58 protein-coding genes and 1 tRNA gene (1 of these 59 only partly in view) are annotated in these 54,857 nt (G+C 65.2%); 35 read left to right on the top strand and 24 right to left on the bottom strand.

Annotation, left to right across the window (positions count from 1 at the left end):
• From AC1RRT_RS11015 to AC1RRT_RS11000, 4 genes are all read left to right on the top strand, one after another.
• Positions 1-61: the end of a CarD family transcriptional regulator gene (locus AC1RRT_RS11015; RefSeq protein ID WP_493015168.1), read on the top strand. The gene continues 458 nt to the left of window position 1, outside the view; only the last 61 of its 519 coding nucleotides appear in the window; its start codon lies beyond the left edge, outside the window; it ends in the stop codon at positions 59-61.
• Between the two features lie 137 nt (positions 62-198).
• Positions 199-1,083 carry a hypothetical protein gene (locus AC1RRT_RS11010; RefSeq protein WP_493013842.1) on the top strand — a complete coding sequence of 295 codons (885 nt, stop codon included), beginning with the start codon at positions 199-201 and terminating at the stop codon, positions 1,081-1,083.
• 67 nt (positions 1,084-1,150) lie between these two features.
• Entirely contained in the window at positions 1,151-1,753 is a 603-nt protein-coding gene (locus AC1RRT_RS11005) for a PAS domain-containing protein (RefSeq protein ID WP_493013841.1), read from the top strand.
• A gap of 75 nt (positions 1,754-1,828) precedes the next feature.
• The gene (locus AC1RRT_RS11000; protein WP_493013840.1) at positions 1,829-2,806 is read left to right on the top strand and encodes an RNA polymerase factor sigma-32; all 978 of its coding nucleotides are present in this window, start codon (positions 1,829-1,831) and stop codon (positions 2,804-2,806) included.
• Between the two features lie 2 nt (positions 2,807-2,808).
• Here AC1RRT_RS11000 and AC1RRT_RS10995 read toward each other — a convergent pair whose 3' ends face one another.
• Together AC1RRT_RS10995 and AC1RRT_RS10990 are read right to left on the bottom strand one after the other, a co-directional pair.
• Positions 2,809-4,263, bottom strand: coding sequence for a M48 family metalloprotease (locus tag AC1RRT_RS10995; RefSeq protein ID WP_493013839.1), 1,455 nt, complete (start codon positions 4,261-4,263; stop codon positions 2,809-2,811).
• A gap of 2 nt (positions 4,264-4,265) precedes the next feature.
• Positions 4,266-5,087, bottom strand: coding sequence for a crotonase/enoyl-CoA hydratase family protein (locus AC1RRT_RS10990; protein ID WP_493013838.1), 822 nt, complete (start codon positions 5,085-5,087; stop codon positions 4,266-4,268).
• Between the two features lie 150 nt (positions 5,088-5,237).
• Here AC1RRT_RS10990 and rnhB point away from each other — a divergent pair, with 150 nt between their 5' ends.
• From rnhB to AC1RRT_RS10975, 3 genes are all read left to right on the top strand, one after another.
• Positions 5,238-5,879 carry a ribonuclease HII gene (gene rnhB / locus AC1RRT_RS10985; RefSeq protein WP_493013837.1) on the top strand — a complete coding sequence of 214 codons (642 nt, stop codon included), beginning with the start codon at positions 5,238-5,240 and terminating at the stop codon, positions 5,877-5,879.
• Positions 5,880-6,171: 292 nt separating this feature from the next.
• On the top strand, positions 6,172-7,212 hold the full coding sequence (locus AC1RRT_RS10980) for a site-specific DNA-methyltransferase (protein ID WP_493015166.1): 1,041 nt from the start codon (positions 6,172-6,174) through the stop codon (positions 7,210-7,212).
• 168 nt (positions 7,213-7,380) lie between these two features.
• Positions 7,381-8,475, top strand: a complete 1,095-nt coding sequence (locus AC1RRT_RS10975) for a PAS domain-containing protein (RefSeq protein ID WP_493013836.1) — start codon at positions 7,381-7,383, stop codon at positions 8,473-8,475.
• Between the two features lie 12 nt (positions 8,476-8,487).
• On the opposite strand, the gene AC1RRT_RS10970 is transcribed toward AC1RRT_RS10975, so the two are convergent.
• Together AC1RRT_RS10970 and AC1RRT_RS10965 are read right to left on the bottom strand one after the other, a co-directional pair.
• Positions 8,488-8,931: a DUF3237 domain-containing protein gene (locus tag AC1RRT_RS10970; protein WP_493013835.1), complete on the bottom strand. Its 444-nt coding sequence runs from the start codon at positions 8,929-8,931 to the stop codon at positions 8,488-8,490.
• Positions 8,932-8,955: 24 nt separating this feature from the next.
• Positions 8,956-9,420, bottom strand: coding sequence for a MarR family winged helix-turn-helix transcriptional regulator (locus AC1RRT_RS10965; protein ID WP_493013834.1), 465 nt, complete (start codon positions 9,418-9,420; stop codon positions 8,956-8,958).
• 99 nt (positions 9,421-9,519) lie between these two features.
• On the opposite strand from AC1RRT_RS10965, the gene fabF reads away from it, so the two are divergent.
• Positions 9,520-10,785, top strand: coding sequence for a beta-ketoacyl-ACP synthase II (fabF, locus tag AC1RRT_RS10960; RefSeq protein WP_493013833.1), 1,266 nt, complete (start codon positions 9,520-9,522; stop codon positions 10,783-10,785).
• Positions 10,786-10,858: 73 nt separating this feature from the next.
• On the opposite strand, the gene AC1RRT_RS10955 is transcribed toward fabF, so the two are convergent.
• The 3 genes from AC1RRT_RS10955 to AC1RRT_RS10945 all read right to left on the bottom strand — a co-directional run bounded on the left by AC1RRT_RS10955 (position 10,859) and on the right by AC1RRT_RS10945 (position 13,017).
• Positions 10,859-11,536, bottom strand: a complete 678-nt coding sequence (locus tag AC1RRT_RS10955; protein WP_493013832.1) for a hypothetical protein — start codon at positions 11,534-11,536, stop codon at positions 10,859-10,861.
• 78 nt (positions 11,537-11,614) lie between these two features.
• On the bottom strand, positions 11,615-12,310 hold the full coding sequence (locus AC1RRT_RS10950) for a hypothetical protein (protein WP_493013831.1): 696 nt from the start codon (positions 12,308-12,310) through the stop codon (positions 11,615-11,617).
• A gap of 191 nt (positions 12,311-12,501) precedes the next feature.
• Positions 12,502-13,017 (bottom strand): RT0821/Lpp0805 family surface protein, encoded by a 516-nt coding sequence (locus tag AC1RRT_RS10945; protein ID WP_493013830.1) that lies wholly within the window; start codon positions 13,015-13,017, stop codon positions 12,502-12,504.
• Positions 13,018-13,171: 154 nt separating this feature from the next.
• On the opposite strand from AC1RRT_RS10945, the gene pdxH reads away from it, so the two are divergent.
• The 3 genes from pdxH to AC1RRT_RS10930 are packed head-to-tail and all read left to right on the top strand — an operon-like array spanning position 13,172 to position 16,095.
• The gene (gene pdxH, locus AC1RRT_RS10940; RefSeq protein ID WP_493013829.1) at positions 13,172-13,759 is read left to right on the top strand and encodes a pyridoxamine 5'-phosphate oxidase; all 588 of its coding nucleotides are present in this window, start codon (positions 13,172-13,174) and stop codon (positions 13,757-13,759) included.
• Positions 13,760-13,806: 47 nt separating this feature from the next.
• Positions 13,807-14,688 carry a cation diffusion facilitator family transporter gene (locus AC1RRT_RS10935; protein WP_493013828.1) on the top strand — a complete coding sequence of 294 codons (882 nt, stop codon included), beginning with the start codon at positions 13,807-13,809 and terminating at the stop codon, positions 14,686-14,688.
• A 9-nt stretch (positions 14,689-14,697) separates the two neighbouring features.
• The gene (locus AC1RRT_RS10930; RefSeq protein WP_493013827.1) at positions 14,698-16,095 is read left to right on the top strand and encodes a sodium:proton antiporter; all 1,398 of its coding nucleotides are present in this window, start codon (positions 14,698-14,700) and stop codon (positions 16,093-16,095) included.
• 105 nt (positions 16,096-16,200) lie between these two features.
• On the opposite strand, the gene AC1RRT_RS10925 is transcribed toward AC1RRT_RS10930, so the two are convergent.
• Complete coding sequence (locus tag AC1RRT_RS10925) at positions 16,201-16,395, bottom strand: hypothetical protein (protein ID WP_493013826.1); 195 nt, start codon at positions 16,393-16,395, stop codon at positions 16,201-16,203.
• Here AC1RRT_RS10925 and rsfS point away from each other — a divergent pair.
• The 8 genes from rsfS to AC1RRT_RS10885 all read left to right on the top strand — a co-directional run bounded on the left by rsfS (position 16,388) and on the right by AC1RRT_RS10885 (position 24,231).
• The gene (rsfS, locus tag AC1RRT_RS10920) at positions 16,388-16,879 is read left to right on the top strand and encodes a ribosome silencing factor (protein WP_493013825.1); all 492 of its coding nucleotides are present in this window, start codon (positions 16,388-16,390) and stop codon (positions 16,877-16,879) included. The genes AC1RRT_RS10925 and rsfS overlap by 8 nt on opposite strands.
• 34 nt (positions 16,880-16,913) lie before the next feature.
• On the top strand, positions 16,914-17,384 hold the full coding sequence (locus AC1RRT_RS10915) for a 23S rRNA (pseudouridine(1915)-N(3))-methyltransferase RlmH (protein ID WP_493013824.1): 471 nt from the start codon (positions 16,914-16,916) through the stop codon (positions 17,382-17,384).
• A gap of 111 nt (positions 17,385-17,495) precedes the next feature.
• The gene (gene gpmI, locus AC1RRT_RS10910; RefSeq protein WP_493013823.1) at positions 17,496-19,088 is read left to right on the top strand and encodes a 2,3-bisphosphoglycerate-independent phosphoglycerate mutase; all 1,593 of its coding nucleotides are present in this window, start codon (positions 17,496-17,498) and stop codon (positions 19,086-19,088) included.
• Positions 19,081-20,286: a murein hydrolase activator EnvC family protein gene (locus tag AC1RRT_RS10905; protein WP_493013822.1), complete on the top strand. Its 1,206-nt coding sequence runs from the start codon at positions 19,081-19,083 to the stop codon at positions 20,284-20,286. Before gpmI ends, AC1RRT_RS10905 begins: the two co-directional genes overlap by 8 nt.
• Positions 20,286-21,599, top strand: coding sequence for a S41 family peptidase (locus tag AC1RRT_RS10900; RefSeq protein WP_493013821.1), 1,314 nt, complete (start codon positions 20,286-20,288; stop codon positions 21,597-21,599). Before AC1RRT_RS10905 ends, AC1RRT_RS10900 begins: the two co-directional genes overlap by 1 nt.
• A gap of 38 nt (positions 21,600-21,637) precedes the next feature.
• Complete coding sequence (locus AC1RRT_RS10895) at positions 21,638-22,939, top strand: divergent polysaccharide deacetylase family protein (protein WP_493013820.1); 1,302 nt, start codon at positions 21,638-21,640, stop codon at positions 22,937-22,939.
• A 4-nt stretch (positions 22,940-22,943) separates the two neighbouring features.
• Positions 22,944-23,423, top strand: a complete 480-nt coding sequence (locus AC1RRT_RS10890) for an RNA pyrophosphohydrolase (protein WP_493013819.1) — start codon at positions 22,944-22,946, stop codon at positions 23,421-23,423.
• Between the two features lie 25 nt (positions 23,424-23,448).
• Positions 23,449-24,231, top strand: coding sequence for an alpha/beta hydrolase (locus tag AC1RRT_RS10885; protein WP_493013818.1), 783 nt, complete (start codon positions 23,449-23,451; stop codon positions 24,229-24,231).
• On the opposite strand, the gene AC1RRT_RS10880 is transcribed toward AC1RRT_RS10885, so the two are convergent.
• Entirely contained in the window at positions 24,225-24,725 is a 501-nt protein-coding gene (locus AC1RRT_RS10880) for a PAS domain-containing protein (RefSeq protein ID WP_493013817.1), read from the bottom strand. The two genes, AC1RRT_RS10885 and AC1RRT_RS10880, sit on opposite strands and share 7 nt — an antisense overlap.
• Positions 24,726-24,777: 52 nt before the next feature.
• Positions 24,778-25,596 (bottom strand): ferritin-like domain-containing protein, encoded by an 819-nt coding sequence (locus tag AC1RRT_RS10875; RefSeq protein WP_493013816.1) that lies wholly within the window; start codon positions 25,594-25,596, stop codon positions 24,778-24,780.
• A gap of 107 nt (positions 25,597-25,703) precedes the next feature.
• Here AC1RRT_RS10875 and arsC point away from each other — a divergent pair, with 107 nt between their 5' ends.
• Together arsC and AC1RRT_RS10865 are read left to right on the top strand one after the other, a co-directional pair.
• Entirely contained in the window at positions 25,704-26,045 is a 342-nt protein-coding gene (gene arsC / locus AC1RRT_RS10870; protein ID WP_493013815.1) for an arsenate reductase (glutaredoxin), read from the top strand.
• A 67-nt stretch (positions 26,046-26,112) separates the two neighbouring features.
• Entirely contained in the window at positions 26,113-27,054 is a 942-nt protein-coding gene (locus AC1RRT_RS10865; protein WP_493013814.1) for a DMT family transporter, read from the top strand.
• On the opposite strand, the gene AC1RRT_RS10860 is transcribed toward AC1RRT_RS10865, so the two are convergent.
• The 5 genes from AC1RRT_RS10860 to aroA all read right to left on the bottom strand — a co-directional run bounded on the left by AC1RRT_RS10860 (position 27,051) and on the right by aroA (position 35,702).
• Entirely contained in the window at positions 27,051-28,829 is a 1,779-nt protein-coding gene (locus AC1RRT_RS10860) for a hypothetical protein (RefSeq protein ID WP_493013813.1), read from the bottom strand. The genes AC1RRT_RS10865 and AC1RRT_RS10860 overlap by 4 nt on opposite strands.
• Before the next feature lie 36 nt (positions 28,830-28,865).
• Entirely contained in the window at positions 28,866-31,628 is a 2,763-nt protein-coding gene (fdhF, locus tag AC1RRT_RS10855) for a formate dehydrogenase subunit alpha (protein ID WP_493013812.1), read from the bottom strand.
• The gene (locus AC1RRT_RS10850) at positions 31,625-33,307 is read right to left on the bottom strand and encodes an NADH-ubiquinone oxidoreductase-F iron-sulfur binding region domain-containing protein (protein WP_493013811.1); all 1,683 of its coding nucleotides are present in this window, start codon (positions 33,305-33,307) and stop codon (positions 31,625-31,627) included. The genes fdhF and AC1RRT_RS10850 overlap by 4 nt, the downstream gene beginning before the upstream one ends.
• Positions 33,308-33,398: 91 nt before the next feature.
• Positions 33,399-34,298 carry a LysR family transcriptional regulator gene (locus AC1RRT_RS10845; protein WP_493013810.1) on the bottom strand — a complete coding sequence of 300 codons (900 nt, stop codon included), beginning with the start codon at positions 34,296-34,298 and terminating at the stop codon, positions 33,399-33,401.
• A 9-nt stretch (positions 34,299-34,307) separates the two neighbouring features.
• The gene (aroA, locus tag AC1RRT_RS10840; protein ID WP_493013809.1) at positions 34,308-35,702 is read right to left on the bottom strand and encodes a 3-phosphoshikimate 1-carboxyvinyltransferase; all 1,395 of its coding nucleotides are present in this window, start codon (positions 35,700-35,702) and stop codon (positions 34,308-34,310) included.
• Positions 35,703-35,865: 163 nt separating this feature from the next.
• Between aroA and AC1RRT_RS10835 the strand changes: the two genes are divergently transcribed.
• The 8 genes from AC1RRT_RS10835 (at position 35,866) to AC1RRT_RS10800 (ending at position 40,543) form a co-directional block, all read left to right on the top strand.
• On the top strand, positions 35,866-36,186 hold the full coding sequence (locus tag AC1RRT_RS10835; protein ID WP_493013808.1) for a TIGR02300 family protein: 321 nt from the start codon (positions 35,866-35,868) through the stop codon (positions 36,184-36,186).
• Between the two features lie 128 nt (positions 36,187-36,314).
• A tRNA-Ala gene (locus AC1RRT_RS10830) sits at positions 36,315-36,390 on the top strand.
• A 116-nt stretch (positions 36,391-36,506) separates the two neighbouring features.
• Complete coding sequence (locus tag AC1RRT_RS10825) at positions 36,507-37,079, top strand: PAS domain-containing protein (RefSeq protein WP_493013807.1); 573 nt, start codon at positions 36,507-36,509, stop codon at positions 37,077-37,079.
• 184 nt (positions 37,080-37,263) lie between these two features.
• Positions 37,264-37,689 carry a PAS domain-containing protein gene (locus AC1RRT_RS10820; RefSeq protein ID WP_493013806.1) on the top strand — a complete coding sequence of 142 codons (426 nt, stop codon included), beginning with the start codon at positions 37,264-37,266 and terminating at the stop codon, positions 37,687-37,689.
• A 339-nt stretch (positions 37,690-38,028) separates the two neighbouring features.
• Positions 38,029-38,463, top strand: a complete 435-nt coding sequence (gene speD / locus AC1RRT_RS10815) for an adenosylmethionine decarboxylase (RefSeq protein WP_493013805.1) — start codon at positions 38,029-38,031, stop codon at positions 38,461-38,463.
• On the top strand, positions 38,460-39,416 hold the full coding sequence (gene speE / locus AC1RRT_RS10810; protein ID WP_493013804.1) for a polyamine aminopropyltransferase: 957 nt from the start codon (positions 38,460-38,462) through the stop codon (positions 39,414-39,416). Before speD ends, speE begins: the two co-directional genes overlap by 4 nt.
• 120 nt (positions 39,417-39,536) lie before the next feature.
• Positions 39,537-40,172, top strand: coding sequence for a 7-carboxy-7-deazaguanine synthase (gene queE / locus AC1RRT_RS10805; protein ID WP_493013803.1), 636 nt, complete (start codon positions 39,537-39,539; stop codon positions 40,170-40,172).
• Complete coding sequence (locus AC1RRT_RS10800; protein WP_493013802.1) at positions 40,172-40,543, top strand: 6-pyruvoyl trahydropterin synthase family protein; 372 nt, start codon at positions 40,172-40,174, stop codon at positions 40,541-40,543. Before queE ends, AC1RRT_RS10800 begins: the two co-directional genes overlap by 1 nt.
• Here AC1RRT_RS10800 and AC1RRT_RS10795 read toward each other — a convergent pair whose 3' ends face one another.
• Both AC1RRT_RS10795 and AC1RRT_RS10790 read right to left on the bottom strand, forming a co-directional pair.
• Positions 40,544-42,517: an APC family permease gene (locus AC1RRT_RS10795; protein WP_493013801.1), complete on the bottom strand. Its 1,974-nt coding sequence runs from the start codon at positions 42,515-42,517 to the stop codon at positions 40,544-40,546.
• A 129-nt stretch (positions 42,518-42,646) separates the two neighbouring features.
• Positions 42,647-43,846: an MFS transporter gene (locus AC1RRT_RS10790; protein WP_493013800.1), complete on the bottom strand. Its 1,200-nt coding sequence runs from the start codon at positions 43,844-43,846 to the stop codon at positions 42,647-42,649.
• 137 nt (positions 43,847-43,983) lie between these two features.
• On the opposite strand from AC1RRT_RS10790, the gene AC1RRT_RS10785 reads away from it, so the two are divergent.
• Positions 43,984-44,472 carry a hypothetical protein gene (locus tag AC1RRT_RS10785; RefSeq protein ID WP_493013799.1) on the top strand — a complete coding sequence of 163 codons (489 nt, stop codon included), beginning with the start codon at positions 43,984-43,986 and terminating at the stop codon, positions 44,470-44,472.
• Between the two features lie 122 nt (positions 44,473-44,594).
• Positions 44,595-45,482, top strand: a complete 888-nt coding sequence (gene yddG / locus AC1RRT_RS10780; RefSeq protein WP_493013798.1) for an aromatic amino acid exporter YddG — start codon at positions 44,595-44,597, stop codon at positions 45,480-45,482.
• On the opposite strand, the gene AC1RRT_RS10775 is transcribed toward yddG, so the two are convergent.
• On the bottom strand, positions 45,453-46,682 hold the full coding sequence (locus tag AC1RRT_RS10775) for an MFS transporter (RefSeq protein WP_493013797.1): 1,230 nt from the start codon (positions 46,680-46,682) through the stop codon (positions 45,453-45,455). The genes yddG and AC1RRT_RS10775 overlap by 30 nt on opposite strands.
• Positions 46,683-46,773: 91 nt before the next feature.
• Here AC1RRT_RS10775 and AC1RRT_RS10770 point away from each other — a divergent pair, with 91 nt between their 5' ends.
• On the top strand, positions 46,774-47,574 hold the full coding sequence (locus AC1RRT_RS10770) for an AraC family transcriptional regulator (RefSeq protein WP_493013796.1): 801 nt from the start codon (positions 46,774-46,776) through the stop codon (positions 47,572-47,574).
• A gap of 11 nt (positions 47,575-47,585) precedes the next feature.
• Here AC1RRT_RS10770 and AC1RRT_RS10765 read toward each other — a convergent pair whose 3' ends face one another.
• From AC1RRT_RS10765 to rmuC, 3 genes are read right to left on the bottom strand one after another with little or no spacing between them, the layout of a single operon-like run.
• Positions 47,586-48,017 carry a cupin domain-containing protein gene (locus AC1RRT_RS10765; RefSeq protein ID WP_493013795.1) on the bottom strand — a complete coding sequence of 144 codons (432 nt, stop codon included), beginning with the start codon at positions 48,015-48,017 and terminating at the stop codon, positions 47,586-47,588.
• Positions 48,017-48,628 (bottom strand): exopolysaccharide biosynthesis protein, encoded by a 612-nt coding sequence (locus AC1RRT_RS10760; protein WP_493013794.1) that lies wholly within the window; start codon positions 48,626-48,628, stop codon positions 48,017-48,019. The genes AC1RRT_RS10765 and AC1RRT_RS10760 overlap by 1 nt, the downstream gene beginning before the upstream one ends.
• Positions 48,625-49,962, bottom strand: a complete 1,338-nt coding sequence (gene rmuC / locus AC1RRT_RS10755) for a DNA recombination protein RmuC (RefSeq protein WP_493013793.1) — start codon at positions 49,960-49,962, stop codon at positions 48,625-48,627. Before rmuC ends, AC1RRT_RS10760 begins: the two co-directional genes overlap by 4 nt.
• Positions 49,963-50,068: 106 nt before the next feature.
• Between rmuC and def the strand changes: the two genes are divergently transcribed.
• From def to truA, 3 genes are read left to right on the top strand one after another with little or no spacing between them, the layout of a single operon-like run.
• Positions 50,069-50,587, top strand: a complete 519-nt coding sequence (gene def / locus AC1RRT_RS10750) for a peptide deformylase (RefSeq protein ID WP_493013792.1) — start codon at positions 50,069-50,071, stop codon at positions 50,585-50,587.
• Positions 50,587-51,507 carry a methionyl-tRNA formyltransferase gene (gene fmt, locus AC1RRT_RS10745; RefSeq protein ID WP_493013791.1) on the top strand — a complete coding sequence of 307 codons (921 nt, stop codon included), beginning with the start codon at positions 50,587-50,589 and terminating at the stop codon, positions 51,505-51,507. Before def ends, fmt begins: the two co-directional genes overlap by 1 nt.
• Positions 51,507-52,244, top strand: a complete 738-nt coding sequence (truA, locus tag AC1RRT_RS10740; protein ID WP_493013790.1) for a tRNA pseudouridine(38-40) synthase TruA — start codon at positions 51,507-51,509, stop codon at positions 52,242-52,244. The genes fmt and truA overlap by 1 nt, the downstream gene beginning before the upstream one ends.
• 3 nt (positions 52,245-52,247) lie before the next feature.
• On the opposite strand, the gene AC1RRT_RS10735 is transcribed toward truA, so the two are convergent.
• The 3 genes from AC1RRT_RS10735 to dapE form a co-directional block, all read right to left on the bottom strand.
• Complete coding sequence (locus tag AC1RRT_RS10735; protein ID WP_493013789.1) at positions 52,248-52,844, bottom strand: DUF6624 domain-containing protein; 597 nt, start codon at positions 52,842-52,844, stop codon at positions 52,248-52,250.
• A 121-nt stretch (positions 52,845-52,965) separates the two neighbouring features.
• The gene (locus AC1RRT_RS10730) at positions 52,966-53,541 is read right to left on the bottom strand and encodes a hypothetical protein (protein ID WP_493013788.1); all 576 of its coding nucleotides are present in this window, start codon (positions 53,539-53,541) and stop codon (positions 52,966-52,968) included.
• A complete protein-coding gene (dapE, locus tag AC1RRT_RS10725; RefSeq protein WP_493013787.1) occupies positions 53,525-54,751 on the bottom strand; it encodes a succinyl-diaminopimelate desuccinylase in 1,227 nt (408 codons plus the stop codon). Before dapE ends, AC1RRT_RS10730 begins: the two co-directional genes overlap by 17 nt.
• Positions 54,752-54,857: the final 106 nt, after the last annotated feature.

Below are 54,857 nucleotides of genomic sequence, written 5' to 3'. Positions count from 1 at the left end.
CGAGCGCATCGACGAGGATTCAGCCGTGAAGAAGCTGGAAAAGATTCTGAAGGTCGCCTGATCGGCGGCTGTTCGGGCCGGCGCGAAAAGGTCACGGGGCTTTTCGTCTTTTCGTTGCTGTTTTGACTTCGCTTTACGAGTCGGGTCCGGTAGCCTCGGTTGCCGGACCCGTTTTTCATTGGCCGATTCGGAATCGATTTGTCCGCGCCGCATCTCAGCACGTTACCCCCACAAAAAGCCGCCGCTGCGGCGGTGCAGCCTGCTGCGTCCGGCACGCCTGCGTCGTCCGGCACCGAAGCCTTCGCCATCCTGGGCCAGGCACGCCGGGTATGGGCCATCGCCGCCATCCACGCCGAAGCCGCCAAGCTACGCGAAGCCCATAACGAGCTGGCCGCACGCCTGCTGCCCGGCGACCGCCTGGTCTATCTCGGCAACATGATCGGCCATGGCAGCGCCGTGGTGGAGACGCTGGACGAGCTGCTGAGTTTCCGGCGCGATTTCCTCTGCATGCCCGGCGCGATCCCGGAAGACATCGCCTACCTGCGCGGCGCGCAGGAGGAAATGTGGCGCAAGCTGTTGCAGATTCAATTTGCGCCCGGCCCCGGAGAAGTCTTCGACTGGATGCTGCGCCATGGGCTGGAGCCGGTACTGCGCGGCTATGGCGTCGATGCGGTGCAGGTCTCGCGCATCCTGCGCGAGGGCGCGCTTGGCATCAGCCGCTGGACCAACTCGCTGCGTGCCGCGATCCGCCGGCACCCCGGCCATGACGACCTGTTCGGCGCCTTCCGCCGCGCCGCCTATACCAGGGGCGGCGAACTGCTGTTCGTGCATGCCGGCATCGACCCGACTGTGCCGCTACCGGCGCAGGCCGACCATCTGTGGTGGGGCTCGCCCGGCTTCCGGGCCTTAAGCCAGCCCTATGCCGGCTTCCGCCGGGTGATCAGCGGCGGCAATCCGCGTGGCGAAGGCGCCCATCTCGATGCCTTCACCTGCTGCCTGGACGGTGGCGCCGGATTCGGCGGCCCGCTCAACGTCGCCTGCTTCTCCCTGGACGGCGCGGTTGTTGAAAGTTTCGCGATCTGAGGCGGATTTCCGCCCCTGGTAACCTTTTGACGGTTGCATGGACCCCGCGCACAGCTACCATGCGCCCATGTCTTCGCCCGCCATGGAGCAGCTGGTCGATCTGCTGCTGGCCGATCGGCAACCCGATCTGAAAGCCTATTTCGCCGCCCATGAGGCGCGGCTTGAAAGCCTGATCTGGTCCCCAACCACAGCGGTTACCGACAGCGCCCAGATGCGCTTTATAATCGAATACTGGGATCGCCTGCGCGAACAGAGCCAGACGGAAGTGCCGCTGGCCGAGATGGTGTCGCCTTTCGACCTGAAGCCGGCGCTCGGCCATGTGGTGCTGATCGACGTGCTGGAAGATGGGTGGGATGGCCGCTTCCGCGTCTATGGCACCAAGGTTGCCGAGACCTATGGCCGCGACATGACCGGCCGGCGCATTTCCGAAATCGACGGCGGCAACTATGTCTCGGTGTTTTTCCGCGCGCTCTATCGCGCCGCCTGGCTGAGGCAGAAGCCCTTCTACACCCATCACTTCCCACCGCCGCATGTGGCGGTGGAATCCTGGCAGCGCATCGCCCTGCCGCTGGCTGGCGCGGATGGCAGGATCGCCCGCTTCCTCGCCTGCAACATCGCCGGACCCTGGCGCCCCCCGTCGCAGCAGTCGCAGGGCATGCCCAGCCGCTAGGCCGGTTTTCCCGCGCGTTCCGGTGATCCGGCCACAGCCGGGCGACGTAGATAAGGCAGACCTCCCGAGGCTGCCATGACACCAGACAGCGTTCCCACCACCAGTACGCCCCCAGATCGCAACTCGGACCCCAGCCTGGGCTCCACCCTGGGCCGCAGCACCAGAAGCAATGCCGCCGGGCGCAGCAGCGAGTCTGGCGATCGCGCCTTCGTGCGGCACGCCATGCGACTGCCGCTGCTATCTGCTGAGGAAGAGATCAGCTTGGCGCAGCGTTGGCGCGGCGGCGGCGATCACGGCGCGATGCAGCGCCTGGTCGCACCGCATATGCGCCTGGTGATCGCCGCCGCCGTGCGCTTCCGCCATTACGGCCTGCCGATGGGCGACCTGATCCAGGAAGGCAATCTCGGCCTGCTGCAGGCCGCCAACCGGTTCGAGCCGTCGCGCGCCGTGCGCTTCTCGACCTATGCCGGCTGGTGGATTCGCGCCGCCATCCAGGATTTCGTGCTGCGCAACTGGTCGATCGTGCGCACCGGCACGACGGCCGCGCATAAATCACTGTTCTTCAACCTGCGCCGCCTGCGCGCCCGCATCGAGCAGGGCGGCCGCGAGACCCTAACCGCCGAAGGCCGCAGCCAGTTGGCGCGGCAGCTCAAGGTCAGCGAAGGCGACATCCTCCACATGGAAAGCCGGCTCGCGGCCAATGACCGCTCGCTGAATGCCGTCATCGGCGAGGATGGCGAGAGCAGCTGGCAGGACCTGCTGGTCGACGACCGCCCCGACCCGGAAGCCCTGTCGATCGACCGGCGCGATGCGGCGATGAAGCGGCGCTGGCTGGGTGAGGCGCTGGCCACCCTGCCCGAACGCGAACGCCGCATCCTGGAGGCGCGCTTCTTCACCGAACATACGATCACGCTGGAGCGGATCGGCGCACATATGGGCATTTCAAAAGAACGTGTGCGCCAGCTTGAGAACCAGGCGCTGTCGCGCCTGCGCCGGCAGCTGGGCAACAGTCCCCACCTGCAGCACGCCTTTCGCGACAATGCGCCGCAGTAGGGTTATTCGACTGTCTTGAAGCGCTCGCCGGGCTTTGGCTGCTCGCCAGGTCGCAGGCTGTTGAGCACGCGCAATTGTTCGGCGGCATAAGAGCCCAGCGGCGCGGTCTTGGCGTAAGCCTCCACGGTATCGCCGCTGCCAACCTTCACGACCTTCAATCTGACCGGCTGCACCGTCTTGGCTTCGGACTCGCTCAGATGCTTGAGTGTGTTGATGCTGGCGGTCGCCGCCTGCTCGATTTTGCTTAAGCCACCGGCCGGCGCCAAGATGACGAAGCGCAGGATGTCATCAGTGGGGAAGCCGACCGCGTAGAAACGCGCATCCACCGTGCCGTTCTTCTGCTGGATGCGCGCCGAGCCGGTGGCGGCCGGCATGCCGTTCACCGTGGTCGCCTGCGCGTTGGTCAGGCGCAGGTTCGGCACCCAGATACGGGTCATGTAATCCAGCGCGCTGCGCGACGCCTGCACCTTCTTCTTGTCACCCTCGATGTCGAACTGCAGGCGGCCGCCCGAACCGATGGCCACCACCGCATCGCTGGTATTGGCGATACGCCAGCCATTTGGCGCGGTGAAGCTCAGCCGCAGGCCCGGATGCGTGAAGGTGGTGCCGCGCACCACGCCTTCCTTGGGGTCGTCACCGAAGATCATGCCGTCGATGCGATCCAGATACTCATCGCGGCGATAGACCGGGCTATTGGGATATTCCTTCGCCGCCGCCATCGCCTCCTTGACGCGCTGTGGTCCGCCGGGATGGGTGGCGAAGAGATCGTTCATGCGATCCTTGCCAGCCTGTCCCGCCTTCTTGCTTTCCATCTCGCTGTAGTCGCTCAAGCTCTGCAGGAAGGCCGCCTGCGCATCGGGCGCATAGCCGACCCGCGCCAACATCTTGACGCCCAGCGTATCGGCTTCCAGCTCGTTCTCGCGACTGAAGCTGGCGAGATACGCGCCGCCGCCGACCTGGCCGGCCTGGCCGATCAGGTCGCCCGCACCCGAACCGAGGAAGATCGAACCGAGGATCGAGGCGCCGGCGACGCCCAGGTTGGTGAAGATCGACTTGTCGTAGCGCTTCTCCGAATGCTGCGCGATCACATGGCCGATTTCATGGCCCAGCACGCCGGCGGCTTCGGCTTCGTTGTTGGCCAGCGCGAGCGTGCCGCGCGTGATGTAGACATAGCCACCAGGCAGTGCGAAGGCATTGACCACCGGCGAGTTCAGCACCGTGAAGGTAAAGCTGCTGGCCGGCTGGCCCGACTGGCCGGCGATGCGGCCGGCGATGCCGGCGACGTAAGCGCCGATATTGGGATCATCGTAGACACCGCCGAACTCTTTCAGGATTTTCGGATGCTCCTGGGTGCCGAGCTTCTTTGCATCCTCGGGGGACATGAAAATCTGCGCCGGTGCGGGCGTGGCCATCGTAACCACGGCAACAGCGGTGAAGGCGAGAATGAAACGGCGCATGATCATTGTCCCTTGAATGTCGCGGGCCGACGCTCGACGAAACTGGCGACCCCTTCCTTAACGTCTTCACTCGCCATCAGTTTGCGCTGGGTTGGGCGAAAATCCTGCACCGCGGCCTCCGGCCCCTGCTCCACGGCCAGCCGCGCATTGCGAAGCGTGGCCGAAACGGCGAGCGGCGCCTGATCAGCGATATGCTGCGCCAGCCTGATCGCATGGGCCAGCTGGGCGCCGGGCTCGGTCACTTCCTGCACAAAACCGAAACGCACAGCCGTAGCGACATCGAATTCGTCGCCGGTCAGCAGGTAGCGCATCGCATTGCCCCAGCCGGCGCGCTCCACCATGCGGATGGTGGCGCCGCCGGTGGCCATGATGCCGCGCTTCACTTCGAGCTGGCTGAAGCGGCAGTCGCTGCTGGCGATCACGATGTCGGCAGCCAGCATCAGCTCGATGCCTATCGTGAATGTAATCCCCTGAACGGCAGCGATCACCGGCTTGCTGCGAAACGGCGCGCGGTTGTTGCAGGGATCGATCTGGTCCGCGCCTACAAGCAGGTCATTCTCCGCCTTACTCATCAGCGGCGCGACCTTGGGCAGGTCGAGGCCGGCGGTGAAATGCGGACCCTCGGCATAGAGCACAGCGACACGCACCGCCGGATCATGTTCGAATGCGGTGTAGGCGGCCGCCAGTTCAGTCAGCATCTTGGGTGTGAAGCCGTTCATCTTGGCCGGCCGGTTCAGGCCGATCAGGAAGATGGCACCTTCGCGCCGGGTGAGGATTTCTCCATCCGGATCCTTGGGCGGGGCAGCCTGCGGCAGTGCGCTCATGATGTCTGGGTTCCTCGCGGGGTTTTCCCGAGTTTTTCACAGGCCCCCACCTTTTTACAGAGTGATGCACGAGGGCAAGACGGCTGCCCCGGCCCATTCTATACTGCCGCTTCGTGGCAGAAGCTTGGCAGGCGCCGGGGAGCGGCTGGAATGCCGGATTTCGCGATTGAACTGAAAGTGGCTGGTCCCGATGGCGGGCTGGTCTGCGGCGTGGACGAAGCCGGCCGCGGCCCCTTGGCCGGACCCGTGGTCGCCGCTGCCGTGATTCTCGATCGCCGCCGCCGCCCCCGCGGCCTGGACGATTCCAAGAAACTGAGCATCGACAAGCGCGACCTGCTCTATGAACGCCTGCGCGATACCGCACGCGCCGGCCATGCCCATATCGGTATCGGTGCGGCCTCCGTGGCCGAGATCGGCCGCCTCAATATCTTCCACGCCACCATGCTGGCGATGTGCCGCGCGGTGACCGCGCTGCGCATCACGCCCCATCATGCGCTGATCGATGGCAACCATTGTCCGAAGATGATCAGCTGCCCCGCCACCGCCGTGGTGGATGGCGATGCCTTAAGCGTCTCCATCGCCGCCGCCTCGATCATCGCCAAGGTGACGCGCGACCGCGCCATGGCCAAGCTGCACCTGCGCTATCCCCAGTATGGCTGGGACCGCAACATGGGTTACGGCACCGCTGCGCATCAGGCTGGCCTGAAAATCGCCGGTGTCACAAAACATCACCGACTAGGTTTTGCGCCTGTCAGGGACCAACTGACTCTAGATTTAGTATTAACCAATTAAACACCTAAAGAATCTAATGACTTGCGGATCGTTTTATGGGGATGATCCGCACATGGCGCCGACCTTTACCGATCCGACCAGCAAGTCCCGCAACAAGGCCGGGCTTCGCAAGGGTCATCTCCGGCTCGTCGGCACCAGCCCCGATGCCAAGCGCACCGCGACCGTAAGCCGGGCCAAGGCCGCAATTGCCCGCCCGCTGTTGGCCAAGGCCCCCAAGGCCGAGCTGGCCCAGAACGTGCCGCATCCCGACCTGCCGCTGGACAAAATCCTGCTGGGCGAATGCATCGCACAGATGAATGCCCTGCCGGCGGAGTCGATCGACTGCATCTTCGCCGATCCGCCTTACAACCTGCAGCTCACCGGCGAGCTGCGCCGCCCCAACGACAGTGTGGTCGACGCGGTCGACGACGACTGGGACAAGTTTGCCTCTTTCGCCGAATACGACAAATTCTCCAAGGCCTGGCTGCAGGCTGCCCAGCGCCTGCTGAAGCCGAACGGCACCATCTGGGTGATCGGCAGCTACCACAACATTTTCCGCCTCGGCTCGCAGCTCCAGGATCTCGGTTTCTGGATGCTGAACGACGTGGTGTGGCGCAAGACCAACCCGATGCCGAATTTCCGCGGCAAGCGCTTCACCAACGCGCATGAGACGCTGATCTGGTGCAGCAAGGACCAGAATGCGCGCGGCTACACCTTCAACTACGACGCCATGAAGGCGCTGAACGAAGACCTGCAGATGCGGTCGGACTGGCTGATCCCGATCTGCTCGGGCGGCGAGCGCCTGCGCGGCGAGAACGGCACCAAGACCCATCCGACCCAGAAGCCGGAAGCCCTGCTGCATCGGGTGATCGTCGCCTCGACCAAGCCGGGCGACGTCATTCTGGATCCCTTCTTCGGCTCCGGCACCACCGGTGCGGTCGCCCGCCGCCTGGGCCGCCGCTTCATCGGCATCGAGCGTGAAGTCGCTTATGCCAAGGCCGCCGAGCGCCGCATCGCCACCGTGCAGCCGGTGGCTGCCGATGATGTGGATGTCACCCGCTCCAAGAAGGAAGAACCGCGCATCCCGTTCGGCTGGGTGGTCGAGCGCGGTCTGCTGCAGCCCGGCACCGTGCTGGTCGATCCTTCGCGGCGGTTTTCCGCCAAGGTCCGCGCCGATGGCAGTCTCAGCACCGGCGACGCCAGCGGCTCGATCCACAAGATGGGCGCCCATGTGATGGGCGCCACCGCCTGCAACGGCTGGGTATTCTGGCATATGCAGGTGGAAGGCAAGCTGGTGCCGATCGACGTGCTGCGCCAGAAACTGCGCGCCGAGCTGATTCCGGCGAACAACTGAACCAATTTCCCGGCCATTCTGCAGTGCAGCCGTTCTGCGCTGTGGAATAGCCGGTTTTCCACAAGACATTCGTCGCCCCAACCGGCTTCGCGCTGGCCTGCGCCATTATGCGGATGATAGCGTGTGCCCCGCCGCGCGGACCAAGCCTGCCGCGCATGGGGGCATGGGGTGCAGAACCAATCAAGCGTGGCGGCCGGGCTGTTGCAGCGGCTGCTGGAAGACGATGAGTCCCTGCTCGACAGCAGCGACCCAAAGGTCGAGGCCGTTCTGATCGAACGGCTGTACCAGAACAGCTTCGCCACCCGTTACGCGCCGATCCCGCTGCTGTTCGGCGCCTTCGTCATCTATCGCGATTACCTGAGCTGGTGGCATATCGCTGCCCTGACGGCGCTGTATCTCGGCACCACGCTGTATATGGATCGCCTGCGCGACCAGTTCTCCGACAGCCATAACGCTTTCGACCTGCGCGCCGATACCATGCGACCGGATTGGGGGCTGCGCTTTGCCATCGGCTGCGCGCTGACCGGCATCACCTGGGGCCTGCTGGGCTGGTTCGCCTATCCACCCGGCGATTTCGCGCTGCAGGCGGCGCTGTCGGTGGCCTGGGCCGGGCTTGCCACCAGCACGCTGAACACGCGTGCCGTGCACCTGCCGTCCTTCTACGCCTTCATGATCGCCATGTCGGTGCCGTTCTTCGCGCGCGGCTTCCTGTTCGGTGAACCCAGCACCATCATCATGGCCTTCTTCGGCATCATCCTGCTGATGGCCATGTGCTTCTGCGCGCAGATCAACAACAAGCGCGAACGCATCAGCGTCATCCTGCGGCTGCGCCATGCCGAACTGATCGGCGAGCTGGACCGCGCGCGTGCCGCCGCCGAAACCAACTATCGCGAGATGGAGCGCGACTACCGGCACCAGTCAGCCGATTTCGCCGCCGTGCAGCAGTTGATCGGCCTGGGTTTCTGGAGCTGGGATGCCAGCACCGGCTATGTCGCCTGGTCGGACGAGACCTATCGCCTGCTTGGACTGCCGCCGCAATCCTGCCCGGCTTCGCTGGCCGCCTGGCTTGACCAGGTGCATCCCGACGACCGCGAGGCAGTGCGCAACCATTATCACCGGCTGCGCTATGGCGCGGTAGCCGGTGAAGTGCAGTTCCGCCTGCTGGATGGCGAGACGCGGCGCGAAGCCATCGCGCAGGCAGTGACCGATGAGCATGGCCTGCTGCTGCGCATCCGCGGCATCCTGCGCAGCGCGCAGGGCTAGTCGCTACCCGCCTTAATCGACGGCAAAGACCTTCAGCAGCACCGCATCGGGCCGGCGTTCGCCGATGCCGATATGGAGCCTGTGCACCAGCCATTGCAGGTCCGGCGCCGCCGTCTCGAAGCGCATCGCCGTGCGCATGTAATAGGCCGCCGCATCTACCGCTTCGCCGCGTGCCAGCCGCGCCATCACCTCGGCCGGACCGATGCGCAGGCCGCGGCTCCAGACCTCGACCTGCGCGCCACTGCCGAGCTTCAGCATGTAGCGCGCATCGAGATCCGCCAGCCCATCGGGGCGAAGCACCTGCCAATCCGCGCCGCCAGGCAGCACCGCACCAGCAATCTTCCCGCTCACCCTGCCGCCGGTGATCGGCACGCAGCGCTTTTCGCCGGCCGCATCGCGGCCGATGCTCTGCGGCGCGGCGACATGCACTTCCAGGTCGAAGACGGGGGTCAGCATGGCGGCTCCCTTACGTGATGCGGGTCATTTGATCCGGGGCAAGATGTCGTCCAGCCGGCGATGCAAATCCGCCGCCTGGCTTTTGCCGATCTTCTCAGCCAGGGCCGCCTGCGCCTTCTGCCAGACCGGCAATGCCTTCTGGAAACTGCGCCGCCCCTCGGCCGTCAGCCGGATGTCGCGGCGGCGGCGGTCATCGGCCGCCGGGCGCTGGGTGATCAGGCCGCGCTGTTCCAGCAGACGCAGGTTACGGGTCAGCGTGGTGGCGTCGGTATCCAGTTCGGCCGCCAGGGTGCCGACGGCATGGCTGTCGTCGCGATACAGCAGCGCCAGGGTGGCGAATTGCGGCATGGTCAGCCCGGTCTCGGCCAGATACGCGCCGTAAATCTGCAGGCCGCGCCGCGCGGCGGAATAAAGCCGCAGCACAGTGCAGCCCTCCTCCATCAACTGGCGGAAGGCGGCCTCGGTGGTATCGCCGCGTCTGCGTGTCATCCCCTCTTGATAGCCGGTATGCCGCCTCTTGCAAACCGCCGGCCGAGGCATTACCTGTATCTGCATTATATGTATATACAGTCTTTTCAGGAGCCAGGCATGCGTGAGGTCGTCATCACCGGAATGGGGCTGGTCACGCCACTGGGCGCCGGCGTCGGGGTCAACTGGGCGCGGCTGACGGCGGGGCAATCCGGCCTGCGCCGCATCACCGCCTTCGACACATCCGACCTTAACGCCAAGGTCGCCGGCATCGTGCCCGACATCGCCGACGACCCCGAGGGCGGCTTCGATCCGGAAACCGCCGCACCGCCAAAAGACCGCCGCAAGATGGATCGCTTCATCCATTTCGCGCTCGCCGCCGCCGCTGAAGCCATGGCACAGGCGGGCTGGACGCCCCAGGACGAGGCCGCGCGCGCGCGCGCGGGCTGCATCATCGCCACCGGCATCGGCGGCTTCCCGGCGATCGCCGAAGCCACCCGCACGGTAGAGCGCGCCGGGCCGCGTAAATTATCGCCTTTTGTCATCCCCTCCTTCCTCGGCAACCTGGCTGCCGGCCAGGTTTCCATCCGCTTCGGCCTGCAGGGTCCGCTCGGCTGCCCGGTTACTGCCTGCGCAGCTGGCGCGCAGGCCATTGGAGACGCCACGCGGCTGATCCGCGCCGGCGATGCCGATGTGATGATCGCCGGCGGTACGGAGGCCTGCATCGACCGTGTCAGTCTGGCCGGTTTCGGAGCGGCACGCGCACTGGCGACGGCCCATAACGACGAGCCGGAAAAAGCCTCGCGGCCCTTCGATGCGGCACGCGACGGCTTCGTCATGGGTGAAGGCGCCGGCATCCTGGTGCTGGAAGCCGAAGAGCACGCACGTGCCCGTGGTGTAGAGATTCTGGGCCGCATCGCCGGCTATGGCACATCCGCCGATGCGCATCACATCACCGCGCCGCCCGATGACGGCGCCGGCGCCCGGCGCGCCATGCAGATCGCGCTGGCGCAGGCCGGGCTGGAGCCGGCGCAGATCGGCTATATCAACGCCCATGCGACCGCGACGCCGGTGGGCGACGCAGCCGAGATCAGCGCAGTGAAAACGGTATTCGCCAAGGCCCTGAACAGCGTGGCGATGTCATCCACCAAATCCGCCATCGGCCATCTGCTGGGCGCGGCGGGCGCGGTGGAGGCGATCTATGCAGCGCTCGCCGTACGCACCGGCCTGCTGCCGCCGACGCGCAACCTGGATGCGGTGGACGAGCATTGCGCCGGCATCGACCTGGTGCCGCACAAAGCGCAACGCAAGGCCATCGACTACGCGATGTCGAACGCTTTCGGCTTCGGCGGTGTCAATGCGGCGCTGATCCTAGGTCGCGCTTAAGCACGACGGGTGATCGTGGGGAAAGCCTGAACTGATAGGCTCAGATTTCAGGCCCAGATTTCAGGCCCAGATTTCAGGCGCGGATATTGATCTTCATACCGGCGGTGGGCGCAGAGGCGCTGCGCAGGCCGGCCACTTCACGATCGGCCGCGCCGAACATCCTTTCCATCTCGCCGCGGTCGCGATCCTCGACGAAAGGATTCTGCGAGGTCACGCGCAGCTTCTTCATCACGGCCTTCAAGTCGCGCGCCACTTCGGCGGCCGCGCTTTTCAGATCGGCGAGATCGGCGCTATCGATACTGACCTGACCCGCACCGCCCGGACCATCGAGGCCTTCGAGCGCGCGAATCTGCCGCGCCGCCGACTGGGCCGCGGTCTCGCGCGTTTCGGGAGCAGCCGTTGTTGCATCGGTCGCGGGTTTCTCCGCCGCGCCGCGCAGGCCTGACAGCGTGCGGGTGATGTCGCGGGCAGTGTCACGGATATCCTTGGCCACCTGCCGCGCCCAGCGGCCATCGCCGCTGGCCGCCACCGAACCGGCGGCGAGCTTCAACCCTTCCAGCTTCACCTTGGCCTGCGCCAGCTTGTTCTGCGCAGCAGCCTCGGCCAAACGGCCATCGCTGCCCTTCAGGTCGGTCAGCACCTGAGCGAGAGTCAGTTCGGCCTGGGTTTTCGGGCGTGCGGGCTTGGCCGTCGTCGTCTGCGCGGCCGCCAGGGCAGTGGGAACAAGCTTCCCGGAGATGTCGGCGACCATTCTGGCCTCCTGGAGGGTGAATGGGGGCACTCTACCCCCGATCGGACCCATCGTGGTTAATTAATAAATCGACACATCTCAGGCATTTACGTCCACGGTCATGCCCGGCATGGGGACCGAGGCCGCCAGCAGGCCGCCGATTTCACGGTCGGCCTCGCGGAACATCTTTTCCATCTCGGCACGCTCTTTCGGGTCGAGCGGATGGAATCCGGTCTCGCGCAGCTTGCGCATGATCTTCTTCAATTCCTTCACCAGGGCGGCGGCCTCGCTTTTCAGCGTGGCGAGATCGTCATCGCCGCCGCTGGCACTGCCGGTGGCAGCCTTGACCTGCTCGCCGGCGACTTTCGCAGCCGGATCGGCCGCGGCATCAGCCTTCGGAGCGGCAACACCGCCGCCGGCAGGAGCCGCCAGCATCGCCGCGCCCGCACCCGCGCCTTCACCGGCCGCAGCCAGGGCGCGCCCGAGTTCGCGCGCGGCATCACGGATATCCTTGGCCACCTTGCGCGCCAGCTTGGCGTCGCCGGTGGCGGCAGCCGAACCGGCGGCGAGCTTGAGCGCCTCCAGTTTGGCCTTGAGCTGTTCGAGCTTGCGGCGCGCCGCTTCCTTGGCCGCCTTACCCTTGCTGGATTTCAGGTCGGCCAGAATCCGGTCGAGATTCTGTTCGGCCTCGGTCTTCGGACGGGGAGCAGCAAAACTGGCCAGCGCGTCGCGCGCCGCCATAAGGGATTGGAGAGCAGCAGGCGATGCGCCCGCGCTGGCAATGTCGGCGACCATTCTGGCCTCCTCCTGCAAATCATCGGCCGGCCCGCTTCTGCGATCCGGATGCCAACCATTTTAGGCCGGAACGGTTAACGCGCCATAAAAAAAGACGGCGTGTTCGGGGGAACACGCCGCTGAGTCTGGGGGAAGGAAAAGGAAATACGCGGGTAGTCAGGTCCGGGCGGTGGGCCGCCCGGACCGGGAATTCAGTGCATGATCTTCCAGCTGCCGTCGGGCTGGCGGCAGGCGGTGCCGAAGCCCTGCTTGGTCTCGCCGCCGACCTGGATGGTCTGCTGGAACTCACGGCAGTATTCGCCGCTCGCCGCCTGATAGGCTGGCTGCGGTACGATGGTACCGGCGTTGCCGCTATCGGGATTGCGCCAGGAAACCTGGGTGCCAGACGGCGTGGTTTCGAGCGCGCGCTGGTTGGCGCGCTCCATATAGCCGCGATCGGCCTTATCGAGCGATTTGCCGACTTCCGAACCCAGCAACGCGCCGATCAGCGTACCGGCGGCGACGCCGACGAGCTGGCCAGTGCCCTTGCCGAACTGGGCGCCGGCAACGGCGCCGCCGACGCCACCGAGCACGGTGCCGACATTCTGCTTGGGGCCGCTGTCATTGGCGCAGGCGGCCAGCATGCCGACGATGCCGACGGCAGCGACAACCGACGCGAAACGGCGGGGCCGGCGATGATAAGGCGGGCGGAGGGAAATGGCGTTCATGGATGGTTGGACCCTTAGGATATGCCCATGTTGGGCACGGGAGAAAATCTGGCCGGGGATTGCGGCGGGATTGCGGCAGGGTTTAGGTATCATTGCGTCAGGACTGCACGGCCGTTCCGGCCGTTTCCTGCGCCATTCGAGGACCAGATCGCCGATGACCGACGCCACACCTTTCACGCAATTCGCCGCCTGGCTGGATGAAGCCGCCAAGGCCGAGCCGAACGATCCCAACGCCATGGCGCTGGCAACGTCCGATGCCGATGGCCTGCCGAATGTGCGCATGGTGCTGCTGAAGGATCACAGCGAGCAGGGCTTCGTCTTCTACACCAACTTCGAAAGCCAGAAAGGCACCGAGCTGCTCGCCAACAGGCAGGCCGCCGCCGTCTTCCACTGGAAGAGCCTGCGCCGCCAGATTCGCATCCGCGGCCAGGTGAGCGTGGTGACCGAGGCGGAAGCCGATGCCTATTTCGCCTCGCGCCCGCGCGACAGCCGCATCGGTGCCTGGGCTTCGCAGCAGTCGCGCCCACTGGAAGGCCGCTTCGCGCTGGAAGCCGCGGTCGCCAAGTATGCGGCGAAATATGCCATCGGCGAGGTGCCGCGCCCGCAATACTGGTCGGGCTTCCGCATCGCGCCCACGTATGTTGAATTCTGGGCTGACAAGCCGTTCCGCCTGCACGACCGCCTGGTCTACCGGCGCAGCGGCATGGACGCGCCCTGGACCACCGAGCACCTGTATCCGTGACCCCCACCCCGCATAGCAGCGTCGACCCAGCCACGAAGGCGCGCCTCATGCGCCGCGCCACCTATGCCTCCGTCCTGGTGGTGGTGCTTCTGGTGGCGGCGAAACTGGCGGCCTGGCTGCAGACGGAATCCGTGGCGCTGCTGGCATCGCTGGTTGACAGCCTGCTTGATGGCGTCGCCTCGCTGATCAATCTGTTCGCCGTGCGGCATGCCCTCACGCCTGCCGATGACGAGCATCGCTTCGGTCATGGCAAGGCGGAGGCGCTCGCCGGCCTTGGCCAGGGCGCGCTGGTGGCGGGATCGGCGCTGTACCTGTTCGTCGCCGGCATCGAGCATCTGGTGACGCCGCAGCCGATCGGGCAGAGTCCGGCCGGCATTGCCGTCATGCTGCTGTCGATCGTCCTGACCGGCGCACTGATTCTGTATCAGCGTCATATCGTGCGCCGCACCGGGTCGCTGGCCATAGCCGCCGACCGGCTGCATTACGTCGGCGATCTGGCCACCAACCTGACGGTGATCCTGGCGCTGCTGCTCGCCAGCCAGCCCGGCTATGTCTGGGTCGATGCCGTGGCGGCGTTGGTCGTTGCCGGCATCATCGTCAAAAGCGCCGCCGACATTGTGCGCGGCGCGCTGGACAACTTGATGGATCGCGAGATGGCAGATGCCGACCGCGACCGCATCCTCGCCGTGGTACGCGCCCATGCCGAGACGCGCGCGGCGCATGACCTGCGCACGCGCCAGGCCGGCAATCAGGCCTTCATCCAGTTCCACCTCGAGCTCGATCCAGAGATTTCTTTGCGCACCGCGCACAGGATTTCCGACGAAATCGAAGCCGAACTGCTGCAGCTGTTTCCCGGCGCGCAGATCCTCATCCACCAGGACCCCGCCGGCTATGATGAGCCGGTAGCGCCGCACGTCACGCGCCCGTAAGCTGCAGCCATGCGCCTTCCCATCGTTCTCCTTCCCATCGCCCTGATCGCCACGCCCGCCCAGGCCGCCATCGGCGGCGGTGCCGATATAGGACTGAGCCACGCCGCGCCTTTCGCCGGCCTGCTGCTCTCCATCGCGCTGCTTCCACTTTTCACGCCCGGCCTGTGGCATCGCCATTACGGCAAGATCACCGCATTCTGGGCGCTCTGCGTCTTGGTACCGCATGCGATGCAAGGCGATATCGGTCGCACCGGCCAACTGCTGCTGCAGGTCTCGCTGCATGAATATCTCCCCTTCATCATCCTGCTGCTGGCGCTGTTCACCGTCGCCGGTGGCGTGCGCATCACCGGCAACCTGCATGGCTCACCCAGCCTGAACACCGCGTTGCTGCTGATCGGCACCGTGCTGGCGAGCTGGATGGGTACCACCGGCGCCTCCATGCTGATGATCCGGCCCCTGGTGCGCGCCAATGATGATCGCAAGCACAACGTGCATGTGGTGATCTTCTTCATTTTCCTGGTCAGCAATGTGGGCGGCGCACTGACGCCGCTGGGCGACCCGCCGCTGTTCCTCGGCTTCCTCAAGGGCGTCGATTTCTTCTGGACCACGCGAGCCCTGCTGCTGCCGACACTGTTCGTGGTCGTGCTGCTGCTGGCTGTGTTCTATGCCATCGACACCCACTACTACCGCAAGGAAGGCATTGTTGCGCCAGACCCGACGCCGGACAGCGCCATCGGCCTTGATGGTGGCGTCAACCTGATCCTGCTGGGCGGCATCGTGCTGGCCGTGCTGATGTCGGGCACCTGGAAGCCCGGCATTGAGTTCGGCGTGTTTGGCGTGCAGGTCGAGCTGCAGAATCTGGCCCGCGACATCCTGCTGCTGTTCATCACCTTTGCCTCGCTGAAGCTTACTGAGGCACGGACGCGCAGTGAAAACGGCTTCCGTTGGGGGCCGATCGTCGAAGTCGCCAAGCTGTTCGCCGGCATCTTCGTCACCATCATCCCTGCCATCGCCATCCTGCAGGCCGGTGCCGATGGCGCGCTCGCCCCGCTGATCGGCCTGGCCACGCAAGCCGATGGCACGCCGAACAACGCGATGTATTTCTGGCTGGCCGGCGGACTGTCCAGCTTCCTCGACAATGCGCCGACCTATCTGGTCTTTTTCAACATGGCGGGCGGCGACGCGCAGCACCTGATGGGACCGCTGGGCACGACGCTGCTGGCGATCTCGGCCGGCGCGGTTTTCATGGGTGCCAACAGCTATATCGGCAATGCCCCCAACTTCATGGTCAAGGCCATCGCCGAGGACATGAAGGTGGCCATGCCGAGCTTCTTCGGCTACATGGCCTGGAGCTGCACCATCCTGCTGCCCGTGTTCGTGCTGGTGACCCTGATCTGGTTCCGCTAAAAGATCGGCCGGGCGGTCACAGGACTTTCATTGTCGATAAACCCGAGTCGCGATAGACTATAACCGATTCGGGCGGCAGTCCGGCCGCCTGATCACGGGTGTTGTTCAGGAGGATCGAGCCATCGCAACCACCACGACGCGCAAAAGCGCTGCTGCGGCCGCCGGGTCCAAACCCAAGGCCGGCACCAAATCCAAGAGCACCACAGCCGCCCAAAAGACCGGCACCAAGAAGCCGGCCGCTGCCAGCAAGTCAAAATCGGCCGCAAAGCGCGCCCCGGCCAAGAAGACGGTGATGACCAAGGTCACCCAGGCCGCAATGGCGACCGCCGCGAAGAACGCGGCCCCCAAGCCGAAAACCGCTAAAAAGATCACGGCCTCCAAGGCCGCTGCCCCAAAGGCCGCCGCTCCCAAGCCGGCGAAGAAGAGCACCATTCCGCCTGCGGTTCTGAAGTTGCACCAGGCAATCCTGAAATCGCTGGACGACAACAAGGCCGAGAACATCGTCTCGATCGATCTGACCGGCAAATCCTCGATCGCCGACTACCTGGTGATCGCCTCGGGCCGCTCCTCGCGCCAGGTCGGCGCCATCGCCGAGCATCTGGTGGAACGCATCACCAGAGAAACCGGCCGCAAGGTGCGCGCCGAGGGCAAGGCGGTGGGCGACTGGGTGCTGATCGATACGGGCGACATCGTCGTGCATATCTTCCGCCCGGAAGTGCGCAGCTTCTACAATCTGGAAAAGATGTGGGGCGGGGCCACCATCCCCGAACCGGCCGCCGCGTAATGAATTGCTGCCGCCGGCCTGCTAGGCTGGCGGCATGAAGATCACGATTGCCTGCGTCGGCAAAGCCGGCCGCGCCAAGCATGATGCCGCCCAGAGCCTGATCGAGGGTTACCGCGAGCGGCTGCCCTGGCCCGTCACCATCCGCGAAGTCGAAGACCGCAAGCAGGGCGGCAGCGTGCCCGAGCGCAAAAGCCGCGAAGCCGAGCTGCTGCTAGCCGCCGTGCCCAAAAGCGCCGTGATCGTGGCCCTGGACGAGCGCGGCAAGAGCCTGTCCAGCCGCCATTTCGCCGACCTCCTGACCCAGTGGCGCGACCATGGCGAGCAGGACGTGGCCTTCGTGATCGGCGGCGCCGACGGGCTGGATGCCGCCCTGGTGGCCAGGGCCCGGCTGACGCTGTCGCTATCCGCCATGACATGGCCGCATTTGCTGGCCAGGGTCATGCTGCTGGAACAGCTCTACCGCGCCTGGAGCCTGCAGACCGGTCATCCCTATCACCGCGATTGAGGTCTAGAGCGATTGAGGGCGTGATTTTATCAGGCCCGGCGTGACGGATGGGCTGGTCTGCGCTATGTAGGACTCACGCCCCGACACCCAGAAGAATCGCCGATTATCGCCATGACCCAGAGCACCGATAGCAGCCGCAAACCCGTCGTCCTGTGCATCCTGGACGGCTGGGGCCTGCGCGACGATCCGGCCGACAACGCCCTGGCCCAGGCCAACCTGCCCAATTACCGCCGCATGCTGGAAACCCGCCCCTTTGCCAAGGTCGGCACCTCGGGGCGCGATGTCGGTCTGCCCGATGGCCAGATGGGCAATTCCGAAGTCGGGCATATGAATATCGGCGCGGGCCGCATCGCGGTGCCCGATCTCGGCCGCCTCGACAATGCGGTGGCCGATGGTTCGCTGGCGCAGAACGACGCCATCACCGGATTGATCGCCAAGCTGAAGGCCAGCAAGGGCGCGCTGCATCTGCTCGGCCTGCTGTCAGATGGCGGCGTGCATTCGCATCAGGATCACATGGCCGCGGTGGCGAAGATTTTCGCCAGGGCCGGCGTGCCGGTGAACATCCACATTTTCGCCGATGGCCGCGACACCCCGCCGAAAAGCGCGCTGGGCTTCCTGGCGCAGTTCCGCAAGCTGATCGCGGGCACCGAGGGCATCACATTCGCCACTGTGTCGGGGCGGTTCTTCGCGATGGATCGCGACAAGCGCTGGGAGCGCGTGAGCCAGGCTTACGATGCGCTGGTTGATGCCAAAGGCAAAACGGCCCAGACAGCAGAAGCCGCCGTCGAGCAGAGCTATGCTGCCGATGAGAATGACGAGTTCATCAGCCCCACCGCACTCGCCGGCTATGCCGGCATGAAGGACGGCGATGGCGTGTTGATGGCCAATTTCCGCGCCGACCGCGCGCGCGAGATCCTCACCGCCCTGCTCGATCCGCATTTCGACGGTTTCAACCGCGCCCGCGTCGTGAAATTCACCGGCGCCGTCGGCCTGACGGAATACTCAACGGCGCTGAACGCCTTCCTGACCACGGCCTATGCGCCGATGCGCTATCCCAACACGATTGGTGAAGTGCTGGCGCAGGCTGGGAAAACCCAACTCCGCATCGCCGAGACCGAGAAATACGCGCATGTCACCTTCTTCATGAATGGCGGCGAGGAGCAGCCCTTCAAGGACGAAGACCGCATTCTCGTTCCCTCGCCGAAGGTGAAGACCTACGACCTGCAGCCCGAGATGTCGGCGCCGGAACTGACCGACAAGCTCTGCACCGCCATTACATCTGGCAAATACGATCTGGTCATCGTGAACTACGCCAACCCCGACATGGTCGGCCATACCGGTTCGATGCCGGCGGCGATCAAGGCGGCCGAGACCATCGATGGCTGCATCGCCAAAGTGGAAGCCGCAGTGAAACAGATGGACGGCGTGCTGCTGATCACCGCCGATCACGGCAACCTGGAACAGATGATGGATCGCGCCAGCGGCCAGCAGCATACGCAGCACACCACCAATCCGGTGCCGCTGCTGCTGACCGGCGGCGCGCGCACGGATGCCTATGCCTTGAGCGATGGCCGCCTCTGCGACATCGCGCCGACGCTGCTGCATTTCCTCGGGCTGCCGCAGCCCAAGGAAATGACCGGCCGCATCCTCGCCACACCCTCCACACCTGCCAACAACCAGCAGATTGCCCGCCGCCTTGCGTAAACCGCTTCTCCTGCTCGCCAGTCTGGCGCTGCTGGCGCCGGCGAGCAGCTTTTCGCAAGCCAACAATGCCCCGCAGCAGCAGCTGCAGGACGTGCAAAAGCGCCTGCAGGAAAGCCGCGAGCGCGAGCGCGAACTCGGCCAGGAAGCCGCCAAGCTGGCCCAGAAGCAGCGCGACCTGCAGAAGAAGCTGGTGACGGCCGCCCGCAAGCTGCAGACCCAGGAAGACCTGGTCTCGCAGAGCGAGGACAAGCTGGCCGGGCTGCTGCAGGACGAGAAAGCGGCCGGTGAGGCCCTGGAAACCCGCCGCGGCGAATTGGCGCAGACGCTGGCCAGCTTGGCGCAGCTGAGCCGCCAGCCGCCCGAGGCCATGGTGCTGGCGCCGGGTTCGGCACTGGACATGGTGCGAGCCAGCCAGCTGATGGCCGCCCTGGTCCCCGAGATCGAAAACCGGGCCGCCAGCCTGAAGTCCGAGCTGACCCGTCTGGCCCGCCTGCGCCAGGGGGTGGCGGCCGAGCAGGAACGGCTGGGCCGGGCCATCGCCCAGCTCGACCATGAGCGCCGGGACCTGGAATACCTGCAGGCCGAAACCCATGCCGCCGCCGCACAAACGGCGGAAGAGCGCGATTCCGAACGGGAAAAGGCCAGTCAGCTGGCCGCCCAGGCCAAGGATCTGCGCGCCCTGGTCGACCGCCTGCTGGAGCAGGAGCGCCGGGAAGCTGAACGCCGGGCAGCCGAGGCCCGGACCCGCCAGACACCCCCGAAAAGCACGGATCGTGACCCGCCCGAGGCCTATGCCGCCCTGGAGGGCAGCGCCGCCCTGCCGGCCCGCGGACGCATTGTCGGGCGCTTCGGCCAGTCGGATGAAAACGGTGTCCCGCTACGCGGATTGCGCATCGAGGCCCGCCCCGGCGCCCAGGTTATCGCCCCAGCTGACGGCAAAGTGATGTTTGCCGGACCGTTCCGCGGTTACGGGCAACTCTTGATTATCGCCCATGGCGGTGGATACCATAGCTTATTGGCGGGATTTGGACGGATCGACCGCGCGGTCGGTCAATGGGTTCTCGCCGGAGAGCCGGTTGGCCTGCTAAGCAACTCCCCAGGCGACAAACCCGTCCTATATCTCGAACTGAGGCGCAAGGGTGAAACTGTAAACCCCCTGCCCTGGCTGGCCTCGGGCGACAGAAAGGTAAGCGGCTGATGCGCAATTTCCTCCTCGGTGGCGTCTGTGCTTTTGCATTGATGGGATCAGTCGCGCTGTTCGCGGCCCCCAACAAGGTGGGCAACCTGCAGGCCAATGAAACGTATCGGCAGCTCAATCTCTTCGGTGAGATCTTCGAGCGCGTCCGCAACGACTATTACAAGGAGACCAAGGACGAGGAGCTGATGGAGCACGCCATCAACGGCATGCTCACCTCACTCGATCCCTACTCGGTCTACATGCCGCCACGCAGCTTCCAGGAAGCGCGCGTGCAGACCCGCGGCGAGTTCGGCGGGCTTGGCATCGAGGTGACGCAGGAAAGCGGCCTGATCAAGGTGGTGTCGCCGATCGACGACACACCGGCGCAGAAGGCCGGCGTTCTGCCGGGCGACCTGATCACCCATCTCGATGGCGAACCCGTGATGGGCAAGTCGCTGCAGGAATCGATCGAGAAGATGCGCGGCGCGCCGAACACCAACATCGTGCTGACCGTGCGCCGTGGCGCCGACAACGCGGCCAAGAACTTTGACATCAAGATCACCCGCGCGGTGATCAAGACCCGCGTGGTGCGCTCGCGCCGCGAGGGCGAGTTCGCCTATCTGCGCATCTCGTCCTTCAACGAGCACACCACCCAGGACCTGGTCGCCGCCATCGACAAGCTGAAGAGCGAGATGGGTCCTGAACTGAAGGGCTACATCATCGATCTGCGCGACAATCCGGGCGGCCTGCTCGACCAGGCCATCTCGGTGTCGGACAGCTTCCTGAACCAGGGCGAGATCGTCTCCACCCGCGCGCTGCGCGCCACTGCCGATGACGGCCAGCGCTACAACGCCAAGCGCGGCGACGTGGCCGACGGCAAGCCGATGGCCGTGCTGATCAACGGCGGCTCGGCCTCGGCTTCTGAAATCGTCGCCGGCGCGCTGCAGGATCATCACCGCGCCGTGCTGGTGGGCAACACCACCTTCGGCAAGGGCCTGGTGCAGACCATGATCCCGCTCGGCGAATTCGGCGGCATGAAGCTGACCACCGCGGGCTACTTCACCCCCTCGGGCCGCTCGATCGACAAGGTCGGCATCAGCGCCGATGTGGAAGCCTGGAACGAGCGCGACCGCCAGATCGCCGCGGCGCTGAAAGAGCGTCGCCAGATGACCGGCACGCGCGAGACCGAGGAAGACAAGCCGCAGACCGCGCCGAGCAACACCGTCACGCCGCCGGCCGCCGTGCCCACGCCGGGGCAGGATGGCCCGGATCTGGTGCTGCAGGCCGCGATGGAAGCGCTGCGCGCGCCGCCCAAGCCGTCCGCCCGCAAGTGACCCTGCGGTCCGGATCAGCAGAAGGCTGAGACACCGCAATGGCAAAGCTTCACGCCGATCCTGACGATCGCACGGCGATAGAGCCGGGTCAGAAGCCCAGCCTGCTGCGTCGCCTGTTCCGCAAGAAGCCGGTCGTGCCGGTCGCCGCCGAGCACGACGACGCCGATCTGCTGCAGACCATCACCGGCACCGACGAGGATCATCATGCCGCGCCGCCGCGCCGGCGCGGCATGAAACACCGGATCGCCGGTGTCTTCCGCATCATCGGCCTGATCTTGTGGCCGCCCTTCCTGCGCGGCGACCTCAAGACCGTAAACCGCCGCCTGCTGCTGGCCGCCTGGACCATGGTGCTGTTCGTGCTGGCCGCTGCCGGCGGCTGGCTGGTCACCACCAGCGACAAGCTCACCTCGCTGCCTGGCTCGGAAGTCATCATCGCCGTCGCCCGCCTGGCCCTGCCGCCTGAAGCGCGGCTGGCGCCCGACCAGAAGACCGCCGTCGCCGTGGCTCCGCCAGATGTCGGCCGCCTGCCGAGCGGACTTCTTGTTGCGCCCGATCCGACCCTGACCGAGATGTCGCCGCGCGGCCCGATCCCCAAGATCGGCAGCGACGGTCGCCAGCCCTGGAGCGCCTATGCGCGGCCCTATACCGAGCCGGCGAACCGTCCACGCCTGGCCATCGTGCTGCATGACATGGGCCTGAACGCGCAACTGACCGCGCTGGCCGCCGAGCGCCTGCCGCCGGCGATCAGCTTCGCTTTCAACCCCTACGCCTCCGATCTCGCCGCGCAGGTGGAAAAGGCGCGCATGCATGGCCATGAAGTGCTTATCGGCCTGCCGATGGAGCCGTTTGATTATCCGGCCAGCGATCCCGGTCCCTATACGCTGCTGACCTCCTTGAGCGATCAGGAGAACGACCGCCGCATCGACTGGCTGCTGGCGCGCACGACGGGCTATATCGGCTTCACCAACCTGATGGGCGGCAAATACACCTCTTCGCCCGATCACATGCGCAGCATCGCGGCGCGCCTGAAGGATCGCGGCCTGATGTTTGTCGACACCCGCGCGGCTCCGCGCAGCGTCGCGGCCCGCGTGGTGCGCGAGGGCGGCGGCGTCTATGCCTTCGTCAATCGCCAGATCGACGTGCAGCCGACCGCGCTGCTGATCGATGCGCGCCTGGAAGAGCTGGAGCGCACGGCCAAGGCCGGCGGCGTCGCCATCGGCGCCGCCCTGCCCTATCCGGTCAGCCTTGACCGCCTGCTGAACTGGTCGGACAAACTGGATGCCCGCGGCATCGCGCTCGCGCCCGTATCGGCCATCGCCAATCGCCAGACCCCAGAGTGAGTTCATGACCATAGAGTCACGGCCCTATCGCGACGGCGTGGGCATCGCGCTGCTGAATGCGCAGGACATGGTCTTCGTCGGCCAGCGCATCGACCAGACCGCCGAAGCCTGGCAGATGCCGCAGGGCGGCATCGACGCGGGCGAGGATCCGCTGCAGGCGGCCCTGCGCGAGATGGAAGAAGAGATCGGCGTGCCGCAGCATCTGGCCGAGGTGATTGCCGAAAGCCGCGGCTGGCTGTCCTACGACCTGCCGCCCGACCTGGTCGACAAGGTGTGGAAGGGCAAGTATCGCGGCCAGCGCCAGAAGTGGTATCTCGCGCGCTTCAAGGGCCAGGACAGCGACATCAACATCCAGACCGCGCACCCCGAGTTCAACCAGTGGCGCTGGCTGCCGTTCCGCCGGCTGCCCGACCTGATCGTGCCGTTCAAGCGACCGATCTATGAACTGATCGTCGCCGAATTCGCAGACCGAGTCAGCACCTGACGCCGCAGCAGAAAGGCAGCCGCGCATGAGCAAGGGCGATATCCTGCTGGTGCATGGCGCCTTTGCCGGCGGGTGGATGTTCGAGCGCCTGCGCACCGAACTCAACCACCGCGGCTGGAAGACCCACGCTCCTGACCTGCCCTTCCATGGCGCCGAGTATGCCGGCGCCGATCCGCATCCCGATCTGGCGCGGCAAAGCATCGCCGACTATCGCCGTTTTCTTGAAGACGAGATTCATCGCCTCGCCAAACCGCCTGTGGTGATCGGCCATTCGCTGGGTGGATTGCTAGCGCAGCAGCTGGCCGCCAAGAACCTCGTGCGCGCCGCCGTGCTGCTGGCGCCGGTGGCACCCTGGGGCAGCCTGCCGCGCAGCCGCGCCGAGATCGACACTGCAGCCGGCCTGCTATGGAAGGGCGGCATGGATGTCATGCGCAAGGGCATCCCGCCGGATTTCCAGATCGCCGCGACGCAGTCGATGGACCGCATCCCGAAAGCCCTGCAGCGCGACATCTTCGCGCGCCTGGTGCCTGAATCCGGCCGCGTGCTGGGCGAGACCTTGCTGTGGTGGCTCGACTGGCAGGCGACCAGCCATGTATCGGCCCATCGCGTGCAGGCGCCGTTGCTGGTGATTGCCGGCAGCGACGACAAGGTGACGCCGCCTGCGGCCTGCCGTGCGGTGGCGGGACGCTATCCCGGCCGCGCTATCTATCGCGAGATCCCGGAGCTGAGCCATTTCATTTTCGGTGAGCCGCGCGAGGCGGATGTGACAGCAATGATCGCCGGCTGGCTCGACGAGCTGCCTCAGTAGACTCCAACCGGCAGGCCGCTACTGAGTATCATGTCGATGGTCTCGCCATCGCTGGCGAGCGGCAGGATCAGGGCCTGGAAACGGTGCCGCCGGCTTTCCAGCAGATAGTCGTAGGATACCATCGGCGTCGCCCCGGTCGCCACTGCATGCATATAGAGCCCGTTGAGCTGTTCGCGATAGACCGGGTTGGGAATCTCGTCGACCCAGATGCCGGTGAGATCGCCGCCATGATAGAAGACGAACTCGCTGCCGAACAGGCGGTAGCGGAACCGCGGCGCTGGACGGCCCGCTTCACACACCACATCGATCAGGTTGATATTGCCCAGCAGGCCACGCAGGTCGAGCGGGTCGATATCGGCGCGTGCGGGAAAGCGGCGCCCCTCACCGCGCATGGCGCGTTTGGCACGCCAGTAGGCCAACAGTTCGGCAAGACGGGGATCGAGATCGCTTTCCGAGATCGGTCCCTGAGGCGGCAGATCGGCCGGAGCAGTCATGAGGGAAATACTAGCCTGATGTAGGGTTCAGGCAAGGACGGCGGCGCGATGATTATGCAGCGGCAACCGCAAGGCGACGCAGGCGCCACTGCATGATCCGCCAGATTGCGCCAGCGAACCAGCGGCTGAAGCGGGATTGCGGGTCAAAATCGCAGGCCTTGAGCGCCATGCTCAGACCGCGCTGGATATGACCGAAACGATAGACGCGGCTGGCGCGCAGCTCATAGGCGGCGCTCTGCTGGTGGCGATCGTACTCGCCCTGGCAGCCGTTGCCGCACCAGTAGGCCATGGCCAGTTCGTCGTCGCTGGCTTCCTGCATGCGACCGAGCGCGATCATGAAGCGCCGCATCCGCGACAGCGGCTGCTGCTGCTGGTAGCGCTGCAGGTGCTCGTAGAACAGCTTGTAATGCCGGAACTCGTCGGCCGCGATCTTGCCGGCCACCTGCTTCAGCACCGGCTCGTCGGTGACATCGCGGATCGCCGTGTAGAAGCTGGAGGTGCCGCATTCGACCACGCAGCGCGCCACCAGTTCGCCATTGCGGCTGCCGCGCACCGAACTGGTGGCATCCAGCGGCAGGCGATAGCCGTCGGTGAAGCGGCGCATGGCCTCGGCCGGATCGAAGGCGGGATCGGCCAGTTGGGCCCAGCGCGCCAGCGCCGCGCCATGCTGGCGTTCCTCGACGCCCCACTGCCGCACCAGGGCACAGAAGGCCGGATCGTCGGCGAAGACGTTGCAGAGATACGTGACATAGTCGTCGGCGTTATGCTCGACCAGGGCGGCGGCTTTCACCGCGCGCAGCAGTTCAGGATCGACCTTGGCGGGGTCGAACTGCTGCCAGGGAATATCGTCGAGCGTCCAGTGACCGGTCATGCCATCCTATTTAACAAGCAGTCATCAAATTGCAACTCTTGTCATTTGCGCTAAGTGCCGGTTAATACACCATTCTTGGCAAAATTACGGCGACAGGAGCCGGCCCCATGTCTGACAGTGTCCTCTATCACAACCCGCGCTGCTCCAAATCGCGACAGGCGCTGGCCATCCTGCAGGCCAGCGGCCTGCAGCCGCAGATCGTCGAGTATCTGAAAACGCCGCCAAAGCCGGCCGAGTTGCAGCACCTGCTCAGCCTCATGGGCCTGAAGGCCCGGGATGTGCTGCGCCGCAAGGAAGCCGCCGAGGCCGGCATCGACGCCGCGGCCGACGACGCGACCCTGATCAAGGCCATCGCCGCGCATCCCGAAGCGCTGGAGCGGCCGATCTTCGTGCACAAGGGCAAGGCCGTGCTGGGCCGCCCGCCGGAAAAGGTGCTGGGGATTCTCTAGCCTGCTGGTTTTGGGGAGGCGGGCGCGCTAGCCTCATCCGCACACAAACGGATAAACCGCCTCGCCCATGACCGATCATTCCCCCGACGCCAAAGCCGGCGTCGTGCCTCAGAATATTTCCGCTCAGGGCATTTCCGCCTGTTCACTTGGCCTGCTGGCGCTGCTCACCTTTTTCTGGGGCGTCAATTGGCCGATCATGAAGATCGCGCTGGCCGAGATGCCGGTCTTCACCTTCCGCGCCTTCTGCCTGGCCGGCGGTGCCTTCGGCTTGTTCGCCATCGCGCTGTGGAAGCGCATGCCGATGCGCATTCCGCCGGGCTATGTATGGAAGCTGGTCTGGATCAGCCTGTTCAACATCGCCGGCTGGAACATCTTCGTGCTCTACGGCCTCAGCATGCTGCCGGCCGGCCGCACCACCATCCTCGCCTTCACCATGCCGCTGTGGCTGGTGCCGATGAGCGTGCTGATGCTGCATGAACGCCTGACCGGCTGGAAGCTCGCCGGACTGGGCATCGGCTTCACCGGGCTTGCCGTGCTGATCGGCGGCGAATGGCAGGCAATGGCGTCTGCGCCGCTCGGCGTGGTGCTGGTGCTGCTGGCCGCCATAAGCTGGGCGATCGGCACGCTGCTGACCAAGCTGTGGCAGGTGCCGATGACGGCGGTGCCCTTCGTCGGCTGGCAGATGGTGCTGGGCGGCATCCCGATCTTCGTGATGGCGCCGGTGCTGGAGATGGACCGCTGGTTCATGTATTCCGCCGGCCCGTGGCTGGCGGCGCTCTATAACGCCAGCGTCTGCTTTGTCTTCTGCTACTGGGCCTGGAACGTGCTGGTGCGCATCCTGCCGGCCGGCATCAGCGGACTGTCGACCTTGATGATCCCGGTGGTCGGCGTGTTCTCGTCCATGCTGATGCTGGGTGAGCAGCCGCAATGGCCGGAATTCGCGGCGCTCGCGCTGGTCGCCGTCGCGCTCGGCCTGATCCTCAAGCCTGCAGCAAAGGTCGTCGCCTAAAGCTTCCAGTCCTTCTGGAAGATCGCGATCTGGTTGTCGACCATGCGCAACACGCGCGCGATCAGCCAGCGTGCCACGATGCGCTCGCCAATCCAGATCAGTCCGCGCATCGGCAGGCGCAGCAGGCGTTGCCACCATGATCTTTCCGTTGCCGCTTTCTCCATGCCGCCGACCGCTTCCGCCAGCAGGCGCGGCACCATCACCGCGAGACGGCCACGGATCAGCGGTGCACATTCCTCGGCCAGCGGCACGCCGGCCGGCCAGGGATATGGCAGCACTTCTTCCGCTGCCGTACCACAGAGCGGGATGATCGGGAATTCGCCATCGCTGTCGAGCCAGCGCTGTGCCGCCTGGATATTGCTTTTGATCCAGTCGCCGAACACCGGATTGGCGGCATCGAGTGTGAAATGCTCGGCCAGGAAGCGCTGCATGTTGCGGCGGCCAAGCTGGAAGTCATGCAGGCGATAGATTTGCGAGAGAAACGCCGCGAAGCCGCCCAGGCCGCCGCCGCAGATCGCGGCCGCACCGGTCAGCCGTGTCGTGCCGTCATAGCGCACCGGCGCCAGCATGAAGCGGCTGCGCACGGATTCAGCCGCCGCCAACTCCAGCTCTTCCGGCTTGAAGCGCGTCTGCTGGAGCCAGAGATTGAACAGGCTGCCGGCGACGGCGAACATCCCCGGCATCGGACCTGGTGGCGTGTAAATCGGCAGCGCATCGGGAAATGGATCAAGCAGCAGCAGCGCGCGATGGGCCGTATGCGCTTCGCGCGGATTGCGGCTACCGGGACCGGCAAGAATGCGGCGGCCGAGTTCGACCGGCGCATTGTCGACCATGCCGCCATCAATGGCCCAGAAACCGTAATCCTGTGGCATCGGCTCGTAAGCCGGCGGAATTTGCGTGACGCTGGTGCAGGCATCGCTGTCGGGTGCGGCCGGCACGGTCCAGGGGCGTTGCTGATAGAAACTGCCCGGCTGTTGGATCGCGCGGGCGCGGAAACCCACGGGAAATGCGGCCGAGGCCGCGACCGCCTCACCCAGCGGCTGCCAGGCATGCAGCGAAGACGGCGCCGGCAGCGGCAGGTCGAAGCCCGGCTCGCCATCGGGGCCATCGGTGGCGCTGCCCAAACCATCGACGCGGAAATGCACATAGTCGCCATGCGTCGTCACCACCTGGCCGTCGCGGTCGTCGCCGGTCATGCTTATGCGATAGGGCAGGCCCGGCAGGTTGGTGACGCTCAACGACAGCCGATACGGCGTGGCGACGAAAGGATAGCGCGGTGGCGTCACGACGGTGGCATTCAACCGGCCGAGCAGGCCGTCGCGGATCCCATCCACCATATCGGCATTGAGCAGCGAGGGCACGGATGTGTCGCGCTGCAGGTCGGTGGTGGAGAAAAGCTGCACGCGATCCGCTTCAATCACCCAGGAGCGGAAGAATTCATTGACCCGCCAGTTGGCGGCCTCGGTCGCATCGCGGATGCCGGAGAGTGCCCCTTTGGAGCTCCGCCGCACCAGGTCGCGCACCGGATGGATGCCATGCCAGGGCGCAATCGCGGTGAGCGCATTGCCGATGGCGCCGGCCGATGCCCCGGCGGCGCCCTTCAGCACCACGCGATGATCGGGTACGGTCTCACCGCGCTCCTTCGCCCCCTGCCATTCATTCAGGGCTTCGTAGAGAAAATCCAGCGCGCCGGCGGCGTAGGCCCCGCCCGAGACCGCGCCGGCATTCACCAGGCCGATCTCGAAAACCGGCCGCATATCCGTCTGCTGCGTCATGATCGAATCACCCCCGCGCCATCATGACGCGGGCGGCTATTCGGCGGCAACAGACTCCTGCACGGCCTCGACCCTGGCGGCGCAGAACTTGAACTCCGGGATCTTGCCGAACGGATCGAGCTGCGGATTGGTCAGCAGGTTGGCTGCCGCCTCGAAGAAGGCGAATGGGATGAAGACCATGTTCTCGGCCACATCGCGGTCGATGCGGGCCTTCAGTGCAATGGAGCCGCGGCGGGTGGAGACGCGGATATGCTGGCCGGCCCGCACACCCAGGCGTTCGGCATCGCGCGGATGCAGCTGGGCGGTCGCTTCCGGCTCCAGCGCATCGAGCTGGGTGGCACGGCGGGTCATCGCGCCGGTATGCCAGTGTTCCAGCAGGCGGCCGGTGCTGAGCACCATCGGATACTCGGCATCGGGCAGTTCCGCCGGCGGCGTCACCTTGGTCGGCACGATTTTCGCGCGACCGGTGGCAGTGGGGAAACCGTCGGTGAAAATGATCTCGTGGCCGCCCGGATAGGTGACGGCCTCTTCGTCTTCCAGGCGCGGCCAGGTGATGCCGCTGAGCGAGGGCATGACACTTGCCATTTCGGCATAGACCTCACTCGGGTGCTTGTAGTCCCACTTCAGGCCCATGCGCTGGGCGATGTCCTGCACCAGCTCCCAGTCCTGGCGCGCGTGACCGGGTGGCTTCAGCGCCGCCCTGCCGATCTGCACGCGGCGATCGGTATTGGTGTAGCTGCCGTCCTTCTCTGCAAAAGCAGACGCCGGCAGCACGACATCGGCATGGAAGGCCGTCTCGGTCAGGAAGATATCCTGCACGACGAGATGATCCAGCTTGGCCAGCGCCTCGCGCGCATGGCCGACATCGGGATCGGACATCGCCGGATTCTCGCCCATGATGTACATGGCGCGGATTTCGGTCTTCATGATCGCATTCATGATCTCGACGACCGTGAGGCCGCGTTTAGGCGAAATCGTGGCGTTGACCACGCCGGGTCCCCAGACCGCCTCGAAAGCCTGGCGCTTGGCGGCATCCTCCACCGACTGGTAGTCGGGCAGCACCATCGGGATCAGGCCAGCATCGGAGGCGCCCTGTACGTTATTCTGGCCGCGCAGCGGATGCAGGCCGGTGCCGGGCCTGCCGACCTGGCCAGTGATCAGTCCCAGCGCGATCAGGCAGCGGGCGTTATCCGTCCCATGCACATGCTGCGACACACCCATACCCCAGAAGATGATCGAAGCCTTCGAGGTGGCATACATGCGCGCGACTTGGCGCAGCACTTCGGGCTTGATGCCGCAGAGCGGCCCCATCGCTTCCGGGGTCGCTTCCTTCACAGCCCGCTCCAGATCGGGAAACCCGTCGACGAAGCGCTGGATATAAGCCGGATTGATCAGGCCTTCCGCGATGATCACATTGATCAGCGCATTCAACATCGCCACATCGGCGCCAGGTTTGAAACGCAGGTGATGCGTAGCGAACTTGGTCAAGGCCTGGCCGCGCGGATCCATCACGATCAGCTTGGCGCCCTTCTGCCGCACGGCATTCTTGATGAAAGTGGCGGCCACCGGATGATTCACGGCGGGATTGGCGCCGATGACGATGATCACTTCGGCGTCCATGGCAGCCGCAAAAGGCGCGGTGACCGCCGCCGAACCAACGCCTTCCATCAATGCCGCCACGGACGACGCATGACAGAGGCGCGTGCAATGGTCGACATTGTTGGTGCCAAAGCCCATGCGCACCAGCTTCTGGAACAGATAGGCTTCCTCGTTCGAGCCTTTTGCGGAGCCGAACCCGGCCATCGCTTCGGGTCCGACCGTGTCGCGAACCTTGACCAGGCCGGCGGCGGCGCGCTCCAGGGCCTCCTCCCAGGTCGCTTCGCGGAAATGCGTGTATGGATTGGCCGGATCAACCACATCCTCACCACGCTTCGGCACGCCGTCCTTGCGGATCAGCGGCACGGTCAGGCGATGCGGATGGTTGACATAATCAAAGCCGAAGCGCCCCTTCACGCAGAGACGGCCGCGATTGGCCGGACCGTCCTTGCCGGTGACATACTGAATCCTGTCGTCCTTGACGTGGTAGGTGAGCTGACAGCCGACGCCGCAGAAGGGGCAGAGGCTGTCGACCGCCTTGGTCGCCTTCTCGACGCCATGGTTATGTTCGTCCACCAGCGTCGAGGGCAGCAGCGCGCCGGTCGGGCAGGCCTGCACGCATTCACCGCAGGCGACGCAAGTGCTGTTGCCCATCGGATCATTGAAATCGAAAACGATCTCGGAATGATGGCCGCGGAAGGCCATGCCGATCACGTCATTGCCCTGCACTTCACGGCAGGCGCGGACACAGAGGTTGCACTGGATGCAGGCATCGAGATTGACCGCCATGGCGCCATGACTGCGGTCGGGCGCGGGCTGGTGCGCGCGCGCCGGGAAGCGGCTTTCCGTGACGTTCAGTGCCTCGGCCCAGTGCCAGAATTTCGATTCGCCGTCATGGGCCTCAGAGCGCTTGGGCTGGTCGGCGACCAGCAACTCCATCACCAGCGCGCGCGCCGTCTTGGCGCGCTCGCTGGCCGAGACCACCTTCATGTCCTCGGTCGGCGTACGCTTGCAGCTCGGCGCCAGCACGCGCTCGCCCTCGATCTCCACCATGCAGGCGCGACAGTTGCCATCGGCGCGGAAGCCCGGCTGCGGCGTGTAGCACAGATGCGGAATATCCGTGCCTTCGCGCTTGGCCACCTGCCAGATGGTCTCGCCTGGCATGGCGACAACGGGTTTGCCATCCAGATGGAAGCGGATCATTTGAATCGCTCCAGCACGCTGAGCAGGGGATTCGGTGCAGCCTGACCCAGGCCGCAGATCGAGGCATCACGCATCACCTGTGCCAGGTCGCGCAGCAGCGGCTCGTTCCATTTCGGCTGCGCCATCAGGTCGACGGCCTTCTCGGTGCCAACGCGGCAGGGCGTGCATTGGCCGCAACTTTCATGACGGAAGAACTTCATCAGGTTGAGCGCCGCATCCTTCACGTCATCGTGGTCTGACAACACGATCACGGCGGCCGAACCGATGAAGCAGCCGTATTTCTCCAACTGGCCAAAATCGAGCGGAATATCATTCAGGCTGGCGGGCAGGATGCCGCCGGATGCGCCGCCCGGCAGATAGGCCGTGAAGACATGGCCCGGCAGCATGCCGCCGCAGAATTCCTCGATCAGCTCGGTGATGGTGACGCCGGCAGGCGCCAGCTTGACGCCCGGATTGCGCACCCGGCCCGAGACCGAATAGCTGCGCAGACCCTTACCACCGTTGCGGCCATGGCCCTGCCACCAGGCCGCGCCCTTGTCGAGGATCTGCGGCACCCAGTAGAGCGTCTCGACATTATTGATCAGGGTCGGGCGGCCGAAGGCGCCAACCTGGAAGGGGAATGGCGGCTTCTGGCGCGGCAGGCCGCGCTTGCCCTCAATGCTTTCCAGCATGGCCGACTCTTCGCCGCAGATATAAGCGCCGGCGCCGCGCCGCAGCTCGACTTCCACAGTGCCCAACAGGCCGGCAGCCTTGAGCGCATCCAGTTCGGTCGTGATGACGACGTGTAATGCGGGATACTCGTCCCGCAGGTAGATATAGGCTGTCTCGGCCTCGATCAGATGCGCGGCGATCAGCATGCCTTCCAGGAAACTGTGCGGATCGGTCTCCAGGAACCAGCGGTCCTTCAGTGTGCCGGGTTCGCCCTCATCGCCGTTCACCGCCAGCAGGCGGGGCTTGGGCTGCTCCAGCAGCGCTTTCCACTTGCGCGCCGTCGGGAAACCCGCGCCGCCCATGCCTCGCAGGCCGGCAGCCTCGATCTCGGCCACCAGCGCTTCGCGTGTTATCGCCCCACTGCGCAGTTTCGCCAGTACGCCATAACCACCCTGCGCCCTGTAGGCGGCCAGGCCTTTGTAGTTCGGCAGTACTGGGGCAACGGCCTTCTTCGCATGGGCCATCAGCACGGCGTCGACGGCAGCCGGCGCGATCACATTCTTGCCGTAAACGGCGCAGGGCGCGCGGTCACACTGGCCCATGCAAGGCGCGCGCTCGACGCGCACATCGGGGCTCAGATCATCCAGATTCCTAGCCAGCACATCGGCGCCGGCCATGACGCAGCTCAGACTGTCGCAGACGCGCAGCGTGATTGGCGGCGCCGGCGTCTCGTCAGCATCGACGACCTTGAAATGCGCATAAAACGTCGCGACCTCGAAAACCTCGGCCAGCGGCAAACGCATGACTTCGGACAAGGCCACGAGCAAAACTGCCGGCAGATAGCCCTTTGCGTCATTGATCAGATGCAGATATTCGATCAGCAGGTCTCGACGGCCGGGATCCGGCTGAACAATCGCCTGCAACACTGCATGATCAGCATCTGAAGCCTGGCGGCCGCGCGGCGTCGCCCGGCCCGCCTTGGGCGAGCCTGACCGGTGCTGGCGGGGCATGGAAACGGCGATCGTCATGAAAAAAACGCTGGCTGGTGCTGGCTGGCCATCATCCGCCCCTGACAGGGACCGGATCAAGACCGCATTCCCGTCACGCGATAGAGGTTGTCTATCGTCCGGCCAGCGTGGCGGCCAGCAGCTTGGCTTCGGCCATCAGGGCGGCTGTCAGCGGCGGCATCGGCTCGCGCTGCGGTACGACCAGGCCAATGGTGTGCACGGCATCGGGATCGGTGATCGGAATGGCGCGCAGCCGTTCGGTCAGGCCCAGGGTCGCCGCCAGCTTCTCAGGCATCACACTGGCCCACTGGCCCGTGCGCACATGCGAGAACAGCACGATCATCGAATTGGATTCCAGTGTCGGCTGTGGTTCGGCACCGCCGGCCTCGCGCAGCAGCTGGTCGATAATCCGGCGATTCTGCATGTCAGGCGTCAGCAGGCAAAGCGGAATGCGGCTCACCTCGGCCCAGGTGACACTGTCACGGTCGCCCAACGGGCTGCCTTCGGAGGTGAGCAGGCGATACTGCTCGGTATAAAGCGGGATCGAGCGGGCGCGGCCCAGCGGTTCGTTGTCGGTATAGGTGATGCCGGCGTCGATCTCGAGATTCTCCAGCATGCCCAGAATCTCGATGGAAGTGCGCGACAGGACGGTGAATTTCACATCGGCATGCTTGGCCCGAAACGGCGTGGTGAGCGCCGAGACCATGCCAAGCGCGGTGGGGATGGCGGCGATCTTCAAATGGCCGGTGAGGCCGGTTTTCAGCGCCTGCACCTCCTGCCGCATGGCACGGGCATCGCCGACGATCCGTCTAGCCCAATCCAGTACGCGCTCACCTTCGGCAGTGAAGCCGATAAAACGCGAGCTGCGCTGCACCAGCAGCACGCCAAAGCTGTCTTCCAGCTGCTTGATGCCGGCCGAAAGCGTCGGCTGGGTGACGCCACAGGCTTCAGCCGCCTTGCCGAAATTCTTTTCCGCCGCCAGGGCCAGCAGGAATTCCAGCTTGTCGATCATGCGCGGCGATCAGCCGGCGGTTTCGAGCGTGGCGCCGAGGCGGCGCATCAGGTCGGCGAAGCCGGGGAAACTGGTATCCATGACACGGGCATCGTCGATCACCGTGCCGTCCTTGGCCGCCAGGCCCAGCACCAGGAAGGACATGGCGATGCGGTGATCGAGTTCGGTGGCAATCGTCGCACCCCCTTTCGGAGGCTGGCCCTTGCCGCGGATGATGATGCCATCCTCGAATTCCTCAAGGTCGACGCCGCAGGCCTTCAGGCCGCGCGCCATCACGGCGAGACGGTCGCTTTCCTTCACGCGCAGTTCCTTGGCGCCGCGCACCACGGTATCGCCCTCGGCGCAGGCGGCCGCAACGAACAGGATCGGATACTCATCAATCATGCTGGGGGCGCGCTCGGGCGGCACGGTCACGCCCTTCAGGCGGCCATGCTTCACCGTGATGTCGGCCACCGCCTCGCCGCCTTCGTCGCGGCGGTTGGCAAAGCTGAGATCGGCGCCCATGTCCTGCAGCGTGGTGAACAGGCCGGTGCGCAGCGGATTGAGGCCGACATTGGTCAGCGTGATCTCCGAGCCCGGCACGATCAGCGCCGCCACCATCGGGAAGGCGGCGGAAGACGGATCGCCCGGCACTGCAATCGTCGCCGCCCTGAATTCGGGCTGGCCGACCAACTGCACGATGCGGCCGCCGCTCTTGGTCTTTTCGACGCCCACCTCGGCGCCGAAGTGACGCAGCATGTTTTCGGTGTGGTCACGGGTCGCTTCGTGTTCGATCACCGTGGTGATGCCCGGTGCATTCAGCCCGGCGAGCAGGACCGCAGTCTTCACCTGGGCGGACGCCACCGGCAGTTCGTATTCGATCGGCAGCGGATGCGCGGTGCCGACCACCGTCAGGGGAAGTCGCCCGCCGCTGCGGCCGACGAAGCGCGCGCCGATGCGCGACAGCGGTTCGACCACGCGGCCCATCGGCCGACGGCGCAGCGAGGCATCGCCGGTGAAAGTGGCCGAGAAATCGTGGCTGGCAACCAGGCCCATGACCAGACGCGCGCCGGTGCCGGCATTGCCCATGTCGAGCACGTCGTCGGGTTCTGACAGGCCGCCCACGCCGACGCCCCAGACGCGCCAGTCGCCGCCGCCGCGCGGGCTGTCGCCCAAACGCTCGACCTCGGCGCCCATGGCGCGCATGGCGGCAGCCGTCCGCAAGACATCCTCACCCTCCAGCAGCCCGCTGACCCGCGTCTCGCCGACACTGAGCGCCCCGAAGATCAAGGCGCGGTGCGAGATCGACTTGTCGCCCGGGATGGCGGCGGTACCGGACAGGCCGGATGCGGCCGGTCGGGCCCGCAGGACAGGGGCGATGGCCTGGGCATGGGACTGGGCTTTCGGGGCGGAATGGGCGGTCATCGGGGAAATGGTCCCAGGACGGGTCTCCGGCCTGCAAAAAAGCCGGGATTAACGGGTTGACAGAGCGCGCTTCTTTAACACAATCGCGCCGCTCCGGCCAGCCGGCCGGGGCGTCGCCGCCGGACCCGATTTCCGGGCGCCGACCAGCATGGAGATTTGCTCGATGGCTAAAGCCGAATGGGGCGCCAAGCGCCGCTGCCTGAGTTGCGGAGCGGCATTCTACGACCTGAACAAGTCGCCGATCCTGTGCCCGAAATGCGGCACCGAATTCAATCCCGAAGTGCCGGCCAAGTCGGCCCGCCGTCCCGCTAAGGTCGAGGAAAAGAAGGCCCCGAAGGTGGCTGTCGTTCCGGATGTGGTGGACGACGAGGTCGAGGATACCGAGATCGGCGATGAGATTCTCGAGGATGCCGACGAGTTCGAAGAGGACGATGTCGGCGAGGAGATCGACGTCGAGACCGAACCGACCGAAGAAGAACGCTAACAGCGCTGGATTCGGGGCCTTTTTTCAGGGCCACGAAGCACTTGCAAAGCGGCGGGGGCCGGCTTATGGTCCGCCCCCGCCGACGGACCTCAAGCTCCCCAGAGAGCTTTTAAAGTCCGTGATTTAATGGGGCCATAGCTCAGCTGGGAGAGCGCCTGCATGGCATGCAGGAGGTCAGCGGTTCGATCCCGCTTGGCTCCACCAAATCACCGTCCGTCCGGACCATTCCAAACTCAATCTGAATACTGTCGCCCCGCTATCGCGGGTTCGTTTCACAGCACGGGCTTTACGGCCGTGAGCCAAGCCGCCAAGCTGCCGGCATGACAGAGTCGCCGCCAGCGATGTCGGAGACGCCAGCAGCCCCTGGCCGCTCCACCTTCTCCACCGCCAGCCTGCTGCGCCGGGAATTCACCGCGGCTGACTGCCGCGAGCCTGCCATCGGCAAGCTGTATGACTACTGGCAGGCGCGGCGCGGTACCCACCGTTTTCCCGCCCGCAGCGACATCGATCCGATCGAGATGCGCTACGCGCTCGGTGGCATCACCATTTTCGAGGTCCATCGCAATGCCGATACGCCCAGCGGCCTGCGGTTCCGTTATCGCCTGATCGGTTCGGCCATCGTCGCCCGCGACGGTTTCGACCATACCGGCAAATGGCTGGACGAACTGCCGCTGCGGCAATATCGCGCGCTGCTGCTCAGCCGGCTGGAGATGGTGGCGCGCGAGCCGATGCCGGTGCTGGTACACAACAAGCAGTTCTACGATGAGCGTTGGTACGATTACGAAGCGATCTGGCTGCCGCTGGCCAGCGATCATCAGACCGTCGACATGCTGATGGCTTGCCAGATTTTCGCCAAGCGCCCTTCCAGCCATGTCGGACCGCCGGTGGTGTGAACGCGCAATCGCGGGCGGGCCTTGCGCCAGGTCGGGCGCGCCCTATATACCAGTACATAAATGTGAATTATCCCAGTGGCAGCCCGTGCGGCCGATGACATCCCCACCCCTGAAATCCCCATGGCGCCCATCGCCCACCGCCACCCTGACCTGGAATCCTGGCCCAGCCGACTTCCGATCCCCCGTGACGGCCGAGGTCCACGGTTACTGGCAGGCGCAGCGTGGCGGGCGGCGGTTCCCTGCCCGCGCCGATATTGATCCCCTAGCCCTGCGGGCCGCCTTGGGCAATCTGTCGCTGATCGAAATTCATGGTACGCCGCCGCGCTTTCGCCTGCGGCTGACCGGCAGCAACCAGACGGCACGCCTGGGCTTTGATCCAACCGGCATGTGGCTGGATGAAATGCCGGCGCCTGAATATCGCGAGGTGCTGCTCGACCGCCTGCATGGCCTGCTGGCACGACCCGAACCGCTGCTGGTGCAGAACCGTCAGATACTGGACGACTATCCCTACGATTACGAAGCGTTGTGGCTGCCGCTGGCCAGCGATGGCGAAACCGTCGACATGATCCTCGCCTGCCAGATTTTTGCCGACGCCGCCCGGGGTGGCTGAGGCCACCGGGGACCGTCTGCGGCTCCGCGCCAGCACTGCTGAATTGGGCCTGAAAATGGGCCGCTAACCCCGAAATTGTGACAGTGGCATCACAACTTAAAAAAATCCCCCCCGGGGGCCGATTCCGCTTGCATCAGGGGGGCTTTGGCCCCATACCCCCCTCTCGAGACTGTTTGGAAAGTTGCGAACTGGCCGTCGGCCCGGACCTCGTCCGACCGACCGGAACCACGGGGCTTTCCCAACAGTCTCTCTGCCAATCGGATGCCCCCTTAGCGTTACCGGGGGTGCTCATTTTTCCCAGGATTGCGGATAGCAGTCCCCGTGGTGGAGAGAACTAGTATGACCAAGAATTCGCTCAAGCCCGCCCTGCATGCCGTGCCGACCGATGATTCGGCCGCGGCCGAAGAGCATTTCATCTGCAAGGACGGCATGCGCTATGCCGGCATGCACCTGATCATCGACCTGTGGGGCGGCAAGCATCTCGACAACCTGGCGCTGGTCAAGCAGACGCTGACCGAGGCCGTGGCCGAGATCGGCGCGACGCTGCTGAACATCGACCTGCATCACTTCGAGCCCAATGGCGGCATCTCGGGCGTGGCCGTGCTGGCGGAAAGCCACATGTCGATCCACACCTGGCCGGAAAAGGGTTATGCGGCGCTCGACGTCTTCGTCTGCGGCGACTGCCAGCCGCAGAAGGCGATCCCGGTGCTGCGCCGCGCCTTCCTGCCCGACAACATCCAGTGCACCGAACTGAAGCGGGGCCTGGTTCTGTGACGACGTGGTTTAACGAAACCCTCTACAAGGGCTTCCGCCAGGCGCACGAAGTCAAGAAGGTCCTCTTCGAGGGCAAGTCGCAGTTCCAGAATGTCGGTGTGTTCGAGAGCGGCCGCTTCGGCCGCGTGCTCGCGCTCGACGGCGTGGTCCAGTGCACTGAGGGCGACGAGTTCGTCTACCACGAGATGCTGACCCATCTGCCGATCCTTGCCCATGGCAAGGTGCAGTCGGTGTTGATCGTGGGTGGCGGCGACGGCGGCATCCTCGAGGAAGTGCTCAAGCACAAGGCGATCAAGCGCGTCACCATGGTCGAGATCGACGGCATGGTGATCGACATCGCCAAGAAGTATCTGCCCAAGATCTGCGGCAAGGCCTTCAGCGACAAGCGCACCAACCTGATCGTCGGCGACGGCGCGGCCTATGTGGCCGAAACCAAGGAGCGCTATGACCTGGTGATCGTGGATCGCCCCGATCCGGTCGGACCGGCCACCGTGCTGTTCTCTAAGGCCTTCTATCAGAACTGCCGCCGCGTAATGAAGCCGAATGCCATCCTGGTGGCACAGAACGGCGTGCCGCACATGCAGGGCCCGGAGCTGACCGACGCGATCAAGCTGTTTCAGCAGATCTGGGCCCATTCGGGCACCTATCTGGCGGTCGTGCCGACCTATGTCTGCGGCTTCATGTCGATGACCTGGGCGTCTGACCGCGACATGACCGATGTCGACCCGCGTCATATCTTCGCCCGCTTCGATGCGGCCAGGTTGCCGGCGCTGAACTACTACAATCCGGAAATCCATTTCGGTGCCTTCGCGCTGCCGAACTTCGTCGCCCGCCTGCTGCCGGCTCTGCCGAAAGCAAAGCCGACGAAGCTGAAGAAGAAGGCAGCCAAGAAAGCCGTGAAGAAAAAGGCCGCCCCCAAGAAAAAAACGGTGCTGAAAAAGAAGAAGCGCTGAGCTTTGGTTTTCGCCCATGACACAACGCCCGCCGGCTCACCCGGCGGGCGTTCACATTTCGAGGCGGCTTTTCGGGGCCGGCTTGCGTCCCCTGTCCCTTTGCTGTTGAGTGCGCCGCCAATGAGCTACGCAGTCAAGGAAATCTTCAAAACGCTGCAGGGCGAGGGCGGCCAAGCCGGCCGTACCGCGGTCTTTTGCCGGTTCGCCGGCTGCAACCTGTGGTCTGGCCGCGAGGTCGATCGTGCGGGTGCCGAGTGCCGCTTCTGCGATACCGACTTCGTCGGCACCGACGGTGAGAATGGCGGCCGCTATACCGATGCCGCGACACTGGCCGACAGAATCGCAAGCATCTGGGGCATGGCCAGCACTGAACACCGCTTCGTGGTCTGTACCGGTGGCGAACCGCTGCTGCAACTCGATGACAGGCTGATCACGGCACTGCATGCGCGCGGCTTCGAGATCGCCGTGGAGACCAACGGCACACTGGATGCACCGGTGGGCCTCGATTGGATCTGCGTCAGCCCGAAGGCTGGAACGATGCTGAAGCAGCGCCAGGGCGCCGAGCTGAAGCTGGTCTTTCCACAGGATGGTCTCGATCCAGTGCATCTGCTTGACCTCGACTTCACCAGCTTCTGGCTGCAGCCCATGGACGGACCAGCGCGTCTGCAGAATACCGAAGCCGCCGTCGCCTATTGCAAGGACCACCCGCGCTGGCGACTCAGCCTGCAGACGCACAAGCTGATAGGAATACCGTGATGTTTGAAGTGACCAAGGATTTCCGCTTTGAGGCGGCGCATACACTACAGCGCAACATCAGTGCCGAGGGCAGCCGGCGCATCCATGGCCACTCCTATCGCGCCCAGGCGGCGGTGCGCGGCTGGGCCGATCCGACCAGCGGCATGGTGATCGATCTGGAGCAACTGGAGCGCTTGATGCTCGCGGCACGCGCCGAGCTGGATCATCGTTTCTTGGACGAGATCAATGATCTGGGTCCGGCAACCATGGAAAATCTAGCGGCCTGGCTCTGGCGCCAGCTTGCGCCGGCAGTGGCCGGGCTCTACCGCATCACCATCTTCCGCGACAGCACCAGTGAATCCTGCAGTTACTTCGGACCGCAAAAGGCCTGATCAAACCTTCATGGGCAGGATCACCATTGTCACGCCACGGCTGTGCAGCTTGCGCTGCAGCGACAGCGGCGTCGCATTGTGCAGCAGACGGGTGAAGAAGTTCTCGTTGGCGAACAGCAACTTCGAGGCGAAGAAGATGGTGTTGGGGAAGGTCTGCAGCACCTCGCCCGACAGCTTGTCCAGCAGCTCCACCGTCTCGGTGCCATAGGCGCGGTAGGTGGCGGTGGCTATGCCGCGACGCTCGCACCAGTTGGAGAAGCGTTCGAGGCGGGTGTCGATCTCCACCTGCATCCTGGCGACCTTTTCCTGGCCGTGAAACTGCTCGATGTCGATCTCGCCCACGGTGAGGAAGACCACGTTCTTGAACTGGTTGGGGAACAGCGTCAGCGCCGCCAGCAGGGTATGCATGGCTACACCATCGCGACCGCCGAGGAACAGCGCCGCCGTGCGCGCCTTCGGATCGGGCACCAGTTCGCGCGCCGGCGGCGCACCCTGGCCGTTGCCGAACAGCATGTCGGCTTCGGCCAGCTGGCGGTTCACCGCATCGTAATGGCGCTTGATCGAATAGCCGAGGAAGACGACGAAGCCGGTGGCCAGCACGGTGAACCAGGCGCCGTCGAGGAATTTCTCCACCAGCGTCACCAGCAGGATCGAGAAGGCGACGACGAAACCGAGCCCTGACTGCAGCATGCCAATCACGAAGCCCTTTTCCGTCCGGTGCATCATCCAGTAGCGGCACAGGCCGGCCAGGCAGAGCGAGAAGGTCAGGAACACGTTGATCGAGTAGAGCACCACGAGGAAATGCACCTCGCCACCCGTGACCCAGAGCGCGCCAATCGCGGCCGCGCCCATGACGACCACGCCATTCTGGGTGACCAGGCGATCGGAGAGCTGGCTGAACTGATGCGGCATCCAGCGATCGACCGCCATGTTGGCCAGCACGGCCGGGCCGCCGAGGAAGCCGGTATTGGCGGCGACGAACAGCAGCGCGGCAGCGAAGATCAGCGTGATGGTCAGCGCCACCGTGACCCAGACATTGCCGGTGCCGAACAGCTCAGTCAGGATCGACTCGAAGACGATGGCGTTCAGCGTCTTGCCTTCTTCGTAGGTCACGTTCCACAGTAGGTAGAGCACGATCAGGCCCGCCGCCATGAAGGCCAACGACAGCGCCATGTAGAGCATGGTCAGCTTGCCCGTCTGCACGCGCGGTTCGCGCAGCATGTTGACGTTGTTCGATACTGCCTCGATGCCGGTATAGGTGCCGCCGCCCATGGCAAAGGCCTTCAGCAGCAGCGCGATGACACCGACCATGCCGATGGTGCTGGCCAGATCCTGCGTCTCGTGGACGGTGGCCGGAATCAAGGCAGGCAGCGCATCCGCATGGGCACCGATGCCGATCAGGATCAGCAGCACATGGGTGACGACAAAGCCGAGGAACAGCGGCAGCAGCAGCGCGATCGGTTCCTTCATGCCGCGCATGTTCAGCGTGGTGAGCAGGATCACAACCAGGAATTCGATCGGCAGCTTCCAGACCTGCCAGTGCGGCGGGAACAGGCTGAATAGCGCGTCGACACCACTGGCGACCGAGATGGCGATGGTGAGCACGTAATCGATGATCAGCGCCGAACCCGAGACCAGGCCGGCATGCGGGCCAATCAGTTCGGTGGCGACCTTGTAGCCGCCGCCGCCATTGGGAAACAGCGCGACCACCTGGTTATAGGCGAAAGCGATGATGAACACCGTAAGGCCGGTGGCCACGGCGAGGTACAGCGCCAGATGCGTATGCCCTTCCAGTGCCAGGAAGGCTTCTGCCGGACCGTAGTTGGCCGAGGAGAGACCATCCGCGCCGAGGCCGACCCAGGCAAGAAAGGCCGCCAGCGCGATATGCTGGCGCACTTTCGGCGAGAAGGGATCAAGAGGGGCGCCCAGAAACAGACGCTTGAGTCGTTCGAGACTCAGCCAGGAAGGTTTCATGATGTGATAACGGGAAAATGGAAAGGCAGTTGCCTGTCGCTGAAGCGTTTTCAGTCAAACGCGGCGCGATCCTCTGCCTGAAAGCAGGAATCGTCAAGCATCAACTAAGGTTGTGGAAATTAATAATTATTACTGATTCCCCGGCCGCGCCTTGAGCGCGGCGAAGGCGAATCCCACTGCCGATATAACCATCGCGGCCAGCATGGCTATCAGCACCATGCCGTAGCCGCCGGTCAGTTCCCAGATCAGCGCGGCCAGCGACGGCGCCACGGCGGCGGCGACGCTGGCGGGCAGCATCAGCGCACCGGCAATCGCACCGTAGCCTTCACGGCCAAGGAAGTCCGGGATCGCCGTGCCGCGCAGGATGGTCATCATGCCGTTGGCGGCACCGTAGATGGCTGCAAACAAAAACAGCAGCGGCGCCACCGAGGGGAACAGTACCAGCAGCAGCATGGCGCAGATGAACAGCCCCATCACGATGGTGCCGGTCGCCACCGTGCTGATCCTGCGGCCGAACAGCAGCATGACGCGGCCCGCCACCTGCGAGGGGCCGATCACCGCCATCACGCCAACCGCGACCGCCAGCGGAATGCCGTAGTCGTTCAGCATCGGCATGAAATGGAAGATCAGCATCGCATGCGCCAGCAGGTAGAAGGTGAAGCAGACGGCGAGGCCCCAGAAGACCGGATGGCGTAGCGCGCGCTTCATCGGACTGGCCTCGGCATCCACCGCCTTCTGCACCGCAGGCACATCGCGGTCGCGCAGCATCAGCACATGCACCGGCAGGCAGAACAGCAGGTTGACGCCGGCCATCATCAGCAGCGCCTCGCGCCAGCCCAGCACCTCGATGCACCAAGCGATCAGCGGCGTGAACACTGTGCTGGCCAGGCCGCCAGCCAGGGTGAGCACAGTGATACGATGCTTGTAGTCGACCGGGAACAGCCGCGTCAGCACGGCGAAGACCGGTGTGTAGAGCGTGAGTGCCTGGGTCAGGCCGAGACCGATGATGATGAGATAGAACAGGACCAGGCTGCTGTTGAACGACCAGGCGATGAACAGCAGGCCGGCAATCAACGATCCCGCGCTCATCAAGGCGCGGCCGCCATGGCTGTCGATGCGTCGGCCCACGGGAAACGCCAGGAAGCCGGCGAGCAGCAGCGCCAGTGACAACGCGCCGTTCATCTCGGCGCGGCTCCAGCCCAGATCGCTCTCCATCGGCACGACGAAGAGCGGGAAGCCATAGAAGATGGTGCCCCAGGAAATGAGCTGGGCGACGGAGAGCGCGGCGACCAGCGGCCAGCCGTCGCGGCGATAGGTGCTGAGAAACATCGAGGGCGTTATAGCCGGGCTTCCCGCCGACCGGCATGAGATTTTCTTATGCGGCGTGAAAGAGCACCGACCTGTCATGGGACTTGTCGGGCCTCTGGATTATGATATATTATAACACTTCTTGCTAGAGACTCCGCATGCTGCGCCGCCGCTTCCTCTCCACTGCCTCCCTTTCCATCGCCGGTTTCACCTGCCTGGGCGCCCCGCCGGCGGCCCGCGCCCTGTCGCTGGAACCCGCACCCGCCCATCTGCGACTGGAAGCGCCGCAGAGCGAGGGCGCGCTGGACTGGAGCCTGCTGGCCCGGGCCGGCGAGACCCGGCTGCAGGATGGCGTGGTCAGCCGCTTCCCCGCCGCCGTGCGCGACCTCGACAACCGCGAGGTCACGCTGTTCGGCTACATGATGACCTTCAGCCACAGTGCGATGCATACCGAATTCCTGCTCGGCGCCCTGCAGTTCCACTGCCCGGGCTGCATGGCCGGCGACCTGTCGCGACTGGTGGCCGTGCGCGCCGCCGTGCCGGTCGCCTATGTGGAAGAGCCATTGCAGATCCGCGGCACGCTCCGCCTGCTGGAAGACGAGCAGTCGCCGCTGTTCTATCGCCTCGAAAGTGCCCAGGCCGTCTGACACGGCCGCTTGATCTGAAGCAGGCTTTTTCGTACATCTCGATTCCCGGCGGCGGCTTCCCTATCCCTGCGCAATGCGCCACGCATTGTCGCGCTCTTCTCCGTATTGCTGGATTTCACAAAATGACGACTTCTGATTCTGCGCAGCGTCTTCGCGCCACCCTGATCGGCACCATCGCCATCTGGCTCTGGGCCGCACTGGCCCTGTTCACCACGCTGACCCCCAGCGTGCCGGCGCTGCAGCTCACCGCCATGACCTTCACGCTGTCGGCCCTCGCCGCCATTCTGCTCTGGACGATCCGCGGTGACGGCGTGCTGAAACATTTCCGCCTCAGCGCGGCGGCCTGGGCGCTCGGCGTCTGCGGCCTGTTCGGCTATCACGCGCTGTATTTCCTCGCGCTGAAACTGGCGCCGCCGCTGGAAGCCAGCCTGATCAACTATCTCTGGCCGTTGCTGATCGTGCTGTTCTCGGCGCTGCTGCCGGGCGAGCGCCTGCGCTGGTTCCACCTCGCCGGCGCGGCTCTGGGGCTGGCCGGCACGATCATCCTGATCATGGGCAAGGGCGAGCTGGGTTTCGACTGGCGCTATGCCGCCGGCTATGCCGCCGCCTTTGCCTGCGCCTTCACCTGGTCGAGCTATTCCGTGCTGAGCCGACGCTTCGCCGCCGTCCCCACCGATGCGGTCGGCGCGTTTTGCGCCGCCACGGCGCTGCTGTCATGGCTGGGGCATTTCGCCTTCGAGACCACCGGCTGGCCGGCGGATATCACCGAATGGGCCGCGATCATCGCGCTCGGCCTCGGCCCGGTGGGTTTGGCATTTTTCTGCTGGGATCACGGCATGAAGCGCGGCGACGTGCGCGCGCTCGGCACCATGGCCTATGCCGCGCCGCTGCTGTCCACCTTGCTGCTGATCGTGTTCGGACAGGGCGCGCTCACCCTGCCCGTCATCCTCGCCTGCGCGCTGATCGTCGGCGGCGCCGTGCTAGGCACCGGCGACCTTCGGCGTCGCTGACATCGGCATATCTTCGCCGCGCGCTTCGGTCGGCGAGCCACCCGGGAAAACCAGCGCCGACAGGAAGATGCTGAGGCCGAGCGCCGCCAGCACGCTGAATAATGTGTCGAAGCCGCCGCCGCGCTCGTAGACCAGCGCGATCAGCGGCACGGCCGTCGCGCTGGCGCCGAACGACAGCAGGTAGCGCAGCGAAAATGCCCGTGCCCGCCATTCATCCGAGGTGTAGCGCGCCACCATGGTGTCGTTGATGGTCACCTGGCCGAAGACAGCGAACATGAGGCCAAGGCAGGGCAGCACCAGCCACCAGCTATCGGTGAGGCCGGCCAGCAGAAGACACGGCGCCTGCAGGAAAGACACAACAACGAAGATCTGCTTCAGCGTGTAGCGGTCGACCAGGCGCCCGATGATCAACTGCGCCATCGCGCCGGCGAGATAGACCGTGAAGACCAGCATGCTGATGCCAACCGGCGTGCCGATCAGGTCGTGCATGCGTTCGCTGAACAGCTTGGGCAGCACGATGGTTGCCGCATTGAACACCACGCCGCCGCTGACGCCAACCACGGCCAGCACGGCGAAGGCGCGGATGGCAATGGACCGCGGCACTTTTGCCTGCGGCCTGCCCTTGCGCGGCGGACTGACATGTTCGGGCACCATGGCCAGATAGGCAATGCCAAACAGGATCGAGGCTGCGCCTGGAATGATGAAGGCGAAGCGCCAGCCGAGGAACTGTGCGATCGCGCCCGTCACCAGCGCCGCGCAGGCGACGCCGACATTGCCCCAGACGCCATTGGTGCCGAGCTCGCGGCCGAGTTTCTCGGAACTGAGCGCTTCTGCATGCGCCGTCAGCATCGCGGTGCCGACCGGATGATAGATCGAGGCGAACAGCCCCATCAGGGTCAGCGCCGCCGCCAGCATCCACAGTGAACTGGTGCTGCCGGCAAGGATGGCCGCGCCGCCGATGCCGATGAAGAACACGCCCAGCATATTGCGGCGGCTCCACTTGTCGCCGAGCCAGCCCGACGGGATCGAGCCGGCGCCAAACGCAATGAAGCCGCCGATGGAGAGCGCCAGCAGCTCACCGTAGCTCTTGCCGAAATCGGCCTCCATCGCCAGCACGGCGGTGGGGAAGATCAGCATGAACATGTGGTCGAACAGATGGGCGATGTTGACGAAATTGATCACCCGGCGCGGCAGCGACATGGACGGAATCCTTACGAGAACCAGTTGCGGCAGGCAGCATAGGGGTGTCTGATGGTTATAGTCCTGCCTGTTTCTATCGAGAATCAGACAAATGGTTAAAACCCGCAGCACGAATCCGGAGGATTACCAGCGTCTCGCCACCCCGGTGGCGGCGATGCCCAAGGATTTCCCGCCCGGTTTCCATATCGCGCCGCACAACCATGAGCGGGCGCAGCTTGTCTATGCCGTGAAAGGCGTGATGCAAGTAACGACTATCCCCGACACTGACAGCAATGGCGGCACCTGGGTGGTGCCGCCGCAACGCGCCCTGTGGATTCCCCCGGGCCAGCGTCACGAAATTCGCATGGGCAGCGCCGCCGTCGCCATGCGCACGCTCTATGTCGCACCCGAGACCGCCGCCACGCTGCCCGGCACCTGTCAGGTGATCGAGGTTTCGGACCTGTTGCGCGCGCTGATCCTCGCCGCCATCGAGGAGCCGGTGGACTACGAGAGCAACAGTCGTGGGGCGGCGATCGCCCAACTGTTGCTGCATGAGATGCGCACCGTCTCGGCTCTGCCGTTGCACCTGCCGATGCCACGTGACATCAAGCTGCAAACCGTGTGCCGTCGCGTGCTGGAGAATTTGCATGACGATATCGGCATCGAGACGCTGGCGCTGGAGGCCGGCATGTCGAGCCGCAGCCTGGCGCGGCTGTTCCAGCGCGAGACCGGCATGGGCTTCCAGGCCTGGCGCCAGCAGGCGCGGCTGGCGGAAGCGCTGTCCCGCCTGAGCAGCGGCCGCCCGGTGGCGCTGGTGGCCAGCGATCTGGGCTATGCGAGTGCGGCCGCCTTCACCGCGATGTTCCGCCGGACCCTTGGCACCACGCCGAGCAGGTATTTTTCCAAGCCTTAAGGCGACAAGCCCTACGGTTTCCAGTCCTTCGGTGCCAGCTCGAAGCCGGCGAAGTCGAAGCCCGGTGCAACCGTGCATCCGACCAGCGTCCACTCACCGAGTGTTTCCGCCGCCTGCCAGTGATGTGGCGGCACAATGCCCTGCGGGCGCTGGCCCTGCGCAAGGTCGCCGCCGAGTGTGATCGTCTGCACCGGTGCGCCTTCTGTCGCGGCGATGCTCAGCTTCAGCGGCGCACCGGCATGGAAATGCCAGATCTCGACCGCATCGACTCTGTGCCAATGAGATATCTCGCCTTGCCTCAACAGAAAATAGATCGCAGTCGAGCGGCTGCGGCCGTCGGGGCCCGGCGCGTCGCGGAAGGTCTCGACGAAATGCCCACCCTCGGGATGCGGCTGCAGCTTCAGCGCGGCAATGATCTCGTCGGCTGTCGTCTTGGGAGGCATCAGAAAATCCGGTCGATGATGGCGAGGCCGACATCAAGCAGGAACCAGACCCAGCCGGTCGCCACCACGCTGGTGACCAGCGCGGCGATCACCAGCGTGCCATCGCGCTCGACCTGACCCAGCGCCGCCAGGATGATCGCCCAGGCCGGGATCAGGTTGCCGAACGGAATCGGCAATGACAGCAGCACGGCGTTCCACAGGATCAGCAGGCCGAGCGGCCGGCTGGCGCTGCGGCCGGACAGATGCGCCAGCCGTGGCCGCACATAGCGCTCGATTTTAATGATATAGGGCAGCGCCGGCCGCAGCAGTTTGGCGATATCGCCGCGACGGAAGCTGCGTGCACGCCAACTCTGCGGAAACCACGGCGTGTGGAACCCCAGCAACATCTGCGCCGACAGCAACAGCAAGGGCGCCCCCATGATGGCGGAAAGGCCGGGTGCGATCGGTGCCGGAATCCCGTTGGGCAGGGCGAAAACCAGGATCAGCAGGCCGAAGCTGCGCAGGCCGAAGGCGCGCAGCAGGTCATCCAGGGTGATCCGGTCATCGTCCCAGCCATCGCAAAGGGTCGCAACGATGTCGCTGACCTTTTCCGGCGCGTGGCTTTCACTCATTTGGAATCCATGAGGCCCGGCAGGCGCGGTGCGACGACCTCTTCCACATCCGCCTCGATCACATCTTCGGTCCGGTGCACGTTGACCTCAAAACTGGGCAGCGCCGCCGGCGCGGCTTTGCTCGGGCGGACGCCCAGTTGTCCCAGCTTGCGCACGCGCGGCAGCAATCGGGTGTTGATTGAACGGCTGAAGGATTCGAACTGTTCCGTTGCCTGCTGCAGGCCGCGCCCCATTTTCTCCGCCAGCGTCAGAGCCGTGGCCGTGGAATCGATCAGCGCCTGTACGGCCTCTATGATCTTCTGGTGATTTTCTTCCTGCCGGCCGCTGTCGATCTGCATGCGTGAAAACGCGATCAGTGAAAACAGCGACGACGGCCCGGCCAGCACCACGCCGGATTCAATCGCGCGCTGCTCGAAATCAGGCGCCGCCAGCCGCAGCTTTTCAACGGCAGCGTCGTTGGGCAGCGTCATGGCAACGATGCTGCGCTTTAGGCCGCCGCCGCGCTTGGCATCACGATACGCCGCGACGACGGCATTGCCGTAATCCTTGGCGGTCAGCGCGCGCAGATGCGTGGTCATGCGCTGGGCCAGCTGGGCCAGTGCCGCGGCCTCGGCCACCTCGCCTTCGGCCTCGGCATGATCGAGCAACAACTTCGACGCCTTCGAATCCACCACCAGCACGGCGTCGCCGGGCAGGAAGATCACCGCATCGGGGCGAAGACTGCCGCGATCACTGTCGCCAGCCACATGATACTGCAGGACGAAATCGATGCCGGGCTGCAGGCCGAACGCCTTCAGCGTGTTCTCCAGGCCGATCTCGGCCAGGCGGCCCGCGCCGCCGGGATGCGACAACATGCGATGGATCGCGTCGACGCGCTGGTTGTCCTTGCTCTGCTGCGCCACCGTGCTGGCCACGACCTGCGCCACCTCGGTCATCTGCTTGATCACGCCCTCGGTGACCTGCTGGACCTGCTTCTGCGACTCTTCTTTTTGCGCTTCCGTCTCGCGCTTGTGGTCGGCCAGCAGCTTGTTGGAGAGCTGCGCGGCGGATTCCACGGCAGCGGCGCGAGCTGCCTGCGTGGCGGTTTCGGCCAGCTTCTCGAAAGCCTGGGTCTTCACGGCCAGTTCGGCGCGCAGACCCGCCGCCATGCGCTCGGCTTCCAGCCGGGCGGCCTGGGCGGCGGCGGCCTCGTCGCGGGCGGCATCGACCTGGTCGCGCAGCTCGGCCAGCAAGGCCGCATCGCTCACAGGGCTGGCGCCCCGGCGCAGCAGCAAAACCAGCAGAATCAGCACGATGGCCAGGCCGGCGGCGCTGGCGATTGCGAGAATCGACATTATATCCATGGACATGGCTGTTAATATCATGCGGGCTTGACGGACTACCAGCCCGCAGCCTATCTGACGACCCAGAATTAAGCGTTTGGTATTGCGGATTCAGACTATGGCCCTGCTGCCCATCATCACGGCGCCCGACCCGATCCTTGAGACCGTCTCGACCCCTGTCGAAGCGGTGACGGACGAGGTGCGCCAGCAGCTGGACGATATGCTGGAGACCATGTACGCGGCGCCCGGCATTGGCCTCGCCGCCATCCAGGTCGGCATCCAGAAGCGCATGCTGGTGATGGATGTCAGCCGCGAGGGCGAAGAGAAGCAGCCCTATTTCATCATCAACCCGGAAATCACCTGGGCCTCGGACGACGACCAGCTTTACGAAGAGGGCTGCCTGTCGCTGCCCGAGCAGTATGCCGAGGTCGAACGCCCGGCCGAGATCAAAGTCAGTTATCTCGACCGCAACGGCGACCAGCAGGAACTGCATGCCGAAGGCCTGATGGCCGTCTGCCTGCAGCATGAGATGGACCATCTCGACGGCATCCTCTTCGTCGATCATATCTCGGCGCTGAAGCGCAACATGATCCTGCGCAAGCTGCTGAAGCAGAAGCGCCTCACCGCCACCGCCTAATGACATTACGCCTCGTCTTCATGGGCACGCCGGATTTCGCCGTGCCGGTGCTGGACGCCTTCCTCAAGGCCGGCGACGAGATCCTGGCCGTCTATAGCCAGCCGCCGCGGCCGGCCGGCCGTGGCCAGAAGCTGACGCCCTCTCCCGTGCAGGCCTTTGCCGAACAGAACGGCCTCAACGTGCGACATCCGGTCAGCCTGAAGACGCCTGAGGCCCAGGCCGAATTTGCCGCGCTGAACGCGGATGCCGCTGTCGTCGTCGCCTATGGCCTGTTGCTGCCCAAGCCGGTGCTCGATGCGCCGCGCCTGGGCTGCTTCAACCTGCATGCCTCGCTGCTGCCGCGCTGGCGTGGCGCCGCTCCCATTCAAAGGGCTATTCTTGCCGGCGACACCGAGACCGGCGTCTGCGCCATGCAGATGGATGTCGGCCTCGATACCGGCCCGGTGCTGGCGCGCGAGACGGTGCAGATCGGCCCCCGCACCACCATCACCGAACTGCATGACGACCTTGCCCGCGTCGGCGCTCCGCTGATGGTGCGGGCGCTGCATGCCTTCAACGACGGCAAGATCACACCGCAGCCGCAACCGGCCGACGGCGTCACCTATGCCTCCAAGCTGATAAAAGACGAAGGCCGCATCGACTGGCGCAAATCGGCCATCGAGATCGACCGCATGGTGCGCGCGCTCAATCCCGGCCCCGGCACGACCTTCGAGCTGAACGGCGAGCGCATCAAGCTGCTGGCCTGCGAACCGGTTGCCGGCAACGGCACGCCCGGAACGATGCTCGATGATGCCGGCACCGTGGCGTGTGGAGATGGCGCGCTGAAGCTGCTGAAACTGCAGCGCCCGAGCAAATCCGCCATTGCCATCACCGATTTCCTGCGCGGCTTGGCCCTGCCGAAATCGACGCAGCTGTCCTGATGCCGCGCTTCCGCCTCACCCTGGAATACAACGGCACGGCCTTCGTCGGCTGGCAGCGCCAGAAGGACGGCCGCGCCGTGCAGCAGGCGCTGGAAGAAGCGCTGGAGGCCATGTGCAGCACACCGGTCGAGACCTTTGCCGCCGGCCGCACCGATGCCGGCGTGCACGCCACCGGCCAGGTGGTGCATTTCGACCTCGCGCGCGACTTCACGCCTGATCGGATCAGGGATGGCCTGAACTTCTACCTGCGCGAACAGCGCATCGCCGTGCTGGACTCAAGCATCGTGGATGACAGCTTCGATGCGCGTTTCTCGGCCACGGCACGACACTATCTCTATCGCATCCTGAACAGGCGTCCGCCGCCGGCGCTGGAGGCCGGCTTCGTCTGGCATGTGCCGGTGCCGCTGGACGCCGCCGCCATGCATGCGGCCGCGCAAGTTCTGATCGGCCATCACGATTTCACCAGCTTCCGCTCGACCGAATGCCAGGCGAAATCGCCCGAGCGCACGCTCGATCACCTGAGCGTCAGCCGCGTGGGTGAGGAAATCCACATCACCGTGCGCTCGCGCAGCTTCCTGCACAACCAGGTGCGCATCACGGCGGGCACGCTGAAGATGGTGGGCGAAGGCCGCTGGACGGCCAAAGACGTGAAGACGGCGCTAGAGAAGAGGGATCGCGCCGCGGCCGGTCCGACGGCGCCGCCGGACGGACTGTGTTTGACCCGCGTCGACTACTGACGCTTAGCTGCGCCAGCCGATCGCCTTGGCCCATGCTTCGAAATCAGCGTTGCGCTTGGCAGCATTCGCGGGCGCCACTTCGCCGGCGTCCGTTGCTTCCTTGCGGCGCTGGGTGATGCCGTCGGCCAGCGAGGTGAGTTCGGCCTGGGCGCGGCGGGCGTCGACGCCGGCCGGATTCTCGATCGGCAGCGGATTGAGCTCGCCCTTCTCGTCCCAGTCGAACTGGGTGCCATAGACCTGCGGCTTGCCTTCGAGCCAGCGGATGCGGTCGGTCAGCAGGGCGAGCTGCCAGCGCGGCGCATCGCCCTTGGCCGCGGCCGCTTCGATTTCCTGCAGACAGGCGCGCATGAAGCGCGGCAGGCCGATGGCATGCTGGGCGATCATCCAGGCAGAGGTGCAACCGTCCTCGCCGACCAGCGAGCGGCCGGGCCAGCCCTTGGTGTCGACGATATCGGCCAGCGCCTTGGCATGCTTGTTGTGGAGGGCGCGCATCTGCTCGTTGTAGCCCTGGAACAGCGAGCCATCGGCGGCGAGCGAGGTCCGCAGCGCCCGGTTCTCTTCCAGCATGCCGATCAGCCGGCTGCGCAATGCCTGGTCCATAAGGTCCTCACATCTGTCCTGTGCGGCAAAAACCGCGAATCCGTGGCCAGATTGGCGGTTCAGGCCGCTTAAGTCCAGTCCGAGACAGGCTTTCCTGCCCAGACCCTAGCCCGCAACCGGCTCAGATCAGGCGCTCGATCAGCCGGTGCATCAGGATGCTGACCACCAGGTCGAGCGCCGCCGCGGCGACCGCCAGCGACCAGCCCGCACCGAGTCCGAGGCGGGCGATTCGCGCCACGATATAGAGCCAAATCAGCAGCAGCGCGGTGCTCCAGCCCGACAGGATGCCGGGCCCGAGCAGGCCGAAGCTGGTGCCGGCGAGCAGCGGCAGCGTCGCGGCCGTGGTGATCGCCTGCGCCCAGTTGTAGAGCACGGCGAAGACCGCGAAGCGGTTACCCAAACCGAAGCCGCGACTCAATCCCGCCATCGCGATCAGATAGAGCATCCAGGCGAGCAGGAATTCGACCCCGCGCACCAGGTTGTAGCCTGCGGCATTGTCGTTCCAGTCGGCCAGCTCGACCGCATCGGGCCGCATCAGTGCGACATAGGCGAGCAGCGTCAGGAACGGCCAGCGGAAGCTGCGCCAGAATCCGCCTTCGGAAAAATCATAGGCCAGCAGCGCGCGGGGATCGCCGCGCAGCAGCAACCCGAGGCCGCCGACCGCGGCAAGAATTTCCGCTTTAAGCGGCAGCGCCATCGAAGAACCGCTGCAGCATGCTTTCATAGACCTTGGAGAGATTGCGGATATCCTCGACGCCGGCACGTTCGTCCACCTTGTGCATGGTCTGGCCGACCAGGCCGAATTCCACCACGGGGCAGTAGGCCTGGATGAAGCGCGCATCGGACGTGCCGCCGGTGGTGCTGAGCTCGGGCACGCGCCCGGTGCCGGTCTTCACGGCTTCGGCCATCGCGGCGACGAATGGCCCCGGCTTGGTCAGGAAAGGCATGGCGCCGTCTTCCAGCAGCAGATCGAAGCGCGTGCCCTGCAGCGTGCGGTTGGCGCTCTGCGATCCGCAGACGGCCTCGACCGTGCGCGTGATCCAGTCCTTCAGGCCCGCTGCGGTCTGTTCAGTGTTGTAGCGGATGTTCAGCACGGCCTTGGCACTGGCCGGGATCACGTTGTTGGCCGGATTGCCGACATCGACCGTGGTGATCTCCAGGTTCGACGCCTCGAAATGCGCGTTGCCGGTATCGAGCCGGCGCGACTTCAGCGCCGAGAGGATGTCCAGCAGCTTCGGCACCGGATTGTCGGCCAGATGCGGATAGCCGACATGGCCCTGGATGCCATGCACGGTGAGCCGCGCGGTCAACGAGCCGCGCCGGCCGATCTTCATCATCTCGCCCAGCTGCAGCGGATTGGTCGGTTCGCCCACCACGCAGACGCTGAGCTGCTCGCCCTTCTCTTTCAGCCAGTCGAGCACGCGCGTGGTGCCATTGATGGCCGGGCCCTCCTCGTCGCCGGTGATCAGCAGGCTGATGCCGCCATCGAGCTGGTTATTGCGGCTGGCAAGGAAGCGGCCGGCGGCCGCGACGAAAGCGGCGATGGCCGATTTCATGTCGGTGGCGCCGCGGCCATAAAGCTGGCCCTCAATGATCTCGGCGCCGAAGGGATCGACGGTCCAGGCCTTGGCATCGCCCACCGGCACCACGTCGGTATGGCCGGCGAAGCAGAAATTTGGCGTGCCGGGCGGCAGGGCGCCAATGGCGCCCTTACCCCACCGCGCATAGAGGTTTTCCACATCCGGCGTGCCCGGTGCCGAGAATGTGAGCCGCTCGCAGTGGAAACCCAGGCCGGTGAGCGCCTGTTCCAGCACCCCCAGCGCGCCCTTGTCGGCGGGCGTCACGCTAGGGCAGCGGATCAGGGCCTGAGAGAGGGCGACGGGATCGGGCAGAGCGGAGGCAGACACGGCTGAAAAGACCTTGAAAAGCTATGGGGAAAGCTGCGGAAAGGCCGCCGAAGCAGCGGTTTTAGGCATTTGGCCGGAGAGCGGGCATGTAACCCCTTGGAAAGGC

It is taken from the genome of Ferrovibrio sp. GW821-FHT12B10, from assembly GCF_058807515.1.
The sequence above is the reverse complement of the archived record's forward strand: the minus strand, read 5'-3'. Positions and strand labels throughout refer to the sequence as shown.

Coding starts and splice junctions, on each gene's coding strand:
- AC1RRT_RS10990 (WP_493013838.1), bottom strand. CDS start 5,087: ATGAGCGCACTGCCGCAGGCTGCCCCGCCCAAGGATCCGGATGGAGAA.
- AC1RRT_RS10730 (WP_493013788.1), bottom strand. CDS start 53,541: ATGGCGCTGCCGCTTAAAGCGGAAATTCTTGCCGCGGTCGGCGGCCTC.
- rsfS (WP_493013825.1), top strand. CDS start 16,388: ATGACCAAGGTCACCCAGGCCGCAATGGCGACCGCCGCGAAGAACGCG.
- AC1RRT_RS10875 (WP_493013816.1), bottom strand. CDS start 25,596: ATGACCGGTCACTGGACGCTCGACGATATTCCCTGGCAGCAGTTCGAC.
- AC1RRT_RS10835 (WP_493013808.1), top strand. CDS start 35,866: ATGGCTAAAGCCGAATGGGGCGCCAAGCGCCGCTGCCTGAGTTGCGGA.
- AC1RRT_RS10825 (WP_493013807.1), top strand. CDS start 36,507: ATGACAGAGTCGCCGCCAGCGATGTCGGAGACGCCAGCAGCCCCTGGC.
- AC1RRT_RS10935 (WP_493013828.1), top strand. CDS start 13,807: ATGCGCCGCGCCACCTATGCCTCCGTCCTGGTGGTGGTGCTTCTGGTG.
- AC1RRT_RS10770 (WP_493013796.1), top strand. CDS start 46,774: ATGGTTAAAACCCGCAGCACGAATCCGGAGGATTACCAGCGTCTCGCC.
- AC1RRT_RS10865 (WP_493013814.1), top strand. CDS start 26,113: ATGACCGATCATTCCCCCGACGCCAAAGCCGGCGTCGTGCCTCAGAAT.
- AC1RRT_RS10965 (WP_493013834.1), bottom strand. CDS start 9,420: ATGACACGCAGACGCGGCGATACCACCGAGGCCGCCTTCCGCCAGTTG.
- AC1RRT_RS10785 (WP_493013799.1), top strand. CDS start 43,984: ATGCTGCGCCGCCGCTTCCTCTCCACTGCCTCCCTTTCCATCGCCGGT.
- AC1RRT_RS11005 (WP_493013841.1), top strand. CDS start 1,151: ATGTCTTCGCCCGCCATGGAGCAGCTGGTCGATCTGCTGCTGGCCGAT.
- aroA (WP_493013809.1), bottom strand. CDS start 35,702: ATGACCGCCCATTCCGCCCCGAAAGCCCAGTCCCATGCCCAGGCCATC.
- fdhF (WP_493013812.1), bottom strand. CDS start 31,628: ATGATCCGCTTCCATCTGGATGGCAAACCCGTTGTCGCCATGCCAGGC.
- AC1RRT_RS10850 (WP_493013811.1), bottom strand. CDS start 33,307: ATGACGATCGCCGTTTCCATGCCCCGCCAGCACCGGTCAGGCTCGCCC.
- AC1RRT_RS10930 (WP_493013827.1), top strand. CDS start 14,698: ATGCGCCTTCCCATCGTTCTCCTTCCCATCGCCCTGATCGCCACGCCC.
- AC1RRT_RS10880 (WP_493013817.1), bottom strand. CDS start 24,725: ATGACTGCTCCGGCCGATCTGCCGCCTCAGGGACCGATCTCGGAAAGC.
- AC1RRT_RS10890 (WP_493013819.1), top strand. CDS start 22,944: ATGACCATAGAGTCACGGCCCTATCGCGACGGCGTGGGCATCGCGCTG.
- AC1RRT_RS10915 (WP_493013824.1), top strand. CDS start 16,914: ATGAAGATCACGATTGCCTGCGTCGGCAAAGCCGGCCGCGCCAAGCAT.
- speD (WP_493013805.1), top strand. CDS start 38,029: ATGACCAAGAATTCGCTCAAGCCCGCCCTGCATGCCGTGCCGACCGAT.
- AC1RRT_RS11000 (WP_493013840.1), top strand. CDS start 1,829: ATGACACCAGACAGCGTTCCCACCACCAGTACGCCCCCAGATCGCAAC.
- AC1RRT_RS10800 (WP_493013802.1), top strand. CDS start 40,172: ATGTTTGAAGTGACCAAGGATTTCCGCTTTGAGGCGGCGCATACACTA.
- AC1RRT_RS10955 (WP_493013832.1), bottom strand. CDS start 11,536: ATGGTCGCCGACATCTCCGGGAAGCTTGTTCCCACTGCCCTGGCGGCC.
- rnhB (WP_493013837.1), top strand. CDS start 5,238: ATGCCGGATTTCGCGATTGAACTGAAAGTGGCTGGTCCCGATGGCGGG.
- AC1RRT_RS10735 (WP_493013789.1), bottom strand. CDS start 52,844: ATGGACCAGGCATTGCGCAGCCGGCTGATCGGCATGCTGGAAGAGAAC.
- AC1RRT_RS10900 (WP_493013821.1), top strand. CDS start 20,286: ATGCGCAATTTCCTCCTCGGTGGCGTCTGTGCTTTTGCATTGATGGGA.
- AC1RRT_RS10950 (WP_493013831.1), bottom strand. CDS start 12,310: ATGGTCGCCGACATTGCCAGCGCGGGCGCATCGCCTGCTGCTCTCCAA.
- AC1RRT_RS10775 (WP_493013797.1), bottom strand. CDS start 46,682: ATGTCGCTGCCGCGCCGGGTGATCAATTTCGTCAACATCGCCCATCTG.
- AC1RRT_RS10995 (WP_493013839.1), bottom strand. CDS start 4,263: ATGCGCCGTTTCATTCTCGCCTTCACCGCTGTTGCCGTGGTTACGATG.
- AC1RRT_RS10790 (WP_493013800.1), bottom strand. CDS start 43,846: ATGTTTCTCAGCACCTATCGCCGCGACGGCTGGCCGCTGGTCGCCGCG.
- truA (WP_493013790.1), top strand. CDS start 51,507: ATGCCGCGCTTCCGCCTCACCCTGGAATACAACGGCACGGCCTTCGTC.
- AC1RRT_RS10860 (WP_493013813.1), bottom strand. CDS start 28,829: ATGACGCAGCAGACGGATATGCGGCCGGTTTTCGAGATCGGCCTGGTG.
- pdxH (WP_493013829.1), top strand. CDS start 13,172: ATGACCGACGCCACACCTTTCACGCAATTCGCCGCCTGGCTGGATGAA.
- rmuC (WP_493013793.1), bottom strand. CDS start 49,962: ATGTCGATTCTCGCAATCGCCAGCGCCGCCGGCCTGGCCATCGTGCTG.
- fabF (WP_493013833.1), top strand. CDS start 9,520: ATGCGTGAGGTCGTCATCACCGGAATGGGGCTGGTCACGCCACTGGGC.
- AC1RRT_RS10760 (WP_493013794.1), bottom strand. CDS start 48,628: ATGAGTGAAAGCCACGCGCCGGAAAAGGTCAGCGACATCGTTGCGACC.
- AC1RRT_RS10765 (WP_493013795.1), bottom strand. CDS start 48,017: ATGCCTCCCAAGACGACAGCCGACGAGATCATTGCCGCGCTGAAGCTG.
- AC1RRT_RS10970 (WP_493013835.1), bottom strand. CDS start 8,931: ATGCTGACCCCCGTCTTCGACCTGGAAGTGCATGTCGCCGCGCCGCAG.
- arsC (WP_493013815.1), top strand. CDS start 25,704: ATGTCTGACAGTGTCCTCTATCACAACCCGCGCTGCTCCAAATCGCGA.
- AC1RRT_RS10945 (WP_493013830.1), bottom strand. CDS start 13,017: ATGAACGCCATTTCCCTCCGCCCGCCTTATCATCGCCGGCCCCGCCGT.
- yddG (WP_493013798.1), top strand. CDS start 44,595: ATGACGACTTCTGATTCTGCGCAGCGTCTTCGCGCCACCCTGATCGGC.
- queE (WP_493013803.1), top strand. CDS start 39,537: ATGAGCTACGCAGTCAAGGAAATCTTCAAAACGCTGCAGGGCGAGGGC.
- AC1RRT_RS10895 (WP_493013820.1), top strand. CDS start 21,638: ATGGCAAAGCTTCACGCCGATCCTGACGATCGCACGGCGATAGAGCCG.
- def (WP_493013792.1), top strand. CDS start 50,069: ATGGCCCTGCTGCCCATCATCACGGCGCCCGACCCGATCCTTGAGACC.
- gpmI (WP_493013823.1), top strand. CDS start 17,496: ATGACCCAGAGCACCGATAGCAGCCGCAAACCCGTCGTCCTGTGCATC.
- AC1RRT_RS10885 (WP_493013818.1), top strand. CDS start 23,449: ATGAGCAAGGGCGATATCCTGCTGGTGCATGGCGCCTTTGCCGGCGGG.
- AC1RRT_RS10795 (WP_493013801.1), bottom strand. CDS start 42,517: ATGAAACCTTCCTGGCTGAGTCTCGAACGACTCAAGCGTCTGTTTCTG.
- AC1RRT_RS10845 (WP_493013810.1), bottom strand. CDS start 34,298: ATGATCGACAAGCTGGAATTCCTGCTGGCCCTGGCGGCGGAAAAGAAT.
- AC1RRT_RS10980 (WP_493015166.1), top strand. CDS start 6,172: ATGAATGCCCTGCCGGCGGAGTCGATCGACTGCATCTTCGCCGATCCG.
- fmt (WP_493013791.1), top strand. CDS start 50,587: ATGACATTACGCCTCGTCTTCATGGGCACGCCGGATTTCGCCGTGCCG.